Annotated in this window: 55 protein-coding genes (2 of these 55 cut by a window edge); 12 read left to right on the top strand and 43 right to left on the bottom strand. The window is 72.3% G+C overall.

The window, feature by feature from the left end; translation table 11 throughout:
* The 17 genes from ACH34T_RS26795 to ACH34T_RS26875 form a co-directional block, all read right to left on the bottom strand.
* Nucleotides 1-1180, bottom strand: the 5' portion of a protein-coding gene (locus ACH34T_RS26795; RefSeq protein WP_396023673.1) for an NADH-quinone oxidoreductase subunit M. It extends 401 nt beyond the left edge of the window; only the first 1180 of its 1581 coding nucleotides appear in the window; its start codon is at nt 1178-1180; the stop codon falls past the left edge of the window.
* Nucleotides 1177-3093 carry an NADH-quinone oxidoreductase subunit L gene (nuoL, locus tag ACH34T_RS26800; protein WP_396023674.1) on the bottom strand — a complete coding sequence of 639 codons (1917 nt, stop codon included), beginning with the start codon at nt 3091-3093 and terminating at the stop codon, nt 1177-1179. Before nuoL ends, ACH34T_RS26795 begins: the two co-directional genes overlap by 4 nt.
* A gap of 10 nt (nt 3094-3103) precedes the next feature.
* The gene (nuoK, locus tag ACH34T_RS26805) at nt 3104-3403 is read right to left on the bottom strand and encodes an NADH-quinone oxidoreductase subunit NuoK (protein WP_067889564.1); all 300 of its coding nucleotides are present in this window, start codon (nt 3401-3403) and stop codon (nt 3104-3106) included.
* On the bottom strand, nt 3400-4344 hold the full coding sequence (locus ACH34T_RS26810) for an NADH-quinone oxidoreductase subunit J (protein WP_396023675.1): 945 nt from the start codon (nt 4342-4344) through the stop codon (nt 3400-3402). Before ACH34T_RS26810 ends, nuoK begins: the two co-directional genes overlap by 4 nt.
* The gene (gene nuoI, locus ACH34T_RS26815) at nt 4341-4874 is read right to left on the bottom strand and encodes an NADH-quinone oxidoreductase subunit NuoI (RefSeq protein ID WP_396023676.1); all 534 of its coding nucleotides are present in this window, start codon (nt 4872-4874) and stop codon (nt 4341-4343) included. The genes ACH34T_RS26810 and nuoI overlap by 4 nt, the downstream gene beginning before the upstream one ends.
* Nucleotides 4861-6195 (bottom strand): NADH-quinone oxidoreductase subunit NuoH, encoded by a 1335-nt coding sequence (gene nuoH, locus ACH34T_RS26820; protein ID WP_396023677.1) that lies wholly within the window; start codon nt 6193-6195, stop codon nt 4861-4863. The genes nuoI and nuoH overlap by 14 nt, the downstream gene beginning before the upstream one ends.
* Nucleotides 6192-8654, bottom strand: coding sequence for an NADH-quinone oxidoreductase subunit G (locus ACH34T_RS26825; protein ID WP_396023678.1), 2463 nt, complete (start codon nt 8652-8654; stop codon nt 6192-6194). The genes nuoH and ACH34T_RS26825 overlap by 4 nt, the downstream gene beginning before the upstream one ends.
* Nucleotides 8651-9949: an NADH-quinone oxidoreductase subunit NuoF gene (gene nuoF, locus ACH34T_RS26830; protein ID WP_396023679.1), complete on the bottom strand. Its 1299-nt coding sequence runs from the start codon at nt 9947-9949 to the stop codon at nt 8651-8653. Before nuoF ends, ACH34T_RS26825 begins: the two co-directional genes overlap by 4 nt.
* Nucleotides 9946-10725, bottom strand: a complete 780-nt coding sequence (gene nuoE, locus ACH34T_RS26835; protein ID WP_396023680.1) for an NADH-quinone oxidoreductase subunit NuoE — start codon at nt 10723-10725, stop codon at nt 9946-9948. Before nuoE ends, nuoF begins: the two co-directional genes overlap by 4 nt.
* Nucleotides 10722-12068: an NADH-quinone oxidoreductase subunit D gene (locus ACH34T_RS26840; RefSeq protein WP_396023681.1), complete on the bottom strand. Its 1347-nt coding sequence runs from the start codon at nt 12066-12068 to the stop codon at nt 10722-10724. Before ACH34T_RS26840 ends, nuoE begins: the two co-directional genes overlap by 4 nt.
* The gene (locus ACH34T_RS26845; RefSeq protein ID WP_396023682.1) at nt 12065-12811 is read right to left on the bottom strand and encodes an NADH-quinone oxidoreductase subunit C; all 747 of its coding nucleotides are present in this window, start codon (nt 12809-12811) and stop codon (nt 12065-12067) included. The genes ACH34T_RS26840 and ACH34T_RS26845 overlap by 4 nt, the downstream gene beginning before the upstream one ends.
* Before the next feature lies 1 nt (nt 12812).
* A complete protein-coding gene (locus ACH34T_RS26850; RefSeq protein ID WP_396023683.1) occupies nt 12813-13358 on the bottom strand; it encodes a NuoB/complex I 20 kDa subunit family protein in 546 nt (181 codons plus the stop codon).
* A 1-nt stretch (nt 13359) separates the two neighbouring features.
* Complete coding sequence (locus tag ACH34T_RS26855) at nt 13360-13719, bottom strand: NADH-quinone oxidoreductase subunit A (protein ID WP_396023684.1); 360 nt, start codon at nt 13717-13719, stop codon at nt 13360-13362.
* A gap of 206 nt (nt 13720-13925) precedes the next feature.
* The gene (locus ACH34T_RS26860) at nt 13926-15197 is read right to left on the bottom strand and encodes a geranylgeranyl reductase family protein (RefSeq protein ID WP_396023685.1); all 1272 of its coding nucleotides are present in this window, start codon (nt 15195-15197) and stop codon (nt 13926-13928) included.
* 133 nt (nt 15198-15330) lie between these two features.
* Nucleotides 15331-16032: a demethylmenaquinone methyltransferase gene (locus ACH34T_RS26865; protein ID WP_396023686.1), complete on the bottom strand. Its 702-nt coding sequence runs from the start codon at nt 16030-16032 to the stop codon at nt 15331-15333.
* Between the two features lie 46 nt (nt 16033-16078).
* On the bottom strand, nt 16079-16318 hold the full coding sequence (locus ACH34T_RS26870; protein ID WP_396023687.1) for a DUF4229 domain-containing protein: 240 nt from the start codon (nt 16316-16318) through the stop codon (nt 16079-16081).
* Nucleotides 16319-16337: 19 nt separating this feature from the next.
* Nucleotides 16338-17333, bottom strand: coding sequence for a threonine/serine dehydratase (locus ACH34T_RS26875; RefSeq protein WP_396023688.1), 996 nt, complete (start codon nt 17331-17333; stop codon nt 16338-16340).
* A gap of 273 nt (nt 17334-17606) precedes the next feature.
* Here ACH34T_RS26875 and ACH34T_RS26880 point away from each other — a divergent pair, with 273 nt between their 5' ends.
* Nucleotides 17607-17810 (top strand): BldC family transcriptional regulator, encoded by a 204-nt coding sequence (locus ACH34T_RS26880; RefSeq protein WP_344887859.1) that lies wholly within the window; start codon nt 17607-17609, stop codon nt 17808-17810.
* 232 nt (nt 17811-18042) lie between these two features.
* Here ACH34T_RS26880 and ACH34T_RS26885 read toward each other — a convergent pair whose 3' ends face one another.
* From ACH34T_RS26885 to ACH34T_RS26920, 8 genes are all read right to left on the bottom strand, one after another.
* Entirely contained in the window at nt 18043-18399 is a 357-nt protein-coding gene (locus ACH34T_RS26885) for a hypothetical protein (protein ID WP_396023689.1), read from the bottom strand.
* A 50-nt stretch (nt 18400-18449) separates the two neighbouring features.
* Nucleotides 18450-19442, bottom strand: a complete 993-nt coding sequence (locus ACH34T_RS26890; protein WP_396023690.1) for a hypothetical protein — start codon at nt 19440-19442, stop codon at nt 18450-18452.
* 129 nt (nt 19443-19571) lie between these two features.
* On the bottom strand, nt 19572-20597 hold the full coding sequence (gene ccsB, locus ACH34T_RS26895; RefSeq protein ID WP_396023691.1) for a c-type cytochrome biogenesis protein CcsB: 1026 nt from the start codon (nt 20595-20597) through the stop codon (nt 19572-19574).
* Nucleotides 20598-20612: 15 nt separating this feature from the next.
* Nucleotides 20613-22415 (bottom strand): cytochrome c biogenesis protein ResB, encoded by a 1803-nt coding sequence (locus tag ACH34T_RS26900; RefSeq protein WP_396023692.1) that lies wholly within the window; start codon nt 22413-22415, stop codon nt 20613-20615.
* Between the two features lies 1 nt (nt 22416).
* On the bottom strand, nt 22417-23160 hold the full coding sequence (locus ACH34T_RS26905) for a cytochrome c biogenesis CcdA family protein (RefSeq protein WP_396023693.1): 744 nt from the start codon (nt 23158-23160) through the stop codon (nt 22417-22419).
* Between the two features lie 43 nt (nt 23161-23203).
* A complete protein-coding gene (locus tag ACH34T_RS26910; protein WP_396023694.1) occupies nt 23204-23791 on the bottom strand; it encodes a TlpA family protein disulfide reductase in 588 nt (195 codons plus the stop codon).
* Between the two features lie 60 nt (nt 23792-23851).
* The gene (locus ACH34T_RS26915; protein ID WP_396023695.1) at nt 23852-24490 is read right to left on the bottom strand and encodes a histidine phosphatase family protein; all 639 of its coding nucleotides are present in this window, start codon (nt 24488-24490) and stop codon (nt 23852-23854) included.
* Between the two features lie 67 nt (nt 24491-24557).
* Nucleotides 24558-25484, bottom strand: a complete 927-nt coding sequence (locus ACH34T_RS26920) for a LysR substrate-binding domain-containing protein (protein WP_396023696.1) — start codon at nt 25482-25484, stop codon at nt 24558-24560.
* A 74-nt stretch (nt 25485-25558) separates the two neighbouring features.
* Between ACH34T_RS26920 and ACH34T_RS26925 the strand changes: the two genes are divergently transcribed.
* Nucleotides 25559-26494, top strand: coding sequence for an EamA family transporter (locus tag ACH34T_RS26925; protein WP_396023697.1), 936 nt, complete (start codon nt 25559-25561; stop codon nt 26492-26494).
* Nucleotides 26495-26502: 8 nt separating this feature from the next.
* Entirely contained in the window at nt 26503-27378 is an 876-nt protein-coding gene (locus tag ACH34T_RS26930; RefSeq protein WP_396023698.1) for a dihydrodipicolinate synthase family protein, read from the top strand.
* A 31-nt stretch (nt 27379-27409) separates the two neighbouring features.
* Here ACH34T_RS26930 and hemL read toward each other — a convergent pair whose 3' ends face one another.
* Nucleotides 27410-28711, bottom strand: coding sequence for a glutamate-1-semialdehyde 2,1-aminomutase (hemL, locus tag ACH34T_RS26935; RefSeq protein ID WP_396023699.1), 1302 nt, complete (start codon nt 28709-28711; stop codon nt 27410-27412).
* 172 nt (nt 28712-28883) lie between these two features.
* Here hemL and ACH34T_RS26940 point away from each other — a divergent pair, with 172 nt between their 5' ends.
* Nucleotides 28884-30602: a serine/threonine-protein kinase gene (locus tag ACH34T_RS26940; RefSeq protein ID WP_396023700.1), complete on the top strand. Its 1719-nt coding sequence runs from the start codon at nt 28884-28886 to the stop codon at nt 30600-30602.
* 20 nt (nt 30603-30622) lie between these two features.
* Here ACH34T_RS26940 and ACH34T_RS26945 read toward each other — a convergent pair whose 3' ends face one another.
* The 8 genes from ACH34T_RS26945 to ACH34T_RS26980 form a co-directional block, all read right to left on the bottom strand.
* Complete coding sequence (locus tag ACH34T_RS26945; protein WP_396023701.1) at nt 30623-31291, bottom strand: bifunctional DNA primase/polymerase; 669 nt, start codon at nt 31289-31291, stop codon at nt 30623-30625.
* 193 nt (nt 31292-31484) lie between these two features.
* Nucleotides 31485-32468: a porphobilinogen synthase gene (hemB, locus tag ACH34T_RS26950; RefSeq protein ID WP_396023702.1), complete on the bottom strand. Its 984-nt coding sequence runs from the start codon at nt 32466-32468 to the stop codon at nt 31485-31487.
* A 39-nt stretch (nt 32469-32507) separates the two neighbouring features.
* Nucleotides 32508-34136, bottom strand: a complete 1629-nt coding sequence (locus ACH34T_RS26955) for a uroporphyrinogen-III synthase (RefSeq protein ID WP_396023703.1) — start codon at nt 34134-34136, stop codon at nt 32508-32510.
* Between the two features lie 95 nt (nt 34137-34231).
* A complete protein-coding gene (gene hemC, locus ACH34T_RS26960; protein WP_396023704.1) occupies nt 34232-35188 on the bottom strand; it encodes a hydroxymethylbilane synthase in 957 nt (318 codons plus the stop codon).
* Nucleotides 35185-36921 carry a glutamyl-tRNA reductase gene (locus ACH34T_RS26965; protein ID WP_396023705.1) on the bottom strand — a complete coding sequence of 579 codons (1737 nt, stop codon included), beginning with the start codon at nt 36919-36921 and terminating at the stop codon, nt 35185-35187. The genes hemC and ACH34T_RS26965 overlap by 4 nt, the downstream gene beginning before the upstream one ends.
* A 97-nt stretch (nt 36922-37018) precedes the next feature.
* A complete protein-coding gene (locus ACH34T_RS26970; RefSeq protein WP_396023706.1) occupies nt 37019-37762 on the bottom strand; it encodes a redox-sensing transcriptional repressor Rex in 744 nt (247 codons plus the stop codon).
* Nucleotides 37763-38092: 330 nt separating this feature from the next.
* The gene (locus tag ACH34T_RS26975; protein WP_396023707.1) at nt 38093-38350 is read right to left on the bottom strand and encodes a glutaredoxin family protein; all 258 of its coding nucleotides are present in this window, start codon (nt 38348-38350) and stop codon (nt 38093-38095) included.
* Between the two features lie 7 nt (nt 38351-38357).
* A complete protein-coding gene (locus ACH34T_RS26980; protein ID WP_396023708.1) occupies nt 38358-39704 on the bottom strand; it encodes a putative quinol monooxygenase in 1347 nt (448 codons plus the stop codon).
* 260 nt (nt 39705-39964) lie between these two features.
* On the opposite strand from ACH34T_RS26980, the gene ACH34T_RS26985 reads away from it, so the two are divergent.
* From ACH34T_RS26985 to ACH34T_RS26995, 3 genes are all read left to right on the top strand, one after another.
* The gene (locus tag ACH34T_RS26985; RefSeq protein WP_396023709.1) at nt 39965-40684 is read left to right on the top strand and encodes a sigma-70 family RNA polymerase sigma factor; all 720 of its coding nucleotides are present in this window, start codon (nt 39965-39967) and stop codon (nt 40682-40684) included.
* 235 nt (nt 40685-40919) lie between these two features.
* The gene (locus ACH34T_RS26990) at nt 40920-41108 is read left to right on the top strand and encodes a hypothetical protein (RefSeq protein ID WP_396023710.1); all 189 of its coding nucleotides are present in this window, start codon (nt 40920-40922) and stop codon (nt 41106-41108) included.
* A 79-nt stretch (nt 41109-41187) separates the two neighbouring features.
* Complete coding sequence (locus ACH34T_RS26995) at nt 41188-42090, top strand: HAD family hydrolase (protein WP_396023711.1); 903 nt, start codon at nt 41188-41190, stop codon at nt 42088-42090.
* 70 nt (nt 42091-42160) lie between these two features.
* On the opposite strand, the gene ACH34T_RS27000 is transcribed toward ACH34T_RS26995, so the two are convergent.
* Complete coding sequence (locus ACH34T_RS27000; protein WP_396023712.1) at nt 42161-44149, bottom strand: sensor histidine kinase; 1989 nt, start codon at nt 44147-44149, stop codon at nt 42161-42163.
* Nucleotides 44133-44855, bottom strand: a complete 723-nt coding sequence (locus tag ACH34T_RS27005; protein ID WP_396023713.1) for a response regulator transcription factor — start codon at nt 44853-44855, stop codon at nt 44133-44135. The genes ACH34T_RS27000 and ACH34T_RS27005 overlap by 17 nt, the downstream gene beginning before the upstream one ends.
* Before the next feature lie 144 nt (nt 44856-44999).
* On the opposite strand from ACH34T_RS27005, the gene ACH34T_RS27010 reads away from it, so the two are divergent.
* Both ACH34T_RS27010 and ACH34T_RS27015 read left to right on the top strand, forming a co-directional pair.
* Nucleotides 45000-45968, top strand: a complete 969-nt coding sequence (locus tag ACH34T_RS27010) for a phytanoyl-CoA dioxygenase family protein (protein WP_396023714.1) — start codon at nt 45000-45002, stop codon at nt 45966-45968.
* Nucleotides 45969-46067: 99 nt separating this feature from the next.
* Complete coding sequence (locus tag ACH34T_RS27015) at nt 46068-49253, top strand: ATP-binding protein (RefSeq protein ID WP_396023715.1); 3186 nt, start codon at nt 46068-46070, stop codon at nt 49251-49253.
* Here the strand turns inward: ACH34T_RS27015 and ACH34T_RS27020 are convergent.
* Genes ACH34T_RS27020 through ACH34T_RS27030 form a run of 3 tightly spaced genes read right to left on the bottom strand, consistent with a single transcriptional unit; the run spans nt 49250 to nt 52035 of the window.
* Nucleotides 49250-50035: an ABC transporter permease gene (locus tag ACH34T_RS27020; RefSeq protein ID WP_396023716.1), complete on the bottom strand. Its 786-nt coding sequence runs from the start codon at nt 50033-50035 to the stop codon at nt 49250-49252. The genes ACH34T_RS27015 and ACH34T_RS27020 overlap by 4 nt on opposite strands.
* Complete coding sequence (locus ACH34T_RS27025; protein WP_396023717.1) at nt 50032-51024, bottom strand: ATP-binding cassette domain-containing protein; 993 nt, start codon at nt 51022-51024, stop codon at nt 50032-50034. The genes ACH34T_RS27020 and ACH34T_RS27025 overlap by 4 nt, the downstream gene beginning before the upstream one ends.
* A gap of 36 nt (nt 51025-51060) precedes the next feature.
* Nucleotides 51061-52035 carry a LysR family transcriptional regulator gene (locus ACH34T_RS27030; protein ID WP_396023718.1) on the bottom strand — a complete coding sequence of 325 codons (975 nt, stop codon included), beginning with the start codon at nt 52033-52035 and terminating at the stop codon, nt 51061-51063.
* 88 nt (nt 52036-52123) lie between these two features.
* Here ACH34T_RS27030 and ACH34T_RS27035 point away from each other — a divergent pair, with 88 nt between their 5' ends.
* Nucleotides 52124-53368: an MFS transporter gene (locus ACH34T_RS27035; protein ID WP_396023719.1), complete on the top strand. Its 1245-nt coding sequence runs from the start codon at nt 52124-52126 to the stop codon at nt 53366-53368.
* Here ACH34T_RS27035 and ACH34T_RS27040 read toward each other — a convergent pair.
* The 3 genes from ACH34T_RS27040 to ACH34T_RS27050 all read right to left on the bottom strand — a co-directional run bounded on the left by ACH34T_RS27040 (nt 53308) and on the right by ACH34T_RS27050 (nt 54541).
* Nucleotides 53308-53676 carry a DUF4180 domain-containing protein gene (locus ACH34T_RS27040; RefSeq protein WP_396023720.1) on the bottom strand — a complete coding sequence of 123 codons (369 nt, stop codon included), beginning with the start codon at nt 53674-53676 and terminating at the stop codon, nt 53308-53310. The genes ACH34T_RS27035 and ACH34T_RS27040 overlap by 61 nt on opposite strands.
* A complete protein-coding gene (locus ACH34T_RS27045; protein ID WP_396023721.1) occupies nt 53669-54127 on the bottom strand; it encodes a helix-turn-helix domain-containing protein in 459 nt (152 codons plus the stop codon). The genes ACH34T_RS27040 and ACH34T_RS27045 overlap by 8 nt, the downstream gene beginning before the upstream one ends.
* A 75-nt stretch (nt 54128-54202) precedes the next feature.
* On the bottom strand, nt 54203-54541 hold the full coding sequence (locus ACH34T_RS27050; RefSeq protein WP_396023722.1) for a DUF3817 domain-containing protein: 339 nt from the start codon (nt 54539-54541) through the stop codon (nt 54203-54205).
* 199 nt (nt 54542-54740) lie between these two features.
* Here ACH34T_RS27050 and ACH34T_RS27055 point away from each other — a divergent pair, with 199 nt between their 5' ends.
* Both ACH34T_RS27055 and ACH34T_RS27060 read left to right on the top strand, forming a co-directional pair.
* Entirely contained in the window at nt 54741-55565 is an 825-nt protein-coding gene (locus ACH34T_RS27055) for an NAD(P)-dependent oxidoreductase (protein ID WP_396023723.1), read from the top strand.
* Between the two features lie 33 nt (nt 55566-55598).
* Nucleotides 55599-55955 carry a winged helix-turn-helix transcriptional regulator gene (locus ACH34T_RS27060; RefSeq protein ID WP_396023724.1) on the top strand — a complete coding sequence of 119 codons (357 nt, stop codon included), beginning with the start codon at nt 55599-55601 and terminating at the stop codon, nt 55953-55955.
* Between the two features lie 37 nt (nt 55956-55992).
* Here ACH34T_RS27060 and ACH34T_RS27065 read toward each other — a convergent pair whose 3' ends face one another.
* Nucleotides 55993-56186: the 3' portion of a low temperature requirement protein A gene (locus ACH34T_RS27065; protein WP_396023725.1), read on the bottom strand. Its footprint extends 994 nt past the window's final position; only the last 194 of its 1188 coding nucleotides appear in the window; its start codon lies beyond the right edge, outside the window; its stop codon occupies nt 55993-55995.

Here is a 56186-nt window from a genome sequence, read left to right on the forward strand (position 1 = left end):
CGGCGAGAACGGGCGCCGCCTTCTGCACCCCGCCGTAGTCGGAGATCTTCGCCGACCGCCGCCGGACGATCATGAACCCGATGACCAGGAACAGCGCGCCGGTGGAGAACCCGTGGTTCACCATGTACAGCGTCGCGCCGGACTGGCCCTGCGACGTCATCGCGAAGATGCCGAGCACGATGAACCCGAAGTGCGACACCGACGTGTACGCGATGAGCCGCTTCAGGTCGACCTGCCCGATCGCGAGGACGGCGCCGTAGATGATGCTGAGCACCGCGAACCCGAGCACGACCGGCGTCGCCCACTTGGACGCGCCGGGGAACAGCTCCAGGCAGAACCGCAGCATCCCGTACGTGCCGACCTTGTCGAGCACGCCGACGATCAGGACCAGCGCGCCGGGCGGGGACTGCTGCGCGGCGTCCGGGAGCCAGGTGTGCACCGGCACCATCGGCGCCTTGATCGCGAACGCGACGAAGAAGCCGAGGAACAGCCACTTCGCGGTCGTCGGGTCGATGTTCATCTGGGCCAGCTCGTCGAACATGAACGTGCCGTGCCCGAGACCGCCCTCCGACGTCGGCTTGCTCGACAGCGGGTACAGCCAGATCACCGCGACGAGCATCAGCAGCCCGCCGAGCAGCGAGTACAGCAGGAACTTCACCGCGGCGTAGGAGCGCTGCGCGCCGCCGTAGTACCCGATGATGAAGTACACCGGGATGAGCATCGCCTCGAAGAAGACGTAGAACAGGAACACGTCGGTCGCGGCGAACACGCCGATCATGGCCGCTTCGAGGGTCAGCAGCAGCGCGAAGTACGTCTTCACCGAGCGCTTGGCGGGGACGTCCACGCCGCCTGAGCGGTCGGCCTCCGTCCAGGACGCCAGCATGACCAGCGGGACGAGGATCACCGACAGCAGGATCAGCACGAGCGCGACGCCGTCGACGCCGACCGCCCAGTGGACGCCGAACTCCTTGATCCACCAGTACTTCTCGTCGTACTGGAAGCGGGCGCCGTCCGCGTCGAAGCCCGCCGCCATCACACCGGCGAGGACCGCGACGACGAGGGAGACGCCGAGCGCGAACTGCTTGACCAGCGCCTCCCGCTCACGCGGGATGACGCTGAGCAGCACCGCGCCCGCCAGTGGCAGCGCGATGAGGACGCTCAGCCAGGGAAAGTCGTTCACGAGATATTCACCGCCAGCAGGGCGGCGACCACGAGGGCGGCGCCGCAGAACATTGAGAGGGCGTAGGAACGGGCGAAGCCGGTCTGGACGCGGCGGAACCGGCCGGACGTCCCGCCGATCCCGGCGGCGGTGCCGTTGACGGCGCCGTCGACGCCGCGCCCGTCGAACCAGACCGCGAGCCGGGTCAGCCACTGCCCTGGACGCATCAGCAGCGACTCGTTGAGCGCGTCGCCGTACAGGTCCTTGCGGGCAGCGACGGTGACGAACGAGCCCTTCGGCGCCTCGCGCGGCACCTTCCGGCTGCCGTACTGCCGCCACGCGATCGCCGCGCCGATGATCATCAGCACGAAGGTCGCGATGCCGGGCGCGGCGAGCGGCTTGAACTCGTGCGCGTGCTCGGGCGCCCCGACGACCGGTTCGAGGAAGTCGGAGAACCCGCCGAGGATCAGGAATCCGCCCGCGAAGACGGAGCCGACCGCCAGCAGCATCAGCGGCCACGTCATGACGGCCGGGGACTCGTGCGGGTGGGCGTCCTCGTCCCAGCGCTTCTCGCCGAAGAACGTCATGAACATCACCCGCGACATGTAGTACGCGGTGATCCCGGCGCCGATCAGCGCGCAGGAGCCGAGGATCATCCCGGACGTGCCGCCCTTGTCGTAGGCGGCCTCGATGATGCCGTCCTTGGTGAACCAGCCGGACAGGCCGGGGAAGCCGATGATGGCGAGGTACCCGAGCCCGAACGTCGCGTAGGTGATGATCATCACCGTGCGGAGCGCGCCGTAGTGGCGCATGTTCACGTCGTCCTTCATGCCGTGCATGACGGACCCGGCGCCGAGGAACAGGCCCGCCTTGAAGAAGCCGTGCGCGATGAGGTGCGCGATGGCGAAGACATAGCCGGCCTTGCCGAGGCCCGCGGCGAGGTGCATGTAGCCGATCTGCGACATCGTCGACCCGGCGAGGGCCTTCTTGATGTCGTCCTTGCCGCACCCGATGATCGCACCGAACAGCAGCGTGGCCGCGCCGACGATCGTCACCACGAGCTGCGCGGTGTCGGACATCTCGAAGATCGGCCCGGCCCGGACGATCAGGTACACCCCGGCGGTCACCATCGTCGCGGCGTGGATGAGCGCCGACACGGGGGTCGGGCCCTCCATCGCGTCCAGCAGCCAGGACTGGAGCGGGAGCTGCGCCGACTTGCCGCACGCGCCGAGCAGGAGCAGCAGCCCGATCGCCGTCGCGGTGTTGGTGCTGAGCTGGGACGCGAGGCCCACATGCTCCGCGCCGGTGCCGAGGATCGGGCCGTAGCCGACCGTCCCGAACGTGGCGAACATCAGCGCGATCGCGACGATCAGCCCCATGTCGCCGACGCGGTTGACGACGAACGCCTTCTTCGCCGCGGTCGCGGCGGTCGGCTTGTACTGCCAGAACCCGATCAGCAGGTACGAGGCGAGGCCCACGCCCTCCCAGCCCAGGAACATGACCAGGAAGTTGTCGCCGAGCACCAGCAGCAGCATCGCCGCGACGAACAGGTTCAGGTACGCGAAGAACTTGCGGCGCTCGGGGTCCTCGGCCATGTAGCCGACGGAGTAGATGTGGATCAGCGACCCGACGCCGGTGATCAGCAGGACGAAGCTGATGGACAGCGGGTCCACCAGCAGGTCCATGCCGACCTTGAACGAGCCGACGTCGATGAAGTCCCACAGGTGCAGGGTGCGGCGCCGTTCCTCGGCCTCGTACCCGAGCATCTGGACGAACATCGCCGCGCCCACCGCGAACGACGCCACCGACATCGTGACGCCGAGCAGATGCCCCCATTTGTCGGTGCGCCGCCCCCCGAGCAGGAGGATCGCCGCGCCGGCGAGCGGGAGCGCGATGAGGAGCCAGGACGCGGCCTGGATGCCTTCCGCTTTCATTTCCGGCCTCTCAGTACTTCAGCAGGTTCACGTCGTCCACCGACGACGACCTGCGGGTCCGGAAGACGGTCATGATGATCGCCAGGCCGACCACGACCTCCGCCGCGGCCACCACCATCACGAAGAAGGCGATGATCTGGCCGTCCAGGTTGCCGTGCATGCGGGAGAACGACACGAACGCCAGGTTCGTCGCGTTCAGCATGAGCTCGACGCACATGAACACCACGATCGCGTTGCGCCGCACGAGGACGCCGAACGCTCCGATGGTGAACAGGATCGCCGAGAGCGCCAGGTAGTGCCCCGGACTCATTGACCAGCCTCGCCTTCGGTACCAGAAGCCCCACGTCCGTTCCGGGGGGTGTGGGGGGTCGTCCCCCCACCGGAGATCGAGCCGGACTTGACGGCGCGGGCCTCGGCGTCGGCGTCCTTCGCCTCCTCGGTGGCGGCCTTCACGGCGCGGACGTCGCGCTCCACGGCCTCCTCCTCGGTCCCGCCGTACAGGTCGGCGTGCCGCTCCGCGGTGTCGGTGCGGGCGGCGATGACCGGGTTGACCGACAGCTCGGACGGCGTCCCGTCCGGCAGCAGCGCCGGCATGTCGACGGCGTTGTGCCGGGCGTAGGTGCCGGGGCCCGGCAGCGGGCCCGGGTGGTCGCCGGTGAGGAACCGTCCCTTGGACAGGTCCTTCTGGGTCTGCTTCGGCTCCGTCCGCTCCCGGTGCGCCAGCACCATCGCGCCCAGCGCCGCCGTGATCAGCAGCGCGCTGGTCACCTCGAACGCGAACACGTACTTGGAGAACAGCAGCCGGGCCAGGCCGATGACGTTGCCCTCCGCGTTGGCCTGGTCCAGGCCCGCCGCGTCGCTCAGCGCCGCGTTCCCGAGCCCGATCGTCAGCAGGACGATGAACCCGACCGCCGCGATCACCGCCCAGAAGCGCTGGCCCCTGATCGTCTCCACGAGCGAGTCGGTGGAGCTGACCCCGACGAGCATCAGCACGAACAAGAACAGCATCAGCACCGCGCCGGTATACACGATGACCTGCACGAACGCCAGGAACGGCGCGTTCTGGATCGCGTACAGCGCGGCGAGCGAGAGCATCACGGTCGCCAGCAGCAGCGCCGAGTGGACGGCCTTCCGCACGAGGATCATGCCGAGCGCGGCGCAGACCGAGACCACGGCGAGCAGCCAGAAGAAGAACGGCTCGCCCGACTGCTTGTCCGCGACGTCGGCGGCGAGCAGATGAGCGGTCGTCATTTGCCGTCACCGCCCTCGTCGGGCTGGAGGCCGAGGCGGTAGTAGTCCTCCTCGGTGTCGCCGAGCCGCATCTCGTGCGGCGGCGCCTCCATGCCCTCGCGCAGCGGCGCCAGCAGCATCTCCTTGGTGTAGATCAGGCTCTCGCGGCTGTCGTCGGCGAGCTCGTACTCGTTCGTCATCGTCAGCGCCCGGGTCGGGCACGCCTCGATGCACAGCCCGCAGAGGATGCAGCGCAGATAGTTGATCTGGTAGGTGCGGCCGTACCGCTCGCCGGGCGAGTACCGCTCGTCCGGGTCGTTGTCGGCGCCCTCGACGAAGATCGCGTCGGCGGGGCAGGCCCAGGCGCACAGCTCGCAGCCGATGCACTTCTCCAGACCGTCCGGCCACCGGTTGAGCTGGTGCCGGCCGTGGAAGCGCGGGGCGGTCGGCTTCTTCACCTCGGGGTACTGAACGGTCTCGCTCTTCATGAACATCTGGTGAAACGAGACCCCGAACCCCTTGAACGGGTTCAGGAAATCAGTGAGTCCCACTGGTGACCTCCTCAGGAGGGGTTTCGATCGTGGATGCCCCGGCCGGCTTCCCGCCCCGTCCGTGGTAGTGGGGAGCGTCCATGGGCGGCACCGGGAACCCGCCGGCGGACGGATCGGGCCCGCCGCCCGCGTCCGCCGCGCCCGGCACGATCTCCTTCTCGTCCTCGCCGCCGCGGAGCCGGTCCCAGACCAGCGTGGCGATCAGCACCACCGCGACGGCGACGCTGGCGACGATCAGGGTCTGCCGCATCTCGTAGCCGTCGTTGCGCAGCGCGCGGACGGTGCCGACCACCAGGATCCAGGCGAGCGAGAGGGGTATCAGCACCTTCCAGCCGATCTTCATCAGCTGGTCGTAGCGGACGCGCGGGAGCGTGCCGCGCAGCCAGATGAAGAAGAAGATGAACAGGAAGACCTTGCCCAGGAACCACAGGATCGGCCACCAGCCGGAGTTCGCGCCCGACCAGACCACGGAGATCGGCCAGGCGTCCCAGCCGCCGAGGAACAGCGTGGTGGCGAGCGCGGACAGCGTCGTGAGGTTGATGTACTCGGCGAGGAAGAACATCGCGAACTTCAGCGACGAGTACTCGGTGTGGAAGCCGCCGACCAGCTCGCCCTCGCCCTCGGGCAGGTCGAACGGGATGCGGTTCGACTCGCCCATCATCGTGACCACGTAGATGAGGAAGGACGGCGCCAGCAGGAGCACGAACCACCTGTCGTGCTGCGCCGCGACGATCTCCGACGTGGACATCGAGCCCGCGAACATGAACACCGCCACGAACGACAGGCCCATCGCGATCTCGTAGGAGATCATCTGCGCGGACGAGCGGAGCCCGCCGAGCAGCGAGTACGGCGACATCGACGACCAGCCCGCCAGCACGACCCCGTAGATCCCCAGCGACGACATCGCGAGGACGAGCAGCACCGCCACCGGAAAGTCGGTGAGCTGCAACGCCGTCCTGTGCCCGAAGATCGACACCTCCGGGCCGAACGGGATGACGGCGAACGAGATGAACGCCGGCACCGCCGACATGACCGGCGCCAGCACGAACACGACCTTGTCGACCTGGCGGGGGACGATGTCCTCCTTCAGGGCGAGCTTCACGCCGTCCGCGAGGCCCTGGAGCAGGCCGAAGGGCCCGGCGCGGTTCGGGCCGACGCGCAGCTGCATCCGGCCGATGACGCGCCGCTCGATCCACATCGTCAGCAGCACGGTCACGACCAGGAACGCGAAGACGACGAGGACCTTGCCGCCGATCAGCCACCACGGATCGTTGCCGAACCCCTTCAGCGGCGCCTCCTCGGCGGGGGCCGACGGGTTCATTTCTCGCCTCCGACATTCTCGGTCGCGGTCGTGAGCGTGCCGCTCGCGATCCGCACGACGCCGCCGGCGGCTGCGCCCAGGTCCCGGTGGACCGCGCAGCCCGCGGAGTTCGTCGGCAGCCACACCACCCGGTCGGGCAGTCCTGCGGTGATCTCCAGCGGGAGCGTGACCTCGCCGCGCGCCGCCGACACCGTCACCGCGTCGGTCGCGCCGATCTCGGCGGCCGTCGCGGGCGACAGCCGGGCGACCGCGGCCTTGGCGGTGCCGGCGAGGAACGGCTCGCCGTCCTGGAGGCGGCCCTTGTCGAGCAGCAGCCGCCACGTCGCGAGCAGCGCCTCACCCGCCTCCGGGTGCGGGGGGAGGGGCGGCGCGACGTTCGGCGCGTCCGGGCGCTCGCCGCGGTAGGCGCCGAGTTCCGCCAGCTCGCGGCGGGCGGCGTCCGGGCCTGGCAGGGCCAGGTGGACGTCCATCTCGTCGGCGAGCGCGTCCAGGACACGCAGGTCGGACATCTTCCCGGCGGCCTTCAGCACGACGTCGAACGGGCGGCCGCGGCCCTCCCAGTTGACGAACGTGCCGGACTTCTCCGCGACCGCCGCGACCGGGAACACCACGTCGGCGCGGTCGGTGACCGCGCTCGGCCGCTGCTCCAGGCTCACCACGAACCCGGTGGCGTCGAGGGCGCGGAGCATCGCGTCCGGGTCGGCGAGGTCGTACGGGTCGACGCCGCCGACGAGCAGCGCGCCGCGCCGTCCGTCCGCGGCGGCGGCGATGATGCCGTCGGCGTCCTGGCCGGGCGCGGCGGGCAGCTCCGCGACGCCCCACCGGCGGGCGACCTCGGCGCGGGCCTCCGGGTCGGTCACCGGACGGCCGATCGGCAGCAGCCCGGGCAGCGCCCCGGCCTCGATCGCGCCGCGCTCCCCGGCCCGGCGCGGCACCCATGCCAGCTTCGCCCCGGTGACCTGCGCCAGCCGCACGGCCGCCGTCAGCGCGCCGGGGCTGGACGCGAGCCGCTCGCCGACGAGGATCACGGCGCCTGGCGTCTCCAGCAGCGTCCGGACGTCGGAGCGCGCCGCGTCCCCGACGACGGAGCCGAGCGTCTCGGCCTCCGCGCCGGGCGGCGTCTCCAGCAGCGTGCCGCCGACCTTCTCCAGCCCGCGCGTCGCGAACGGCGCCGCCGCGTACACCTTCAGCCCGTTCTTGCGGTGCGCCTTGCGGAGCCGCAGGAACACGATCGGCGACTCCTCCTCCGGCTCGAAGCCGGCGAGGAGCACCGCGGGCGCCTTCTCCAGGTCGGTGTACGACACCTCGATGGAGCGTCCCGCGACGGACGAGGCCAGGAACCGCGACTCCTCGTCCGACAGCGGCCGGGCCCGGAAGTCGACGTCGTTGGTACCGAGCGCGATGCGGGCGAACTTGGCGTAGGCGTAGGCGTCCTCAAGCGTGACGCGGCCGCCGGTCAGGACCCCGGCGGAGCCGCGCGCGGCCGCGAGTCCCTCGGCGGCGATCGTCAGCGCCTCCGGCCAGGACGCCGGTTCGAGCACGCCGTCCTCGTTGCGGACGAGCGGATGCGTCAGCCGCTCAGGCTGCGTCGCGTAGGTGAACGCCCAGCGGCCCTTGTCGCAGTTCCATTCCTCGTTGACCTGCGGGTCGTCACCGGCCAGCCGCCGCGTGACCTTCCCGCGCCGGTGGTCGGTGCGCAGCGCGCAACCCGCCGCGCAGTGCTCGCACACGCTCGGCGACGACACCAGGTCGAACGGCCGCGACCTGAACCGGTACGCGGTCCCGGTCAGCGCGCCGACCGGGCAGATCTGCACCGTGTTGCCGGAGAAGTACGACTGGAACGGCTTGCCGTCCGCCGCGCCGACCTGCTCCTTCGCTCCGCGCTCGAACAGGTCGATGAACGCGTCCCCGGCGATCTGGTCGGAGAACCGGGTGCAGCGGGCGCACTGGATGCAGCGCTCCCGGTCGAGCAGCACCTGGCTGGACAGCGGGATCGGCTTCGGGAACGTCCGCTTCGCCTCGACGAACCGGGTCTCGCCGCGCCCGTTGGACATCGCCTGGTTCTGCAGCGGGCACTCGCCGCCCTTGTCGCAGATCGGGCAGTCCAGCGGGTGGTTGATGAGCAGGAACTCCATGATGCCGTGCTGGGCCTTGTCGGCCACCGGCGAGGTGAGCTGGGTCTTGACGACCATGCCCGGCATCACCGTGGTGGTGCACGACGCCTGCGGCTTCGGCATCCCGCGGCCGTTCCCGGCGTCGGGGATCTCCACCAGGCACTGGCGGCAGGCCCCGACCGGGTCGAGCAGCGGATGGTCGCAGAACCGGGGGATCTGGATGCCGAGCAGCTCCGCGGCCCGGATGATCAGCGTGCCCTTCGGCACCTCGATCTCGAAGCCGTCGATGGTGCAGGAGACCATCTCGACCTTCTCCACCGCCGACTTGTCGTCGGTGACGGTCACTTGGCACCTCCCCAGAGGGTGGACTTGGCCGGGTCGAACGGGCACGCGCCCTGCTCGAAGTGCCGCACGTACTCGTCCCTGAACAGCTTGATGGACGAGATGACCGGGCTCGCGGCGCCGTCGCCGAGGGCGCAGAACGCGCGGCCGAGGATGTTGTCGGAGATGTCGAGGAGCGTCTCCAGGTCCTCCTCGGTGCCCTGACCGGAGTCCAGCCGCTTCAGCATCAGCTTGTACCAGTAGGTGCCCTCGCGGCACGGCGTGCACTTCCCGCACGACTCGTGAGCGTAGAACTCCGACCAGCGCAGCACCGCCCGGACGACGCACGTCGTCTCGTCGAAGATCTGGAGCGCCCGGGTGCCGAGCATGGAACCGGCGGCGCCGACGGACTCGAAGTCCAGCGGGACGTCCAGATGCTCCTCGGTGAAGATCGGCGTGGACGAGCCGCCGGGCGTCCAGAACTTCAGCCGATGCCCCTCACGGACGCCGCCCGCCATGTCGAGCAGCTCCCGCAGCGTGATGCCGAGCGGCGCCTCGTACTGGCCGGGCCGCGTCACGTGCCCGGACAGCGAGAAGATCCCGAAGCCCTGCGACTTCTCCGTGCCCATCGAGGCGAACCAATCCGGCCCGTTCCCGACGATCGACGGCACCGACGCGATCGACTCGACGTTGTTGATGACGGTGGGCCCGCCGTACAGGCCCGCCACGGCGGGGAACGGGGGCTTCAGCCGGGGCTGGCCGCGGAACCCTTCGAGGGAGTCCAGCAGCGCCGTCTCCTCGCCGCAGATATAGGCGCCCGCGCCGCTGTGGACGACGACGTCCAGGTCGTAGCCGGACCCGAGGATGTCCTTGCCGAGGTAGCCGGCCTCGTACGCCTCCGCGACCGCCTGGTGCAGCCGCCGGATCACGTGCAGCACCTCGCCGCGCACGTAGATGAACGCGACGTTCGACCTGATCGCGTACGAGCTGATGATCACGCCCTCGACGAGCACGTGCGGGTTGGCCATCATCAGCGGGATGTCCTTGCACGTGCCCGGCTCGGACTCGTCCGCGTTGACGACCAGGTACCGCGGGTTCGGGCTGGTCGGCGGCAGGAACCCCCACTTCATGCCGGTGGGGAAGCCCGCGCCGCCGCGGCCGCGCAGGCCCGAGTCCTTGACGGCCTGGACGATCTCGTCCGGCTCCATCCGGAACGCCTTGCGCAGCGCCTGGTACCCGCCGCCGCGCTCGTAGCCCGCGCGGGTGAACGAGTCGGCCTGGTCCCAGTTCTGGGTGAGGATCGGGGTGAGCGTGGTCACTTGTTCCGGCCCTCCTGGCTGCCGGGCTTCGCGTCGCCGGGGATGGACTTGCCCGGCTCGTGCGGCGGCTCGCTGATCTGCTCCGGCTTGACCGGCTCGTCCGGCCGCTCCCGGTCCACGTCGGCGGACGGTGCGGCCCACCCGCGCTCCTGCGCGAGCTTCAGGCCGCGGAGCGACTCGGGCCCGGCCTGGACGCCCTGGCCCGCGCGTCCGTCCGGGAACCCGGCGAGGACGCGGGACGCCTCCTGCCACGTGGCCAACTCCTCAGCCCCGCGCGTCGGAAGGACCCGCTCACCGGAACGGAGGTCGTCGACGAGCTGCTTGGCCTTGCCGGGAGTCATGTTGTCGAAGAACTCCCAGTTGACCATCATCACGGGCGCGAAGTCGCAGGCCGCGTTGCACTCGATCCGCTCCAGGCTGACCTTGCCGTCCGGGGTGGCCTCGTCGTGGCCGACGCCGGTGTGCTCGCTCAGCTCGTCCCAGATCTGGTCGCCGCCCATCACCGCGCACAGCGTGTTGATGCACACGCCGACGTGGTACTCGCCGACCGGCTTCTGCTTGTACTGCGTGTAGAACGTCACGACGCCGACAACCTGCGCCGCCGTGATCCCGAGCTGCTCGGCGCAGAAGTCGATGCCGTCCTGCGTGACGTGCCCCTCCACGGACTGCACCAGGTGCAGCAGCGGCAGCAGCGCCGACCTCGGCCGCGGATACCGGCCGATGATCTCCTTCGCGTCCCGCTCCAGGCGCTCGCGAACGTCGGGTTCGTACGTCATCGGTCCACTCCCCCCATGACCGGGTCGAGGCTGGCGACGGCGGCGATGATGTCGGCGACCATGCCGCCCTCCGACATCGCGGGCGTGGCCTGCAGGTTGACGAAGGACGGCTCGCGGAAGTGGACGCGGTACGGGCGGGTCCCGCCGTCGCTGACCAGGTGCGCGCCGAGCTCGCCGCGCGGCGACTCGATCGGCGCGTACGCCTGCCCCGCCGGCACCCGGAAGCCCTCCGTCACCAGCTTGAAGTGGTGGATCAGCGCCTCCATCGACGTGCCCATGATGTGCGCGATGTGCCGGGGCGAGTTGCCGATGCCGTCCGCGCCGATCGCGAGCTGCGCCGGCCAGCCGATCTTCTTGTCCTCGATCATCACCGGGCCCTTGGCTGTCTGCAGCCGGTCCAGGCACTGTTCGACGATCTTCAGCGACTCCTCCATCTCGTCCATCCGGACGAGGTAGCGGCCGTACACGTCGCAGGTGTCCTGCGTCGGGACCTCGAACTCGTAGTTCTCGTAGCCGCAGTAGGGCTGCGACTTGCGCAGGTCCCACGGCAGGCCGGTCGAACGCAGGACGGGCCCGGTGATGCCGAGCGCCATGCAGCCGGTCAGGTCCAGGTACGCGACGTTCTGCGTCCGCGCCTTGAAGACCGGGTTGTCGTCCATCAGCTTGCGCAGCGCCTTGATGCGCTTCGGCATCCGGTCCAGGTAGTCGCGGATCTTGCTCATCGCGCCGCTCGGCAGGTCCTGCGCGACCCCGCCCGGACGGACGTAGGCCATGTTCATCCGCAGGCCCGTGATCTCCTCGAACAGGTCGAGGGTGTACTCGCGCTCGATGAACCCGTTGAGCATCACGGTCGTCGCGCCGAGCTCCAGGCCGAACGTGGCGATCGCGACCAGGTGCGACGAGACCCGGTTCAGCTCCATCATCATCACGCGGATGATCTCGGCGCGCTCCGGGATCCGGTCGGTGATGCCGAGCAGCTTCTCCACGCTCAGGCAGTACGCCGTCTCGTTGAAGATCGGGGCGAGGTAGTCCATCCGGGTGCAGAACGTGGTGCCCTGCGTCCAGGTGCGGTACTCCATGTTCTTCTCGATGCCGGTGTGCAGGTACCCGATGCCGACCCTGGCCTCGTTCACCGTCTCGCCGTCGAGCGTGAGGATCAGCCGGAGCACCCCGTGCGTGGACGGGTGCTGCGGCCCCATGTTGACGACGAGCCGCTCGTCGCCGAGGTCCTCCGCGCCGGCGACGACCTTGTCCCAGTCCTGCCCGCCGACGTCGAACACCTTGCCCTCGGCGGCCTCGTCGGCCGCGTAGGCGTCGTACTCGGTGTACTTGGTCGAGCTCATACGTACGACCGCCTTTCGTCGGGCGGCGGGATTTCCGCTCCGCGGTACTCGACGGGGATGCCGCCGAGAGGGTAGTCCTTGCGCTGCGGATGGCCGACCCAGTCGTCCGGCATCTCGATGCGCGTGAGCGCGGGATGACCGTCGTAGACGATCCCGAAGAAGTCGTAGGTCTCGCGCTCGTGCCAGTCGCTCGTCGGGTAGACGGGCACCAGGGACGGGACGTGCGGGTCGGCGTCCGGGCAGGTCGCCTCCAGGCGGACGCGCCGGTTGTGCGTGATCGACAGCAGGTGCGTGACGGAGTGCAGCTCGGCGCCCTCGTCCTCCGGGTAGTGCACGCCGGACACGCCCGAGCACAGCTCGAACCGCAGGGACGGCTCGTCGCGCATCGTCTTCGCGACGTCGCGCAGGTGCTCGCGCCTGACGAAGAACGTCATCTCGCCGCGGTCGACGACGATGCGCTCGATCGCGTCGCCGAAGTCGGGGTAGGCGCGTTCGAGTTCGTCGGCGACCTCGTCGAACTCGCCGGGCTCGACGGCGCCGCCGGGCCCGCCGTACGGACGGCTCGCCGACACCTTCGGGCTCTGCCGGACGACCAGCCCGCCGTACCCGGACGTGTCGCCCGTCGTCTTCGCGCCGAACATGCCCTGCCGGACGACCGGCTGCTCCCGGCGCTCCTCCTCGGTGTGCGCGGGGAGCTTGTCGGCACCCTGCTCGGCCTGCTGCTCGGGGTGGTCGGAACTCATGTCAGGTCCCCTGTCCGAGCAGCGGGAGCTGGCGGCGCTTGGCCTCTTCCAGCTCGGCGATCTGGCGGGCGCGCTGCGGGCCGAGCTTGGTGTTCTGGATCTTGTCGTGCAGTTTCAGGATGGCGTCCAGCAGCATCTCGGGACGCGGCGGACAGCCGGGCAGGTAGACGTCCACGGGGACGATGTGGTCCACGCCCTGCACGATCGCGTAATTGTTGAACATTCCGCCGGACGACGCGCACACGCCCATCGCGATGACCCATTTCGGCTCGGTCATCTGGTCGTAGATCTGCCGCAGCACCGGCGCCATCTTCTGGCTCACCCGGCCCGCGACGATCATCAGGTCGGCCTGCCGGGGCGTCGCCGAGGCGCGCTCCATGCCCCATCGGGAGAAGTCGTGCCGGGGGTCGCCGGTCGCCATCATCTCGATCGCGCAGCACGCCAGGCCGAACGTCGCCGGCCACACCGAGCTCTTCCGCGCCCAGCCCGCGACCTGCTCGACGGTGGTCAGCAGAAAGCCGCTGGGAAGTTTCTCCTCAAGACCCATGTCAGTCCCACTCCAGACCGCCGCGCCGCCAGATGTAGGCGTACGCGACGAGCACGGTGACGATGAAAAGGACCATCTCCACAAGTCCGAAGATCCCCATCTGGTCGAACGCGACCGCCCAGGGGTAAAGGAAGATGATCTCAATGTCGAAGACGATGAAGAGCATCGCCGTCAGGTAGTACTTGACCGGGAAGCGGCCGCCGCCGACCGGTTGCGGAGTCGGCTCGATTCCGCACTCGTAGGCGTCGAGCCGCGCCCGGTTCCACCGCTTCGGCCCGGTGAGCGAGGCCATTGCCACCGAGAACGCGGCGAAGCCGAAGGCGAGCACCCCCAGCGCAATGACCGGAATATAGAGATCCATGTCTCTACAGCCTCTCCTCGCGACGTACAACGTTGTACGGGTCGGTTTCCTGTGGGGGGACGACCCCCCACACCCCCCGGAACGGCCCGGGGCCTCCGCGAGCCGCCGCCACCCTAGCCAAGGCGATCAATTGCACTCCCCTCCAGGGGGTCCGGTAATGCACATTAGTCCGCTCACCTGCGGAAGCTTGGTTCTCAAGGGGTGCCTCATGCCGCGGGAGCCACCTTCTGCATCGCGTTGATGACGCGGTCCATGGCGTCGCCGCCCTTGGGATCGGTCAGGTTGGCGAGGAGTTTCAGCGTGAACCGCATCAGCGTCGGGTGCGGCAGGCCGTGCGCGGTGAGGAACTTCATGATCCGCGGGTCGCCGATGGCCTGGACGAACAGCCGCGCCAGCGTGAAGTAGCCGCCGTGCTCGTCCTTCAGGATGCGCGGGTACTCGTAGAGGGTCCGCTCGCGCTGCGCCGGGGTGCGACGGGCGAGCGCCTGCACCATGATGTCGGCGGCCAGCCGTCCGGACTCCAGCGCGTAGTCGATGCCCTCCCCGTTGAACGGGTTGATCATGCCGCCGGCGTCGCCGACGAGCAGCATCCCGCGGGTGTAGTGCGGCTGCCGGTTGAAGCCCATCGGCAGCGCCGCGCCGCGGATCTTCGAGGTGGCGTGGTCCTCGTCGAACTGCCAGTCCTCGGGCATCTGGGCGCACCAGCGCTTGAGCATGCCGCGGTAGTCGACGCTCTGGAACGCCTTGCTGGTGTTGAGGAGCCCGAGGCCGACGTTGGACGTCCCGTCCCCGACGCCGAAGACCCAGCCGTAGCCGGGCAGGAGGCGCTCGCCGTCCCAAAGTTCCAGCCAGGCCTCCATGAAGTCGTCGTCGTGCCGCGGGGTCTGGAAGTAGCGGCGGACGGCGACGCCCATCGGACGGTCCTCGCGCCGCCGCAGCCCCATCGCGAGGGACAGCCGGGTCGAGTTGCCGTCGGCCGCGACGACCAGCGGCGCGTGGAACTCGACGTCCTCGCCCTCGTACTGGGCGGTGACGCCGGTGATGCGGTCGGTGCGCTCGTCCAGGATGGGGCCGGTGACGTTGCAGCCCTGGAGCAGCTGGGCGCCGGCCTTCGCGGCGTGCTCGGCGAGGAACTGGTCGAAGTCGGTGCGCCTGCGCACGAGCCCGAAGTCGGGGAAGCTCGCGAGCTCCGGCCACGGCAGCTCCACCTTGACGCCGCCGCCGTAGATGCGCAGGCCCCGGTTGCGCCCCCAGCCCGGGTCGGTGACGTCGACGCCCATGCCGATCAGCGCGCGGACGGCGCGCGGGGTGAGGCCGTCGCCGCAGATCTTGTCGCGCGGGAAGACGGCCTTCTCCAGCAGGAACACGTCCAGGCCGGTCTGCGCCAACCAGTAGGCGGTCGACGAACCGGCGGGGCCTGCCCCGACGACGACCACATCTGCGTGTCGGACGTCCGCATGCCGGGTGGAGTCGGTCACGGCGCTTCCTCTTTAGCTCGTTCGCTTGTGAAGTACTTCACAAGGGTCCGGTGGGGAGTCTATTCCTTTATCACGACTGGTGGGTACTTCGGGGCCGGACGAGCTTGGAGCGGTCCGGCCCACCGGTCCGCGATCACCCCGGATTGACGGCGTGGTGCAGCGCGGCCACCCCGAACGTGAGGTCGCGCCAGCGCACTTCGTCCCAGCCCGCGTCCTGGATCAGCCGCGCCAGGGCCGCCTGGTCGGGCCAGTCCAGCGTCGACTCGGCGAGGTAGCGGTAGGAGTCGGGATTGGAGCTGACCCGCGCCAGCAGCGGCAGCCCGTACCGCAGATGCGCCTTGTGCCCGGCGGCCAGCAGCGCGTTCGGCGGATGGCTCACCTCGCAGACCAGCAGCCGTCCGCCGGGCCTCGCGACCCGGCGCAGTTCGCGCAGCGCCTTCACCGTGTCGGCGACGTTGCGGAGGCCGAACGAAATCGTCACCGCGTCGAACGAGCCGTCCGCGAACGGCAGCCGCAGCGCGTCGCCCGCGACGAAGTTCAGCCCCTGGACGCCCGCCTGGCGGCGCGCCCCCACGCGCAGCATGCCGAGGGAGAAGTCGCACGCGACCGTCTTCGCGCCCGCGTCCGCGAACGGCACCGACGACGTGCCCGTCCCGGCCGCCAGATCGAGGATCCGCTCGCCCGGCCGCGCGTCCAGCGCCCGCACGACCTCCCGCCGCCACCGCCGGTCGCGCCCGCCGGTCATCAGCGTGTTCAGCAGGTCGTACCGCTCGGCGGTGCCGTCGAACATCGCCGCGACGTCGGCGGGCTTCTTCTCCAGGGAGGCGCGGCTCATGCCACCAGCCTAGGAGGCCGTGTCACCTGCCGCCGCCCCGGGTGCGTCAGGCGTCCTCGCGGGTGACGGACTTGCCGAACCTCTCGCGCTGCGCGCGGGCCCCGCGGGCGACCACGGACGACATCCGGTCACGCTGCGCGGACAGCAGCACATAGCTGACGACGCCGCTGATCAGCAGCGCCAGCAGCAGGAGCAGGAACCCGCGGGCCCCGAACAGCGCCAGCACGCCCGCGGTCACCGCGAAGATCGCGAGCCGCGCGACGGTGTAGAAGATGACGGAACGCATGACCCTTCGAGGGTAATACCTACTTCAGGACGTCCTGGAAGAGGGCCGGGTCTACGTTGCCGCCGGAGAGGATGGCGACGTAGGCGCGTCCCCTGGGGAGTTCGGCACGGTGGTAGAGGTAGGCGGCGGTGGCGACGGCCCCGGCCGGTTCGGCGATGAGGCGGGCCTCGCGGGCGAGGCGGCGCATCGTCAGGCGGATCTCGTCCTCGGTGACCGTGACGACGCCGTCCACGTGGGCGCGCATGTGCGCGAACGGCAGATCGCCCACCCGCTGGACGCGGAGCGCGTCGGCGATGGTGCGTCCGGTCTCCTCCGCCTCCCACGCGACGGGACGTCCCGCGGCCATCGAGTCGCGGGCGTCGGCGGCGAGCTCCGGTTCGACGCCGACCACCCGGGCCTCGGGGCGCAGCGCCTTGACGGCGGCGGCGACGCCCGCGACGAGGCCGCCGCCGCTGATCGGGACGAGCACGACGTCCACGTCCGGACGGTCCCGGACGATCTCCAGCCCCACCGTCCCCTGCCCCGCGATGACCCGCGCGTCGTCGTAGGGCGGGATGAGCGTGAAGCCGTGCGCGGCGGCGAGCTTGTCCGCGGTCTCGGCGCGGGCCTGCGAGGTCGGCTCCACGTACACGACCTCGGCGCCGAGCGCGATGCACGCGTCCACCTTCACGCCCGGCGTGGTGTGCGGCATGACCAGGACGGCCTTGATGCCGAGCGCGCGCGCCGCGTACGCGACTGCCTGCGCGTGGTTGCCGCTGGAGTGCGTCACGACGCCGCGCTCGCGCTCCTCCGGCCGGAGGGACGCGATGGCGGAGTACGCGCCGCGCAGCTTGAACGCGCCGATCGGCTGCAACGACTCGGCCTTCACCAGCAGCGGCGGCTCCCCGGCGGTCGCGGCACCGGTGGACGGCGGGGCCGGGTCATGCGGGAAAGGGACGAGCGGCGTCCGGACGGCGACGCCCGCGATGCGCTCGGCGGCCCTTTCGATCTCCGGCAGCGAAACAAGATCGGACATGGCTCGGAGACTACTTCCACAACGGCGCGCCACGGCCGTCGCGGCGTGTCGGACGAGACGCTTTCGCGTGCCCGTTCAGTGCGTGACTTGGCAGGTCAAACGGGGTCGATGGGAGGCATGCCCCGAAAGTCCCCGGCACCGAGTGTGATCCCTCCTGTTCGGAAAACTACGGTCCGTGATCTTTTCCGAAAACAAGGGAGAAATCGGTCTTGACCCGCCACACTGTTAAACAGTCCACCCGCGCCGAGAGCGGGACAAAGGGGGAGAGAAAACGTGGAGAGCACGAGCGAGCGCCTGCTGACCCCAGGAGAGGTCGCCGCCCTCTTCCGGGTCGACCCGAAGACGGTCACCCGATGGGCCGCCGCGGGCCGGATCAGCAGCATCCGGACACCGGGGGGCCACCGGCGCTTTCGCGAGTCCGAGGTGCACGCGCTGCTGCGCGGCGAGGAGCCCATCGCCGAGCATTCGGCGCGCTGACCCGCCCGGACCCGTTCATCTGGGCCCGCCCGCCGTTCCGGGCCCCGCTTACCGGCCTCAGCCGCCCGGACCGCCGCGTCGTGGCAGTCCCCCGGGGGAGACTCCAGCCCGGGCGGCCGGGGCCGTTCCGTTTTCCAGGCCCGACCGTTCAGTTTCCAGGCCCGACCGTTCAGTTTCCAGGCCACTGGTTTCCAGGCCCTCCGATCGCGGGTCTGACCCCGCTCTCCCCGGGTCAATCCCCGCTCTCCTCCGGGGCGTCCGGTTTTCCGGGGCCGTCCGGGTCCCCTGGAGCGTCCGGCTCCCCGAGGGCGTCCGGCGCCTCAGGGGCGTCCGACTTCCATTCCTCGAAACGGCGGAGCAGGTCGGCGTCCCCGTCCCGCCAGCGGCGGCGCCTGTCCTCCAGCTCGTCCTCCGTCAGCGACTCGCGGAGGAGCCGGTCGTAGTCGGGGTCGCCGGGACCGATCTCGACGTAGGCGTCGGCGATGATCCGTCCCTCGCGCGCAGCGGGCCCGGACCCGCCCTCGCCCGCGTCGGCGAGGACGCTGTGCGGAACCCGGAGCGTGCCGTCGGGGAGCCGGATCACGTACATCGTCGATCACCCTCGCGATTCACAGTTGCGCGCCCTGCCATCAGGATGTCCTAGATCCCGTACCTGCGGTTGAAGAAGAGCATGACTTCCAGTGCCATCCGGATATTTCCGGCGAGCATATCGACGAGGGCCGGACGCTGCCGGGAGGAGATCGCGGCGAACGCGTCCGCGAAGAACTCGCGACGGCCGAGCGAGTTCGGCTGGCGGTGGAAGTCGCTCGCGAGATGCGGCAGGCACTGCTCGTACAGCCGCTGGAAGGCGGGGCTGTCGGACGTCCACGTGCCGTCGTCGCCGTCGATGTCGTCGAGCGCGTGCCCGACCTCGTGCAGCATCACGTCCGGCGTCGGCGACGGCCGGTCCCCGACGACGATCTTGTGGTCGCCGTACGCGCCGGCGCAGATGTCCCAGGTGGCGCGGCCCGACGGCAGCGGACGGTCGCGCAGATGGCCCATGTCGTCCAGCTGCGGGACGCCGCCCGGCCCCACATAGATGCCGTCCAGCCCGGACGCGAGCTTCTCCTTGAGCCGGTCCGGCAGCGCCGCCAGGCTGTCCACGGCCCCGATCACCTCGGGGCCCGGCGGGCCGCCCCTGACGTCCCACTGCCGGTACAGGACGTTCTCCAGCACGCCGCAGTTCCGGCGGCCGTCGGAGACGTGCGGCATGCCCGGCGGGTACGGCTCCACGCGCAGCCGGTCGTCGTCGAGCTCGAAGTCGCTCCACGAGTAGTCGCCCGGACGCGGCCTGCCCCGCCTGCGCCGGCTGAACCTGCCGCCGAGCAGGCCGGTCGCGTCGCCGCCGTCCGGGCCTTCGGGGGCGTCCCGGCCGTTCCGGTCGCCGTCCACGCCGCCCGGGCCCAGCGCGAAGTCGTCGTCGCGGCCCGCCTTGCGGAACCGGCCGAACCGGTCGCGCGGCTGGTTGCTGCGCGGCCGCACCTGACCGGAGTCGGGCGGCGACGGCGAGTACGCGGCGTCGTCCCGCCGGAACGACTCCCGGTGCCACCGCTCCCGGGGCCGGGGCTTGCGATGGACGCCTTTGAAGCGCATCGGGCTCCTCTGTCCACGGACCCGCGGGGGTAGCGAGCGGCGTCCGCCGCAAGACCGGGTCCCCGAGGAAGGGTAAGCCGGAACCCGACACGCCGTCATCCCCGGGAGTCACGGATCCCGGAATTCTTCTCAGGCGTAGGAGTGCAAGCCGGAGAACATGTAGTTGACGCCGAAGAAGTTGAACAGCAGCGCGGCGAACGCCAGCAGCGAGAGGAACGCCGCCTTGCGGCCCTTCCAGCCGGCCGTCGAGCGGGCGTGCAGGTAGGCGGCGTAGATGATCCAGGTGACGAAGGACCAGATCTCCTTCGGGTCCCAGCCCCAGTAGCGGCCCCACGCCTGGTCGGCCCAGATCGCGCCCATGATGATCGCGGCCGTCCAGATCGGGAACGCGAACATCGTGACCCGCATCGCGAGCCGGTCGAGGCTCTCCGTGGACGGGACGCGCGCCAGGAAACCGTGGTCGTCGGTCTTCGGCCCGCGGGCCTCCACGCGCAGCTTCAGGAAGTAGAGGATCGTGGCCGCGCCGGCGACGGTGAACGCCCCGGTCGCGGTGATCGCGGCGCTCACGTGGATGGCGATCCAGTACGAGTTGAGCGCCGGGGTGACCGGCCCCACCGAGTCGTACAGCCAGATGTTCGCCACGCCGAGCGCGATGACGGCGGCGAACATGACGGGCGCGCCGAGGAAGCGGGCCTTGTACCGGAACATCACGACGATGAACGCGGCGACGGCGGCGAACGAGATGGCGGTGAGGAACTCGTACATGTTGCCCCACGGCCACCGGTTCGCGGACAGCCCGCGGGTCACCAGGACGCCGAGGTGCGCGCCCACGCCCAGCACGTTCAGCAGGATCGCGAGGCGCGGCCAGTCGACCTGGGGGCGCTCTTCGTCGACGTCGTCGTCGGTCGCGGCGGCGGCCTTGGCGGGCGCGTCGTCGTCGACGTCCGCGGCGCCGCCGGCGCCCACCAGCACCTTGGCGGCGGCCTTCTCCGACACCGCCGCCTTGGCCTCCGATGCCTTGGCCTCCGCGGCGGTCGCGGCGCCGCGGCGACCGAAGCCCATGTCGGCGGCGTAGGCGACCAGCGCGATGATGTACATCACTACGGTGGTCAGCATGAGCTTGTCGCTCAGGTTCGCGAGGTCGGCGTTGCTCACCTGGTGCTCACCTCGTCACTCCTTCGATTCGGTCGCCGGGCCATCCGGCTCGTCGGGTTCGTCCGGCTCGGCCGGGTCTTCCGGGTCTTCCGGGTCTTCCGGGTCTTCCGGCTCGGCTGCCCCGTCCGGTGCGGCGGGATCGTCTGGCTCGGGGCCGTCCGGCTCGGCGGGGCCGTCCGGCTCGGCGGGGCCGGGGCGCTGCTCCGGGCCGCGCAGGGCGGTCACGATGTCGTCGAACTCCGAGGTCGCGTTCCCCAGCGTGAGGCCGCCGACCTCGACCACCGTACGCCCGCCCGTTCCGGCGCTCGCACGGACCCACACCCTGCGCCGCCTGACCATGAACGACGTCGCCACGCCCAGCACCGCCAGGATGGCCGCGACCAGGGCGGGGATGCGTCCCGGGTCGTGGTTGACCGACAGGGTCGCGTACTCCTTGAGGCCGTCGAACGTGATCGAGCCGGCGCCGCCGGGCAGCGTGAAGGTCTCCCCCGGCTCCAGCAGTTTCTGTCCGTCCTTGACCGGCTGGAGTGTCTTGCCGATGCCCTCCAGCTTGTACACCGACTGCGGGGAGCCGGAGTCCAGGCCGATGTCGCCCTTGAACGACGAGATCGTGACGACGGGACGGAGCGGCGCCGGGAACGCGGAGACGATCTGCTTGCCGTCCTCGCTGGCCATGGCCGTGGGCCACAGGATCGCGTAGAAGGCGAGCTGGTCCGGCTCGGCGTCGGGGGCCTTGATGACGCCCTCGGACGTCAGGTTCTGCGGCTCCATCTCCAGGAAAGGCACCGTGTCCTGGAAGGCGACGTTGCCCTTGGCGTCCCGGACGGTGAACTTCGGCGCGTACCCGTGGCCCAGCAGGTACACCTTTGCACCGCCGACCTTCAGCGGATGGTTGATCTGCAGGTCGTGCCGCTTGTCGTCGCCGTCGGGCGCGGCGCGGTAGCGGATCTTGGCGTTGAACTCGGTGGCCTGGCCGCGCTTGTCGCCCTTGGTCTCGTACTCGGCCTTGAAGTCGTCCAGGCTGACGGTGAACGGGGCCAGCTCGCCGTCGTCGAACGCGCGCCCCGGTGCGAACTGGTCGTACTGGTTCAGCGAGTTCGCGAACGTCTTGCCCTCCATGAGCAGGACGTCCCCGCGGTAGCCGAACAGGTTCCCGAGGCCGAGCGCGAACAGCAGCGCCAGCAGCGCCAGGTGGAACAGCAGGTTGCCCGTCTCGCCGAGATAGCCCTTCTCGGCGGACGCCGCGCCGCCGGACACGTCCACCCGGAACCGCCGTCCGCGCAGGACCTTGCGGGCCTCGGCCAGGACGTCGTCCGGGGACGTGTCCGTTTCGTAGGTCGCGGACTGCGGCAGCCGTCCGAGGTTCCGGGGCGCCGCGGGCGGACGGGCCCGCATCGACCGGTAGTGCTTCACCGCGCGCGGGACGACGCACCCGGCCAGCGAGACGAACAGCAGGATGTAGATCGCCGCGAACCAGGGCGCGGCGAACACGTCGAACATCGAGGCCCTGTCGAGCCACGGGCCGAGCGTTTTGTGGTCGTCCAGGTAGGCCGCGACCTTCTCGGGCGCCTGGCCCCGCTGCGGCAGGATCGACCCGGGGACCGCGCCGAGCGCCACCAGGAACAGCAGGATCAGCGCGGTGCGCATCGTGGTGAGCTGCCGCCAGCCCCAGCGCAGCCAGCCGACCGGGCCGATGCCCTTGGGGCGCGGCACCTCCTCCGGTGGCTGCCGCGCGGCGGGCGCCTGCGTGCCCGACTCGGGGTCCGATTCCTTGACGTCGTGCCCTGATTTCTTGACGTCGTGCTTGGTGTCAGTCATCTCAAATAACCGGTTCGTAGCCGCTGATCCACGATCTCAGCTCGATGGTCAGGTCGCCCCACAGGCCGCTGACCAGCAGCACCCCGATGAGGACGAGCATGCCCCCGCCGGTCCGCATGACCAGGGGGTAGTGGCGCTTCACGGCGCCGAACGCGCCGAGCGCCCGGCGGTAGGCGATCGCGGTGACCACGAACGGCAGGCCGAGCCCCACACAGTACGCCAGGGACAGCAGCGCGCCCCGTCCGGCGCTCGCCTCGGTGATCGCGAGGCCCTGCACCGCGCCGAGCGTCGGGCCGATGCAGGGCGTCCAGCCGAGCCCGAACAGGACGCCGAGCAGCGGCGCGCCCGCGAGCCCCGCGGCGGGCAGCCGGCCGGACTTCAGCGTCCGCTGCAACCCTGGGATGAAGCCCATGAACGCGAGGCCGAACACGATCGTGACGGCGCCGAGGACGCGGGTGATCGTGTCCTGGTACTCCAGCAGCCACCGGCCGAGCCCGCCGAAGATCACGCCGTAGCTGACGAACACGACGCTGAACCCGGCGATGAACAGCATTGCGCCCGCGAGGAGCCGTCCGCGCCGCTGGTCGGCGAGGTCGGCGCCGGTCATGCCCGTCACGTACGACAGGTAGCCGGGGACGAGCGGCAGCACGCACGGCGACGCGAACGAGACGAGCCCGGCCAGCGCCGCCAGCGGCGCCGCCGCCACCAGCGACCCGCTGACGACCGTATCGCTGACCGTGCTCATGCCTGGGTGCTCATCCCTCCGGCGCTCACCGGCGCCCGTCGGCTCACGTCTCCGCGAGGACCTTGGCGACCAGCGGGTTCAGCTTGGAGTACGTCGTCGCGCCGATGATCCGGGCGGCGACGCGGCCCTGCCGGTCGAGGACGAGCGTGCTCGGGATCGCGCTCGGCGGGACCTCCCGGAACGCCAGCGTGACCTGCCCGTCCGCGTCGAACAGGCTCGGGTAGGTGACCTTGAACTTGCGCTCGAACGCCTCCGCGTTCGCCTTGGAGTCCTTGAAGTTGACGCCGAGGAACGCGACGCCCTTGGCCTTGTTCTCGTCGTACACGTGCTGGAGGGACGGCGCCTCGCCGCGGCACGGCGCGCACCACGACGCCCAGAAGTTGACGACGACGGCCTTGCCCCTGAGGTCGGCGAGCTTGAACGGTTTGCCGTCCAGGTGCTCGCCGGTGACGTCCTGGACGCTCTTGCGGTCGGCAGGCTTGTACTCCGTCACGTTCCCGTTGCCGGAGACGAAGCGCGTGTCGTCGCCCTGCCCGTTCTCCGAGGCGCTCGTCCCGGCGCACCCGGCCAGCAGCCCGCAGAGCGCGACGGCAGCGGCGGCGGCGCGCGGAGGGGAGACTCGGGGGCTCAACGGACCCTCCTATATCAGGGCGAGCTACTACAAGACGTAGTACACAACCTAGCGGTGCGGTCAGGCTCCCGCGACACTGGGCCCCTTCGCGATTCCCGCCGCGGGCTCGCAGTAGGCGACCTCCACCAGCCGGCTGCCCGCGAACGTCAGGCTCGTCAGGCTGGCCAGGCCGCACTCTCGCCGCTTCGGGTGGTGCCAGAGGCGGCGGCGCTCGGCGTGCAGGCGCAGCACCCAGATCGGCAGCTGGTGGCTGACGCAGACGGCCTCGTGGCCCTTCGCCGCCTCGCGCGCCCTGATCACGGCCGCGCGCATCCGGGCGGCGAGGTCCGCGTAGGGCTCTCCCCAGGACGGCTTGAACGGGTTGACCAGGTGCCGCCAGTGCTCGGGACGGCGCAGCGACCCGGCCCCGGCCCCGAACGTCAGACCCTCGAAATGGTTGCCGGCCTCGATCAGCCGATCGTCCACCGTCACGGGCAGGTCGAACGCGTCGGCCAGCGGCGCGGCCGTCTCCAGCGCCCGCTGCATCGGCGAGGAGAGGATGGCGGTCACGTCCCGGTCGGCGAACCATTTGGCGACCGCCTTCGCCATGAGGACGCCGTCCTCGCTGAGGCGGTAGCCGGGCAGCCGCCCGTAGAGGATCCCGTCGGGATTGTGCACCTCACCGTGCCGCAACAGGTGAACGGTCGTCTTCTCGGTCATCGCACGCCAGGTTACCCACGCGGCCTCGCGCTTCCGTCCACCGGCCATGCCGTTGGGCGCGCGGGCGTCAGGGGGAGATGGCGGCGACGGCAGGGATGTCGGCGGGGACGGCGGCGCGCAGTGCCGTGATCGCGGCGCGGATGGCGGGACGCCGGGCGGCCTCCTCGCGCCAGACCGCGTACACGCGGCGGGACAGCGGCGCCCTCAGCGGGACGATCGCCACCCCCGGCGGGACGTCGCAGCGGCCGAGCCGGGGCAGGATCGCGTTGCCGAGCCCGACGGCGACGAGGGAGAGCTGCGTGGCGAACTCGTAGGCCATGTGGTCGATGCTGGGCTCGCTGTCGACGGCGCGGAGCGTCCGCAGGAGCCAGTCGCAGCAGATGCTGTCGGGCGACGAGCTGATCCACGGGTCGCCGGCGAGCTCCTTGAGGTCGATGGTGTCGCGCCCGGCGAGCGGGTGGGTGGACGGCAGCGCCACGTCGGCGACGTCGTGGCAGATGACGCCCTTGTGCAGGCCCTCGGGCAGCGGCAGCGGCTCGTTGTTCCAGTCCTGGACGACGGCCATGTCGAAGTCGCCGCGCGAGACGAGCGGCATGCTGCGCAGCGGGTCCTCTTCGAGGAGCTTGACGCGCAGGTCGGGATGGTCGGCGCGGAGGGCGCGCAGCGCGGCGGGCATCAGCCCGCGGATCCCGGTGGGGAAGGCGGCGACGGTGAGCTGCCCGACGACGGAGCCGCGGTGCGCCTCCAGGTCGGCCTGGGCCTGCTCGACGAGCGACAGGATCCGCTCGGCGTGCGCGACGAGCAGCTCGGCGGCGTCGGTGAGCCGGACGCCCCGGCCGTTGCGTTCGAGCAGCTTCTGGCCGGTCTCCCGCTCCAGCTTGGCGAGCTGCTGGGACACCGCCGACGTGGTGACGTGCAGGACGTCGGCGGCGGCGCTGACCGAGCCGTACGTCGCGACGGAGTGCAGGGCGCGCAGCCGTTCGAGATCAAGCATGTAAGTAATACTAAAGCGATGTGTCAAGAAGTTCTCGCTTGTCCTAAAGCGAGTGTTTCCTTGACGATCGGGGCATGAGATCGCGCCACGTCCTGCTGGCGACGCTGATCGCCGCGTTGTGGGGCTTCAACTTCGTCCCGATCCACCGGGCGCTGGACGACGTCTCGCCGCTGCTGATGGCGGCGCTGCGGTTCGTCCTCGCGGCGGTGCCCGCGGTGTTCTTCGTGCGGCGGCCGCCGGTTCCGGCGCGGTGGCTCGTGCTGGTCGGCGTTCCGCTCGGCGTGGGGCAGTTCGGGCTGCTGTTCCTCGGCATGGACATGGGCATGCCCGCGGGGCTGGCGTCGGTCGTCCTCCAGGTCCAGGCGATCTTCACGGCGCTGTTCGCGGGGCTGCTGCTGCGCGAGCGGCTCGGCGTCCGGCAGGTCGCGGGGATGGCCGTCGCGTTCGGCGGGGTCACGCTGCTCGGCGTGGCGCAGTCCGAGGGCGGCAGCCCGGTCGGCGCGTTCCTCGTCTGCCTCCTGGCCGCGGCGAGCTGGGGGCTCGCGAACATCGGCATGCGCCGGATGAACCAGGCCGCCGACGGGCCGATCGAGCCGTTCGGGTTCATGGTGTGGGTGTCGCTGGTGCCGCCGCTCCCGCTCCTCGCCCTGTCGCTGATCTTCGAGGGGCCCGGCGCCGTGCCGGACGCGGCCCGCGATCTCTCCCTGGCCGGGCTCGGCTCGATGGCGTACATCGCCTACATCTCCACGCTGTTCGGGTTCGGCGTGTGGGGATGGCTGATGCGCCGCTACGAGGCCAGCACGGTCGCGATGTACTCGCTGCTCGTCCCGCCGTTCGGGCTTCTCTCGGCGGGCCTGCTGCTCGGCGAGCACGTGGACGCCGTCCGGCTCGCCGGCGCCGCGTTGATCATCGCGGGGGTCGCGGCGGGCAGCGTCCGCCCGCGGCCGCGCGTCGAGATCGCCGTCGCGCCGCCCAGCGAACCCGAACCCGAACCCGTCGAAACGAGGTGAGAACCGAAGTGAGAACCGTGCACGGAATCCACGCGTCGCTCGTGACGCCGTTCACCCGCTCCGGCGAGGTGGACGCCAAGTCGCTCGAACGGCTCGCCGTCCACTGCCTGGACAACGGCGCGGACGGCCTGGTCGCACTGGGCACGACCGGCGAGGCCGCCATGCTGAGCCCCGCCGAGCAGCGGACCGTCCTGGAGGTGTGCCGCGCCGTCTCGATCGAGCACGGCGCGCCGCTGATCGTCGGCGCCGGGACGGTCGGCACCGAGGACTCGATCCGCCAGGCCCGCGAACGGGCGCCGCTCGCCGACGCGCTGCTCGTCGTCGTCCCGTACTACCTGCGCCCGTCGGACGAGGGCGTCGTCGACCACTTCGCCGCCATCGGCGCCGCCGTGGACGTGCCGCTCGTCGCGTACAACGTCCCGTACCGGACGGGGAAGAACCTGTCGGCCGCCACGCTCCTGGAGATCCTCGCGCTCGACTGCGTCGCCGGTGTCAAGCAGTGCGCGGGCGCCGTCGACCACGACACCCTGGCCGTGCTCGCCGCCCGTACGGGTAAGGCGATTCTGTGCGGGGACGACATGTACCTCTATCCGATGCTCCAGCTCGGCGCGTCCGGGGGCGTCGCCGCGTCCGCCTGCCTCGCGCCCGCCGGGTACGCCGCTATGGCAGCCGCTGTGCGCGACGGCAACGCCCCGCGCGCGCTCGCGACGCACAACGCGCTGCTTCCCATGGCGGACGCGCTGTTCAGCGAGCCGTCCCCGAGCGTGCTGAAGGCGTGCCTGGCCGAGGAAGGGCTGATCGACGAGCCCGCGGTGCGCGCTCCGCTGCACGCACCGCGTCCCGAGCCGGTCGCCGCGGCGCTGAAGGCGTTCAGGACCCTCTAGATCGCGTTCAGGGCCCTCTAGATCGCGGGCCCTAGGACGACGACGACGCCTGGGCGGCGGCGCGGGCGGCGTGCGGGAGGGCGTCCAGGACGCGTCCGAGCGCCTCCTCGTCGTGCGCCGCCGACAGGAACCACACCTCGTACGCGGACGGCGGCAGGTACACGCCGCGCTCCAGCATGGCGTGGAAGAACGCGGCGTAGGCCTTGGCGTGCTGCCGCTGCGCGGCGGCGAAATCGCCGACCTTCCCGTCGGTGAAGAAGACCGAGAAGAGGCTCCCGGCGTTCTGCATGGAGTGCGGGACGCCCGCCCGCGCCAGCTCCGCCGACGCGGCCTTCGACACGGTCCCCGCCGCGCGGTCGACCGCCGCGTACACGTCAGCGGTCGCGTGCCGGAGCGTCGCCAGTCCGGCGGCGGTGGCCAGCGGGTTCCCCGACAGCGTGCCCGCCTGGTAGACGGGACCGGCGGGGGCGAGCTGGTCCATGACGTCGGCGCGCCCGCCGAACGCGGCCGCGGGCAGCCCGCCGCCCATCACCTTCCCGAACGTCATCAGGTCGCCCGGCACGCCCTCGATCCCGTACCAGCCGGACGGGGACGCGCGGAACCCGGTGAGCACCTCGTCCAGCACCAGCAGCGCGCCGTACCGCTCGCAGAGCCGCTTCAGCAGCGCGTTGAAGCCCGGCAGCGGCGGCACCACGCCCATGTTGCACGGCACGGCCTCGGTGATGACGCAGGCGATGTCGGTGCCGTGCTCGTCGAACACCGTCTCCACGGCCGCGACGTCGTTGTAGGTGAGGATCAGCGTGTCGCCGGTGGTCGCGCCCGTCACGCCGGGCGTGTCGGGCAGGCCGAACGTGGCGACCCCGGAGCCCGCCGCGGCGAGCAGCGCGTCGACGTGCCCGTGGTAGCAGCCCGCGAACTTCACGATCTTGGTGCGTCCGGTGAAGCCGCGCGCCAGCCGGATCGCCGACATCGTCGCCTCGGTCCCCGAGTTGACGAGCCGGACCTTCTCCGCCGGCGTCCGGGAGACGATCTCCTCGGCCAGCTCCACCTCGCCGGACGTCGGCGCGCCGTAGGACGTGCCGCGGCCCGCCGCGTCCCGCACCGCCTCCACGACGGCCGGATGGGCGTGCCCGAGGATCAGCGGGCCCCACGAGCACACCAGGTCGACGTACTCGTTGCCGTCGACGTCCGTCAGATAGGGGCCGCGCGCGGACGCCATGAAGCGGGGCGTCCCGCCGACGGCGCCGAACGCCCGCACCGGCGAGTTCACCCCGCCGGGCACCACCCGGGAGGCCCGGTCGAACAAGTCCTGGGAATGATCGGTACCAGTCATCAATTCAGTCTCTCAGTTGCAGTTCGGGAACTAGCCTTGACCTCGCCCGGTACGGGCCGATATTCCACCAAGTACGACATCGGCGCCTGTCTCCGCCCGCGATCTTCGCCCGCGGTCTCACGGCGCCCCTTGACCACCCGGCCGGCTCACCGGGACAGGGCGTATCGGAGGGATGGCTTTCACCGTGCTCAACGGCTGGACGGTCCCGGGCTTCACCCACGAGCGGCAGCTGGGTGACGGCGCCGCGGGCCGGGTGGTGCTGGCGGTCGACGACCTGACCAGCACGAAGGTCGCGATCAAGTACCTCGGCGGCGCGCTGCTCGCCGACGAGGCGTTCCTGGCGCGGTTCCGCGCGGCCGCGCGCAGCCTGTCCCAGCTGGAGGACCCCAACGTCGTCGACCTGTACGACTTCGTGGAGACCCCGGACGGCGCCGCGATCGTGATGCAGTGCGTGGAGGGCGTCAGCCTGCGGCGCGTCCTCGCCGCGCAGGGGCCCGCCGGCCCGCTCGCGGCCCTGTCCATGCTCGGCGGGACGCTGCTCGGGCTCGCGTCGGCGCACGAGCACGGCGTGCCCGTGCACGGCGCGCTGCGCCCGGCGAACATCATGATCGACGTCGACGGCAACGCGCGGCTCACCGACTTCGCGACGTCGCCCCCCGGGACCGAGGCGCAGTCCGGCCCGGCGTACGCGGCGCCCGAGCTGTGGGACGGCGCGCCCGCCACCGTCGCCACCGACCTGTACGCCGCCACCGCCGTCTTCTACGAGTGCCTCACCGGACGCCCGCCGTTCGCCGGACGGAACATGGCGCGCCAGCACCGGGAGGCGGCGATCCCCGCCGACGAGGTTCCCGGGCCGCTGCGCGACCTCATCCACCAGGGCCTCGCGAAGAGCCCGGAGCACCGTCCCGCGACGGCCGCCGACTACCTCGCCGCCCTGGAAGAGGCGGCCGTGTCGGCGTACGGGCCGTCCTGGGAGGCGCAGGGCCGCGGCCGACTCACCGAACTGGCCGCGCAGGCCGCCCTGCAACCCGAGCCGCCGAAGCCGAAGCCGGCCCGCAGCAGCGGACGCAACCCCGTCGTCGCGGCCAAGCAGCCGGGAGGGGGCGGCTCCCGGACGCGCTGGGTCCTCGCCGCGGTCGCCGTCCTCGTCGTCGCGGGCGCCGGGGCGAGCGCCGCGACGCTGCTGAAGGACGACAAGAAGCAGCCCGCCGAGCCGACGACCGCGCAGAGCAGCAGCCCGCAGCCGACCCCGCCGGCCGGTGGCGTCGACCCGAAGGCGCTCGTCGCGCGGATCGACCGGGCCGTCGCGCAGGCGCCGGGCGCCCTGTTCAGCTACAAGCAGACGGGCTGCTGCGGCTTCCCCGCGAGCGGCAGGGGGACGCTCGGCCTCGCGCCCGGCGGACGGCCGTCCGGCGCGCTGCCGTCGTACACGCTGACGCTGGCGGGGGCCGGATCGGCCCGCAAGCCGGTCCGCGCGGTGATCGTCGACGACCGGTTCTACGTGCGCGTCGGCAAGCAGTGGCGGTCGTCGCCGCTGAGCGGGCGCGGCTATCCCGCGGCGGCGGACCAGGTGCGCTCGGGCAGCTCGGTCGCGAACCTGACGGCGCTGCTGCGGTCGGCGACGAAGCTCACCAGGACCGGCGCGATCTACGAGGGGACGGCGCCCGCGGAGGCGCTGGCGCAGGCCCCCGGCGTCGGGCCCATGTACGCGCGGATGGCCCGGGCCACCGGCGTCCAGCAGATCGCGTTCGCGATCAAGCTCGACGCGGGCTTCCGTCCGGTCAAGTTCTGGGTCCGCGCGGGTCCGGCGAACGGCCGCAACCAGACCATGCGCGGCTCCTACACCAAGTGGGGCCGCAAGCCCGCCATCCAGGCCCCGCCGTCCCGCTGACCCTGGCCCTGGCCCTGTGATCAGCTGGCGAGGCCGCAGCTGTCGGCGAGGACTTCGAGGAGCCGCAGCGGGTCGGGAAGCGGGTCGCTGGACGGCGGCCGCACCCACCCCGCCTCGCGCCCGGACGGCAGGACGGACGGCGGCGCGACCACATAGCTGTCGCGGCAGTGCCACCGCATGCCGGGCGTCTCCTCGACGTCCTCGGGGGAGCAGTCGAGATGGCAGGACCACCATTCGTCCTCGTCGACGGGCGCGCCGCGGGTCGCGACGAAGAACAGGCTCCGGTCGCCGCCGACCGACGCGACCGGGCCGACGGGCAGCCCGTCGCGGGCGATCCGGTCGAGCGCCGCCGTGCCCGCGGCGGCGGGGACGTCGAACACGTCGAAGACGCGGCCGGTCGGCAGGATGATGTTGGCCTTCGGGCGTTCGGCCCACCAGCGTCCGATGACGTCGGCGTCCACGCTGGCCTGGTGCGCCCAGGCCGCCGACACCGGATGCGCGCCCGGGTCGGGACAGCCGATCCGGTCGCACGAACACGCTCGGTCACCGCCGCCGCCCTTGCGGTCGCCCGCGTTCGGGGGATGCGCGCCGGGGAAGCAGGGCCAGCCGAGGGCGGCGTACTCCCGCGCCGCCGAGGCCATCCGGTCGCGTGCCGCTTTCAGCCGTCTGTTCCCCGAGACCGCCAGCATCTCCGCCCCCAATACCCCAAGGTCGAACGTGGGTTCCTGGTTAACGATGATGCCCGGCGCGCGAAACCGCGCACACGGCAACCCCTGGAAAACGACCCCAAGTGACTATGAGGCGTCCCGGACCGCCGGGACGTCAGGCCAGTCGACGAGACGTCAGGCCAGCCTGCGAGACGTCAGGGCAACCGGCGGGACGTCAGGACAACCGGCGGGCGACTTCGGCGGCCCAGTAGGTGAGGACGATGTCGGCGCCGGCGCGGCGGATCGACAGCAGCGACTCCATGATCGTCCGGTCCCGGTCGATCCAGCCCTTCTCGCCCGCGGCCTCGATCATCGCGTACTCGCCGCTCACCTGGTAGGCGACGACGGGGACGTCCACCGTGTCGCGGACGCGGCGGACGATGTCGAGGTACGCCCCCGCCGGCTTCACCATGACCATGTCGGCGCCCTCGTCGAGGTCGAGGAGCACCTCGCGGAGCGCCTCCTCGGCGTTCGCCGGGTCCTGCTGGTGGGTGGAGCGGTCGCCGAACTGCGGCGCGCACTCGGCGGCCTCGCGGAACGGGCCGTAGTACGCCGACGCGTACTTCACCGCGTAGGACAGGATCGGGATGTCGGGGTGGCCGGCGCCGTCCAGCGCGGTGCGGATCGCGGCGACCTGGCCGTCCATCATGCCGCTCGGGCCGACGACCGCCGTGCCCGCCTCCGCCTGCGCGACCGCGATGGACGCGTACCGCTCCAGCGTCGCGTCGTTGTCGATCTCGCCGGACGCGGTGAGGACGCCGCAGTGCCCGTGGTCGGTGTACTCGTCCAGGCACAGGTCCGTCATGATCACGGTCGCGTCGCCGAGGTCGGCGTTCAGGTCGCGCAGCGCGAGCTGGACGATCCCGTCCGGGTCGTCGGCGCCGGAGCCGGTCCCGTCCTTGACCGCCGGGATGCCGAACAGTATGAGCCCGCCGACGCCGGCCTCGACCGCGTCGTGCGCCGCCTTGCGGAGGCTGTCGCGGGTGTGCTGGAAGACGCCCGGCATGGACGAGACGGCCTGCGGCTCGGCGATGCCCTCCTTGACGAACATCGGCAGCACCAGGTCGGCGGGGGCGAGCCGCGTCTCGGCCACCATCCGGCGCAGCGCGGGCGTGCGCCGCAGCCGGCGCGGCCGCGCCACCGGAAACTGAGCAGACATGATCCTTCTCCCGTGAGGTGAGGCGCTACCGCGACCGCGTCACTTGCGGCGGCGGGCGCCGCGGCGCATCTGGCTGGGCTTGCGCGGCGGCTCCCCCGCCTCGGCCCTGGACGTCCGCCACCTCGCACCGTACTCGGCGAGGGCCTCCGCGAGGGCGGAGACGGACGGTTTGTCCGCCATGACGTCGACGCGCAGCCCGTACTCCTCGGCCGTCTTCGCCGTCTGCGGGCCGATCACCGCGATGACCGTCACCTTGTGCGGCTTCCCGGCGATCCCGATCAGGTTCTTCACCGTGGACGACGACGTGAACAGCACCGCGTCGAACCCGCCGCCCTTGATCGCGTTGCGGATCGGCTCGGGCGGCGGCGCGGCGCGGACCGTCCGGTAGGCGGTCACGTCCTCGCATTCCCAGCCCAGCTCGGTCAGCCGGGCGATGAGCACGTCCGTCGCGATGTCGGCGCGCGGCAGCAGCACCCGGTTGATGGGGTCGAGGTCCTCGTCGTAGGGCGGCCACTCACGTGCGAGGCCCTCGCCGGACTGCTCACCGGACGGCACCAGATCGGGCTGGATGCCGAACTCGACGAGCGCGGCGGCGGTCTGCTCGCCGACCGCGGCGACCTTCAGCCCGGCGAACGCGCGGGCGTCGAGCCCGTAGTCGACGAACTTCTCCCGGACGGCCTTGACCGCGTTGGTGGACGTGAACACCACCCACTCGTACCGTCCGGTGACGAGGCCCTTGACGGCGCGCTCCATCTGCTGCGGGGTGCGCGGCGGCTCGACGGAGATCGTCGGGACCTCGTCCGGGACGGCGCCGTACCCGCGCAGCTGCTCCGACAGCGACGCGGCCTGCTCCTTCGTCCGCGGCACCAGGACGCGCCACCCGAACAGCGGCTTCGTCTCGAACCAGGACAACTCGTCGCGCCAGCCGACCACGTCGCCGACGACGATCAGCGCGGGCGCCTCCATGCCCTTGGTGTCGGACGCCAGCTTCTGCAGCGTCGACACGACGGTCTCCTGCTCGGTGGTCGTGCCGAGGCTCGTCATCGCGGCGGGGGTCGAGTCGGGACGCCCGGCGGCGACGAGGCCCTTGCAGACCTCCGCCACCGCGCCCTCCGCGCCGATGATCACGAGGGTGGCGTCCGGGGCGGCGAACCGGTCCCAGTCGACGCCGCCCTCGGACGCGTCCACGAACCTGACCTCGCGGGTCTGGGGATCGGTCAGCGGGATGCCCGCGTACCCGGGCACCCCGGTCACGGCGGACACGCCCGGCACCACCTCGAACGGGACCCCGGCCTTCGCCAGGGCGCCGCCCTCGGCGGCCAGGCCGCACGCCAGCCCCGGATCGCCCCACAGCAGGCGCGCGACGCGGCGTCCCGCCTTCGCGGCCCGCGCGGCGATCTTGACGGGGTCGCCGTCCGCCGAGTCGACGATCTCCACGTCCGGACGGCAGTGGGACAGGATCTCCGGCGGGCAGAGCGCCCGGTTCACGATGACCGTGTCGGCGCGCTCCAGCTCGGCGGCGGCGCGGAGCGTCAGCAGGCCGGGGTCGCCGGGACCCATCCCGACGATCACGACGCCGCCCGGCCGGGCCGCCTCGTACGCCGAGTCGCTCGCTGCGCCGTCCGTGCCTTCCGCACCTTCCGCACCTTCCGTGCCTTCTGCGCTCATCGCGCTTTCCGCTGCGCTCTTCGTGCTTTTCGCAGCGCTCCTGCTTCTCGCGGTGCTCGTTGTGCCTTCTGCGGTGCTGCTCTTCGCGGCGGGGCTCAATCGCGCTCCCCCATCAACTGGTCGGCCCCCTGCGCGAGCAGCCGGTCCGCGAGATCGCGTCCCAGCTGTTCGGCGGCATCCGGGTGGCCGCTTGCGGACAGCCTCACCTGCCGGGTTCCGTCGTACGCCACGACGGTCGCCGTCAGATGGAGCTTTTCATCTACTTCGGCAGCGTACGTCCCCACGGGCGCGGAGCAACCCGCCTCCAGCACCGCCAGGACCGTCCGCTCCGCCGTGACGGCCTGCCTGGTCGCGGTGTCGTCGACCGTTCCAAGCAGGGCGCGGAGGTCGTCCCGGCCGGCGCGGCATTCGAGCGCGAGCGCGCCCTGCCCGGGCGCGGGCAGCATCTGGCTGGGGTCGAAGACCTCGGCGACCGCGTCGAGGCGGTCGATCCGCTTCAGGCCCGCGTGCGCGAGGACGACGGCGTCCAGCTCGCCGTCCGCGACCTTGCGGAGCCGGGTGTCGGCGTTGCCGCGGATCGGGACGATCTCCAGGTCGGGACGCATCGCGCGCAGCTGCGCGACCCGGCGCGGCGAGCCGGTCCCGATGCGCGCCCCGCGCCGCAGGTCTGCGAGCTTCGCGGGGCCGCACAGGGCGTCGCGCGGGTCGTCGCGGTACGGGGTCGCGGCGATCGCGATCCCCGGCGCCGCGGACGTCGGCAGGTCCTTCAGCGAGTGCACGGCGAAGTCCACCTCACCGGACAGGATCTTGTCGCGGAGGGCGTTGACGAAGACTCCCGTCCCGCCGATCTGGGCGAGCAGGGCCTTGGACACATCACCCTGCGTGGTTACCCCGACCAGCTCGACGGCATGCCCGGTCAGCCGCGTCAACGCGTCGGCGACCTGCCGCGACTGGGTCATCGCCATCAGGCTCTTGCGGGTGCCGAGCCGCAGCGGACGCCCGCCCGCCGCGCCCGGCTCCCCGGTCGCTCCCCCGCCTGCTTCCCCGTTCATCCCTCGTCTCCTTCGCGCCCGGCGACGGTGTCGCGGGCGCTCACCGCCCGGACGTTCGCAGCCTGCGCGTTCACCGTCTCCGCGCGCAGATCCTGCGCGTCCGGGCCTTCCGTACTCAAGTTCCGCGTGCTCAGGCCCTGCGCGTTCAGGCCCTGCGCGTTCAGGCTCTGCGTGCTCACGTCCTGTGTGCTCAGGTTCCGCGTGCTCACGTCGTGGGGGCGCATGCCGTGGGCGCTCAGGCCGTCCAGCGCGGGCATGGTGCTCACGCAGTCGGCCTCGGCGCATTCCGGGTCCACCGTACGGGCGGAGCCGGGCCGCTCGCCCGCCGCTTCCCCGGCACGCGGACCGGCGTCGCGCGGACCGGCGTCGCGCGGACCGGCGTCGCGCAGGTCGGCGTCATGCGGGCCGGCGTCATGCGGGCCGGCGTCGCGCAGGTCGGCGCGGGCCACCGCCTCCGGGGCCTTCGGGTCCAGGTCGAACAGCTCGCGCAGCGCGTCGGCGTAGGAGTCGCCGCCCGGCGCCGACGCCAGCTCCTTGACCCGGACGGTCGGCGCGTGGAGCAGCTTGTCCACCACGCGGCGGACGGTCTGCTCGATCTCCTTGCGGGCCCGGTCGTCCATCTCGGGCACCCGTCCGGCGAGCCGGGTCAGCTCGGCCTCCACGACGTCCGCGGCCTTGCTGCGCAGCGCGACGACCGTCGGCGCGACCGCGGCGGCGCGGGCGGCGCCGAGGAACGCTCCCACCTCGTCGCAGACGATGCGCCGGACGGCCTCGACCGCCTGCGGGCCGATGGCGTGCGCGGCCTCCTCCGCCTTCCGCAGATCGTCCAGCCCGGCGAGCGCGACGCCCGGCAGGTCGCCGACGGTCCGCTCGACGTCGTGCGGCAGCGCCAGGTCGAGGAAGAACCGGTTCCGGCCGTCGGAGCCGACGCCCTGCGTCTCAAGCCGCGCCGCCGTCAGCACCAGCCCGGTCGCCCCGGTGCAGGACACCACCAGGTCGGCCGCGGCGACCGCCGGGTCGACCGCGGACAGGTCGATCGCGCGGGACGGCGCGTCCAGCGAGGCGGTCAGCCGCTCCGCCCGCTCGCGGGTGCGGTTCGCGACCACGATCTCGCGCGCCCCGGCGCGGCTCAGCGTCGCCGCCGCGAGCGAGCTCATCGAACCGGCGCCGACGACCAGCGCGCGGACGCCGTCCAGCGGGCCGAGATGCCGGGCGGCGACGTCCAGCCCGACGCTGACCAGCGAGGCGCCCGCCTTGTCGATGCCCGTCTCGTGGTGGGCGCGCTTGCCGACGCGCAGCGACTGCTGCAGAACGTCGTGCAGCTCGCGGCCGAGCGTGCCCTCGTCCTGCGCGGCGCGGAACGCCTGCCGGAGCTGCCCGAGGATCTGCCCCTCGCCGACGACCATCGACTCCAGCCCGCACGCCACCGCGAACACGTGCTGGACGGCCCGCTCCTCGTAGTGCACGTACAGGTGCCGCGACAGCTCGTCCAGCGGGACGCCGGAGTGCAGGGCCAGCAGCTCGGACACCGCCGAGACGCCGCCGTGGAACTTGTCGACCACCGTGTAGATCTCGACCCGGTTGCACGTCGAGACGATCGCGGCCTCGGCGACGTTCGCGGAGTCGTGGACGGCGTGCAGCAGCTTCACCAGGTCGTCCCCGGCCACCGCCGCCCGCTCCAGGACGGCCACGGGCGCGCTCCGGTGACTGAGCCCCACGACCAGAATGCTCACGCCCTGCCTCCCGTGTCTCCCACGTCTCCCGCGTCTCCAGGATGCGCCGCCCGCGCCGTGTGCGACCGCGCGGTGTCTGACGTCATGTCCGCTCGTCTCATGCTTCGACGACCGTCTCCACGTACTGCTTCGCGCCCGGCGGCGCGTCGCCGGCGGCCAGGGAGGCGAGGCCGTCGGGCCCGCCGGCCTTGCGCTGCTCGTGGAACGCGAGGATCTGCAGCTCGATGGACAGGTCGACCTTGCGCACGTCGACGCCGTCGGGGACCGAGAGCACGACCGGCGCGAAGTTCAGGACGCTCGTCACGCCCGCGGCCACGACGCGATCGCAGACCCCCTGGGCCGCGCCCGCGGGGGTCGCGATCACGGCGATGGAGACGCCGTGGCCCGCGATGATGTCCTCCAGCCGGTCGATGTGCTGCACCGTCATGCCGGCGATCTCCTGGCCGACGATGGAGTCGTCCGCGTCGAGCAGGCCCGCCACGCGGAAGCCGCGCGACGCGAATCCGCCGTAGCCGGCCAGCGCACGGCCCAGGTTACCCACACCGATGATCGCGACGACCCAGTCTTGCGTCAGCCCGAGTTCCCGGGAGATCTGGTAGACGAGGTATTCCACCTCGTACCCCACGCCGCGCGTGCCGTACGAGCCCAGGTGGGAAAGATCCTTCCGGAGCTTGGCCGAGTTGACGCCGGCGGCCGCGGCGAGCTCCTCCGACGACACGGTCGCGACGCCGCGCTCCTGCAGCCCGGTGAGGGCCCGCAGGTACACCGGCAACCGCGCCACTGTGGCTTCGGGGATGCCGCGTCCCGCGCGGTCGCGTTGGCGGTTCTGTCGAGGTGTCACGGCCTGCTCTTCGGGCTCGACGCTGGGGACGAGGGGGCGAACGGGCGAACGCCCCCGGCCCGGGCTCGCACGGCCAGGTGACGGCCTCACGGCCGTGGCCTGACCGCCCCAGGGCCGTCCATCAGATTATGCCTTTGTGAACACGCGCACAAAGTTGACCCCCCGTCAACGCCTTCACCGCCGGTGGGCGGCATGGTCGTGAAAGGGCCGTCCAGCAGGGCCTCGCGGCTCCGCCGCACCCGCGGGACGCCGACCGAATGTGACCGACCAGACACCCCGCGACCAGGTCAGAGGGGTATGGCAGGCGCCGAACGGCAGGGCGGGCGGTGGTTAGGAGGGGGTGCGCAGGGCACTGATCGCGGTGCGGAGGCGGGTCTCGTCGACGCGCCAGAAGTCGTGCTGGACGCCGTTGATCAGCGTGACGGGGATCTGCTCCCAGTACTGCTCGGTGTCCCGCTCCGACTGCGTGATGTCGCGCTCCTCCCACCGGACGTCCAGCTCGCGGGCGACCCGTTCGATCACCGCGCGGGCGTCGTCGCACAGGTGGCAGCCGGGCTTGCCGAGCAGGGTGATCGTCACGTCCGCCATCCCGGCGTCACCTCCCGGGGAACTCCGGCGCCGGCAGCGGCACCTTGGCCGGGCCGAGCCGCAGCTCGATCACGTTGGTGGCCAGTACGTGGGTGCGGGAGTCCGCCAGGAACCGCCGCAGGTGCGCCTGCCCGCGGTGCGCGGCGAACGCCGCCTCGTCCCGGAACAGCTGGTAGAAGATCCGCTGCGTGGGGGCGCCCACCACCTCGTGGCAGGCGAAGATCACCGTGTCGGGCTCGGCCGCCAGCGCGGCCTTCACGAGGTCGGTGGCGAGCCGGTCGAAGGCGGCCTCGCGGCCGTCCAGCAGCGTGTAGACGGTGATCTGGCCGCACGCGCCGGCGAGCCGGCCGCCCAGCCCGCTCTTCGGCAGCCCGGCGGGGCGCGCCTGCTCGGGGACGAGCCCGCCCGCGGCGCCGACGCCGTCGACGGCGGTGGGCCCGGCCGGGTTCTCCGCCGGGAAGCGCAGGTCCTCGGCCGGCGCGGCCGGTACCGGCGGAGCGGGTGGAGCGGACGGGACCGGGTCGGGGAACCGCAGTTCCCCCCGCCTCGGGCCCGGAGGCGGCGTCGGCGCCGGGACGGGCTCGTGCCGCCCGTGCGTGTAGCCCTGCTCCTCGTAGCCGGTCACGGGTTCCTCTCGGTAGTCGTCTCCGTACTCGTCCCTGCCCTCGTAGCCCTCGTAGCCGTCCTCGTCCTCGTACACCGGGATCGTGCGCATGGCGCCGTACCAGACGAGCCCGGCCGCGGCGCCGAGCGCGATCACCGCGAGCGGCGCGGGCAGGAACCCGCGGGTGCCGCTGAGCACCAGCACGCCCGCGAGCGCGACCAGCGCGACCGGGATCAGCAGCTCGGCGGCCTCCTGGTCGCGCTTGCTCGCCAGCCACGCGGTGACCCCCGTGCACGCCACGAGCGCGATCACCCCGACGACGTGCGCGCCGTCGATCAGCAGCAGGGGCAGCGCGTCGTAGGTGTCGCCCGGCTTCGGCAGGCTCTTGGACAGCGAGCCCTTGAGCGGGTCGAGGACGAGGATGACGGTCGCGACGACCGTGTAGGAGATCGCGAACAGCCAGGCGGCGAACCGCACCTGCACGTACCGCGCGATCAGCTCGATCATGCCGAGCGCGAGCCAGATCGGCCCGATGAGCGCGGCGCCGAGCTCCATGACGCGGAACAGCACGCCGTTGAACCCGGCCAGGAAGCCGACGCCCATGGACAGCAGCGCGAGCGACAGCCCCACCTGGGTGAACGACCAGGCGATGAGGTAGAGCAGCCGGTCCTTGTGAGCGCGCGAGATCAGCAACCCGGTGGCCACTAAGGCACCAAGGGTCGCCACCAGCGCGAGGAGAGCATCGACCATCGCGCCCCATGGTGCCCGATTGCGGCGGCGGAAGGGTAACCGCCTCCGGGCGAACGCGCTCGCCAACACGCCCGTGTCCGCGCGTGGCGGGCGCCTGCGAGTGGCCTGAACGTGCAGGTGGCCGGCGTTCGCGGGTGGCTTGAATTCGCCACTGGCTTCCGTACGCCATTGTGCGTCGCGTGCGCCATTGCCTCTGGTACCTATCGGTATCTAGAGTGGCAAATCACGCCGGAGGTCGCGTAAGCCCCGAGGAGAACTGCATGAGCAGCCTGACCCTCGACGCCGGGGTCCTCCCGCTCCCCCGGCCCCCACGAGGGAGCTTCGGCTCTCTCGGCTCCGTCGGCGGACGTGTCGCCGACCGCACCGTCCCCGATCGCACCGCCCCCGACCGCGCCGTCAACGACCGCGTCGCCGACCCGGACGCCGACCGCGCGGAGATCCTCAAGGCGCTCGTGCTGCGGGCGCGCGACGGCGACGCCGAGGCGTTCGGCTCCCTCTACGACCACTACGTGGAGCTGGTCTACCGGTACGTCTACTACCGGGTCGGGACGCACTCGCTCACCGAGGACCTGACCAGCGAGACGTTCCTGCGCGCGCTGCGCCGGATCTGCGACTTCCACTGGCAGGGCAAGGACTTCGGGGCCTGGCTCGTCACCATCGCGCGGAACCTGGTCGCCGACCACTTCAAGTCCAGCCGCTACCGGCTGGAGGTCTGCACCGCCGAGCTCGTTGAGCCGGACCGGCACCAGGAGGGGCCCGAGCGGGCCGTCCTGGACTCGATGACGAACCGGACCCTGCTGGAGGCCGTCCGGCGGCTGGGGTCCGAGCAGCAGGAGTGCATCGTCCTGCGGTTCCTGCACGGCCTGTCGGTCGCCGAGACCGCGCTGGTCATGGGCAAGAAGCCGGGTGCGATCAAGGCGTTGCAGTACCGGGCCGTCCGGTCGCTGGGCCGCATGCTCCCGGACGACCTGCGCCACTGACCGTCCCGCGCACGAGCACCGCACACCGCCACCGGACGAGCACCGCACACCGCCGCCGGACGCGTGCCCGGGCGCGTACCGGACAGGCGGCGGCCGCGTACCGGACGCGCGCCGGACGCGCGGCGGCTATTGGAGAGATCATCCATTGCGAGCGCGGCCGTAACCCTCCGTGCCACCCGATCGTTCTTGCGGGCAGGAGAGCGTTCACGCCTGTGACTCCGCGAAGGAGTGGCCGGTGAAGACCAGGCGAGGGAAGATCGTCGAACAAGGGAACGTGCTCGCACGCCTGCGGGCGAGCGACCAGGGGCCCGACCCGCGGTTCCGTGCCGTGCTGCGCGAGCGGCTCGTCGCGGCGGCGGGCGACCGGAGTGAGGACTGTCGCAATCACGGGCGAGGCGACGGTCATGGGGAGGGGGTTGACTGAACGGATCTCATCCGGCCCGTCCGGGGGGCATGGCCGGTGCGGTCGACCGAGGATGAAACGTGTTCACTAGGCTCGGCCCATGCGGCAGATCTTGCAGGGCTCGTTCTGGCAGCGCCCGTTCTGGCGGGGCAGAGACGAAGATCATGTGAGCGCCGGGGAGGCCGCGGCGGCGGCCGCGGCCGAACCCGAGCCGCTGCCGGAACCCGATCCCGCCGCGGCGGCGTTCTTCGACGTCGACAACACGATGATGCGCGGCGCGTCCATCTACTACTTCGCGCGCGGGCTCGCCGCGCGCAAGCTGTTCACCATGCGCGACCTCGCCATGTTCGCGTGGGGGCAGGCCACGTTCCGGCTGCGCGGGACGGAGAACTCCGAGCACATCGGCAGCGCCAAGGAAGCCGCGCTCGCGTTCGTCGCGGGGCAGCAGGTCGCCGGGATCGTCCAGCTGAGCGAGGAGATCTACGACGAGGTGATGGCCGACCGGATCTGGCACGGCACCCGCACCCTCGCCCTCCAGCATCTGGACGCGGGCCAGCAGGTCTGGCTCGTCACCGCCACGCCCGTCGAGGTCGCCCGGACGATCGCGCACCGCCTCGGCCTCACCGGCGCGCTCGGCACCGTCGCCGAGACGAGCGACGGCGTCTACACCGGACGGCTCGTCGGGAACCTGCTGCACGGGCCCGCGAAGGCGGAGGCCGTCCGCGCCCTCGCGCACCGGGAGGGCCTCGACCTGGCGCGCTGCGCCGCCTACAGCGATTCGATCAACGACCTGCCGATGCTGACGGCCGTCGGGCACCCGCACGCGGTGAACCCCGACGCGGAGCTGCGCGAGCACGCCAGGGAGAACGGCTGGCCGATCCACGACTTCCGCACCGGCCGCCGGGTGACGATGATCGCGCTGCCCGCGGCGGCCGGCGCGGGCGCGCTCGCGGGCGGCGTCGCGGCCGGCATCGCGCTCCGCCGCCACTACCGCGCGAACTGACGATCGCTCGCCGCGCCGACCGGCCGGGCCGTCGTGAGCCCACCGGCCGCCCAGCCTGCGTCCCGGCCGCTCAGCTTGCGGCGGGGGTCGGGTCGGAGTCCGGGGCGGCGGCGGGGAGCCAGATGGCGAAGGTCGAGCCCGTTCCGGGGGTGCTCTCGGCGGTGAGCGTCCCGCCGTGCGCGAGGACGATCTCGCGGGCGATGGCCAGCCCGAGCCCGCGTCCGCCGGTGTCGCGGCCGCGGGCGCTGTCGGCGCGCCAGAACCTGTCGAAGACGTTGGGCAGGTCGTCGGGCGCGATGCCGTGCCCGGTGTCGGTGACGGTGATGATCGTGCCGCCCTTGCGCCGGTCGTCCGGACGGTGCGCGCCGAGCGTCACCGAGCCGCCCGGCGGTGTGGCCCGCACCGCGTTGGTCACCAGGTTGCCGATCGCCTGCCGCAGCCGGTCCGGGTCGGCGTCGACCGGCGGCAGCGGCGGCTCCGCGTCCGGCACCCGGACCGCCAGTGCCACCCCGGCCGTCTCGGAGATCGCGCGGTGCGCGGTGTGCAGGGTCTCCAGCAGTTCGGCGGCGTCCACCCGGACGCGGTGCAGCACCAGTCCGCCCGACTCGGCCAGCGCCAGCTCCTGGAGATCGTCGATCAGGCGCTGCTGCAGCACCGCCTCCTCGTGCAGGGACGCGAACAGCTCGCGGTCCGGCGGCAGCACCCCGTCGTGCAGCGCCTCCAGGTAGCCGCGGATGTTGGCCAGCGGCGTGCGCAGCTCGTGCGCGATGTCGTTGATCATCCGGCGTTGGCGCTCCTCGCTGCGCTGCAACGAGTCGGCCATCCGGTTGAACGCGACGGCCAGGTCGGCGATCTCGTCGTCGCCGCGCACCCGCACCCGTCCTGACAGGTCGCCGGCGCCCAGCAGCCGCGAGGCCTGGCTGACCGCCGCGATCGAGGACAGCATCCGCCGGCTCAGCAGCACCGTGCTGACGATCATCAACGCCGCGACCAGCCCGGCCGCGGCCAGCGCGCGCTGCGGCTCGATGGTGACCCGGGACGCCCGATCGTCGCTGAAACCGAGCTTGAGCTGCAGCGTGACCGGCGCCATCGGCTCCAGCCGCTCCGCGTAGACGCGCTCGGCGCAGCGGCCGAGGCCCCGGGCGCGGCCGGTCGCCGAACCCGAGGGGTCGGCGGTCGGCGGCGGTGTCCGGACGCACTCCAGGAGCGCCTGCTGGTCGCCTTCCAGCTCGCCCTCGCTGCTCCGGGATCGTTCCTCGCAGTCGCGGAACACGACCTCGGCGCCGATGGTCGACGGCACGACCGTCCAGTGGCCGTCGGAGAGGGACCGCCGGGTGATCGGCACGCTGCCGCGGGTCAGGCAGGCGGCCAGGCGCAGCAGCCCGCGGCGGTTGGCGATCAGTTTGCCGAGGCCGGTGGCGGTGAGGTCCGCCAGCTCCTGCGACGTCCGCACCGGCGGCCCGAACGGGTTCGGCAGGTTCGTCGGCGCGGACGGGTCGGAGAGGTACAGGGAGACCTCTTCGGCCGTCAGCTGCGGCCGCGCGTCCAGGATCGTCGCCGGACGGCTGGACGTCGGCCGGGCGATCCGCTCGTTCATGATGTCGGTGTCGGCGACGACGATCCCGTCGAGCGTGCTGAGCCGGATCCGCTGCCCGGTGCGCTCGCCCAGGCCCATGACCACGCGGTCGACGCCCTCCCACGTGCCGTGCAGGGCGGCGTACTCGACCAGGGTGGCGTGGATCAGGTCGGCCGTGCGCTCCTCCACCGCGACGGACTCGGTGATCTGCGCGGTGGTGGTGCGCACCGTCAGCCACGCCGTCGCCCCGGTCGCGACCAGCGCGACCAGCACGATGAGCGCGAACACCCTGACCCGGAAGCGGCGCAGCCCGGCCGCCAGCCCCCGGCGCCGCCGCGCCAGGCCGCGGGCGGGCCAGGCCGGGCCGCCGGCGGCGCGCCACCGCGCCAGGCGGCCGGCGGGCCGCCCCGCCCGGCCATCGGCGAACCGCCGCGCCAGGCCACCGGCGAACCGCCTCGCCAGGCCGTTACCGGGGCGCCGCACCGGGGCCGATCCGGTAGCCGCGCCCGTACACCGTCTGCACGTAGACCGGGTCGGCCGGGTCCGGCTCGATCTTGCGGCGCAGGTTCATCACGTGCGCGTCCACGGTGCGCTCCAGCACATGGTGGTCGAACCCGAAGGCCAGCGTGAGGATCTGCGCGCGGGTGAAGACCCGGGCGGGCTCGGCGGCCAGGATCTGCACGATCCCGAACTCCTTGGCGGTCAGCTCGACCCGGCGGCCCGCCACCCGCACCTCGAACCGGTTCGGGTCGATCTCCAGCTCGCCGACGCGCAGCACCGCCTCCCCGCCGGCCGGGCCGCCGCCTGATCCGGGCAGCGCCCCGGCCCGGCGCAGCAGCGCCCGCACCCGCGCCGTCAGCTCCCGCGGGCTGTACGGCTTGGTGATGTAGTCGTCGGCGCCCAGGTCCAGGCCGAGGAGCAGGTCGTCCTCTCGGGAGCGGGCGGTCAGCAGCAGGATCGGCACGGGGGACTCCGCGCGCAGGATGCGGCACACGTCCAGGCCGTCGACGGCGGGCATCATCACGTCCAGGACCAGCAGGTCGGGGCGGCGGGCGCGGGTCTGCTCCAGCGCCCGCCGGCCGTCGCCGACCACGATCACGCTGTGCCCGGCCTGCTCCAGGTACACCTGGACGAGCCGCGCCTGCTTCGGATCGTCCTCGGCGACCAGGATGCGCGAGCCGGTAGGCATGACCCGACCGTAGCGCCCCCGGCCGTGCCGATCCGAGGGCCCCCGGCGCGACATGATCGCTCCTCCGCTAGTTCTTCAACGGATCTTCATGATCATCGGCTTCAGTGTTCTTCCGCCGGATCTCCCACCCGGAAGGACACCGACATGCCGCACGATTCGGCCTCACCGTCCGCCGCCGCGACCGCCGCGCCCGCCGCGCCTGCCGCGCCCGGTGCGCCTGCGTCCAGCCCGTACCGCGACCGGTACGCGCGCCTCACCGACGCGGACCGCCGCACCTTCGCCGAGCAGGGCTACCTGCTGGTCCGCGGCGCGCTCGACGAGCCGCTCCGCGCCCGCGTCGAGCAGGCGGTGGACCGGGTGTACGCGGGCGAGGAACGGGCCGGACGGCTCGGCCCGGACGGCGAGATGCACGTGCTCGGCGCGATGTTCCGCGACGAGGCGTTCACCGAGCTGCTCGACCTGCCCGCGACGTTCCCGTTCCTGTGGGGCCAGCTGGGCTGGAACATCTACGTCCACCACAGCCACCTCGACGTCAACCCGCCGGTCGCCCGCGACGAGCGGCCCGCCTGGCGCTGGCACCAGGACGGCTACCGGCAGAACGCCGACCTGGACATGGAGCCGCGGCCGATGTTCTCCCTCAAGGTCGCCTACGTGCTCACCGACCTGTCCGAGCCGGGCCGCGGCGGCACGCTGGTGGTGCCGGGCAGCCAGTACCGCAACACCCTGGAGCGCACCGAGCCCGGACCGGACGGCCGCTACCCCCGCCCGCCGGGCGCCGTGGAGATCGCCGCCCGGCCGGGCGACGCGTTCGTGTTCGACCGGCGGCTGTGGCACTCGCGCTCGGCGAACCTGTCCGCCGTCACCCGCAAGATGGTGTTCCTCTGCTACACCTACCGCTGGATCCGCTGGCGCGACGACGTGGCGGTCAACCGGCACGGCGACTGGTGGCAGGGGCTGACGCCGCTGCGCCGCCAGTTGCTGGGCGACGCCGACGAGGCCGCCAGCCACTTCGGCTTCACGCTGGAGTCGGGCGTGTGGGACGACGCCATCCCGCTGCGCGCGGAGCTGAAGTCCCGCGGACTGCTCGACCGCAGCCACCACTACCTGCGCTGAGCGTCGCGACCGCTCTGCGCTGAGCGTCGCGACCGCTCTGCGCTGAGCGTCGCGACCGCTGTGCGCCCGGCGCCGGGGCCGGCGGAATAGCCTGTCTGCGTGACCGTCGAGCTGGCGTTGCTGACGCGGGTCTCCTGCCGCGGGCGGGACGTCACGAGCCCCCGCATGCGCGGCCTCCTCGCGCTGCTCGCCGAGGAACCGCGGGCGGGCGCGTCCGTCGTGCGGCTCGTGGCGGGGCTGTGGCCGGACGAACGTCCCGAGAACCCGGCCAAGGCGCTGCAGGTCGTGGTGTCGCGGGCCCGGTCGCAGTTCGGCGCGGACGTCATCGCCAGCACCCCGACCGGATACCGGCTGGGGCTGGCCGAGGACGAGGTCGACGCGTCCGCCGTGCTGCTCGCCGCGTCCGCGAGCGTCCGCGCCTCCCGCGACGGCGACCACGCGGCCGCGCTCGCCCGCGCCGAGGAGGGCCTCGCGCTGTGGGACGGCGCCCCGGAGCCCGACGACGATGATCATCCGCTGTCCGCGCTGCGCGCGGACCGGGCCTCGACGTACCGGACGCTGACCCGCGCCCGCGCGCTCGCCCTGGCGCGGCTCGCCCGGCACGCGGAGGCGTTCGACGCGCTCACCGCCGTGGCACGCGAGCATCCCCGGGACGAGGAGGTCCTCGCCGAGCTGCTGCGCTGCGAGGCGGCGACCACCGGGCCGTCCGCCGCGCTGGCCCGGTTCGAGTCCTACCGGCGTGCGTTGCGCGACGAGCTCGGCACCGATCCGGGGAGCGCGCTCCAGGGCGTCCAGCAGGAGCTGCTGCGGGACGAGGCGCCGCCCGTCCGGCGGGGCGTCGCGCACGAGCCGAACCCGCTGCTCGGACGGGCCCGCGACCTCGCCGCCGTGCTCGGGCTGCTGCGCACGTCCCGCGTCACGTCGATCGTCGGGACGGGCGGGCTCGGCAAGACGCGGCTCGCGAACACCGTGGCGCGCGACGCCCCGCAGCGCGCCGTGCACGTCGTCCCGCTCGCCGGCGTCGCCCGGGACGAGGACGTGGCGGCCGAGGTGGCGTCCGTCCTCGGCGTGAGCGACCTGCGCGGGGCGGCCGCGCCGCGCGGCCTCGGCGGGGCGGCCGACCGGCTCGGCGGGATCGTGGAGGCGCTCGGCCCCGGACCGGCGCTGCTCGTCCTGGACAACTGCGAGCACGTCGTCGACGGCGTCGCCGCCCTGGTCGGCGCGCTGGTGTCGCGGACGCGTGACCTGCGCGTCCTGACCACGGGCCGCGCGCCGCTCGGCCTGTCGTCGGAGTCGGTGTACCCGCTGCCCGCGCTCGACCCGGCGACGGCCGTCGAACTGTTCCGGCAGCGGGCGCACGCGGCGCGGCCGAACGCCGACGTCCCGGCGGGCGCGGTGGAGGAGCTGTGCCGCCACCTGGACGGGCTGCCGCTCGCCGTGGAGCTGGCGGCGGCGCGCGTCCGCGTCATGTCCGTGCCCGAGATCGCGCGCGGGCTGGACGACCGGTTCGCGCTCCTGCGCGGCAACGTGCGGGACGCTCCGTCCAGGCACCGGACGATGCACGCCGTCGTCGACTGGAGCTGGAACCTCCTCGGGCCGTCCGGACGGGCCGCGATGCGGTCGCTGTCGATCTTCTCCGCCGGATTCACGGCGGACGCGGCACGCCATTTCCTGGACGGCGACGTCCTGGAAATCCTGGACGACCTCGTCGGCCAGTCGCTCCTCGAAATGACCGAGGGCGAGCCTGGGACGCGGTTCCGGATGCTGGAGAGCGTCCGGGAGTTCTGCGCCGCCCACCGCGAGGCGGTGGGCGAGACGGAGCGGGCGGTCGGCGGGCTGCTCGCCTGGGCGCGCGATTTCGGGACGGCGCACCATGAGGCGCTGTTCGGGCCCGAGCCGTTCGGCCCGCTGGCGCGCGTCCGGGTCGAGCAGGACAACCTGCTCCAGGCCCTGCGCCACGGGCTGGCCAGGGACGACGGCCCGGCCATCGCCGCCGTGGCGGCCGTCCTCGGCGGATTCTGGACGCTGGAGTCCGCCTACAGCCGGATGATCGTCATGACGGAGGAGACCGCCGGGCCGCTGAGCCGCTTCCGGCCAGGTCCCGCGGACGTCGAGACGACCCGGACGGCCCTCGCCCTCAGCGTCCTGACCTCGTCCATGCTGAAGGGGCCGCGGGCGACGCGCGCCCTCGTCGCGCTGCGCAGGCTGCCGCCCGTCCCGCCGACCGGCCTCGCCGGGGCGCTGGCGTACCTGACGGCGTCCGGGCCGGAGCTCATGGACCCGGACGGCGGCCGCGACCTCCTCGACCGGATGTGCGCCAGCGACGAACCGGCGCTCGCCGCCATCGCGAACTGCGTGCTGGGTTACGTCCGGGAGCGGGACGGCGACCTGACCGGCGCGCTCGCGGCCACTGAGGCGATGCTGGCGGCGACCGGCGAGCGGCACGCCCCGTGGCTCGGGCTGATCGTCCACTCGCGGCTCGGCGAGCTGCTGATGCAGCTCGACCAGGGCGAACGGGCCGCGCACCACCTCCGCGTGTCGCTGGACCTGCTGGAGCGGCACGGGTGGCCCGACAACTTCGGGCTGCTGTGGGCGCTCGCGTCCATCGAGGGAAGCCTCGGCGAGTTCGACCGGGCGGAGGCCCGGCTCGACCAGGCGCTCGTGTCAGGACCCGACGACTCGTTCGGCGTCGCCACGTTCCACCTCGGCGCCCGCGCGGAGCTCGCCCTCGCGCGCGGTGACGCCGCGACCGGCCTGCGGCTCTGGCGGCAGGCGGTCGAACGGCTGGCGGGCGGCGTGGACCCGATGACCGCGCCCGGCCTCGACCCGTGGACGCTGGAGGCCCACTGCGCCGCCGTGGTCGCGCACGCCCGGCACGGCGGGCTCGACCTCGTCGAGGACATCGCGGCCGGGCTGCCCGCGAAGCTGTCCGACCTGCTCGCCCTGCCGCAGGACACGATGCCGTCCTTCTTCATGGACCTGCCGTTCTGCGGCGCCATCCTCCTCGCCCTCGCCCACGCCGACCTCGCCCGGCGGGGCGGCGACGGCGCCCCGCCGGACGTCCGGGCGCGGGCCGCGCGGGCGATCGCGCTGGCGGACCGGCTGCACTTCGCCCGCTCCTTCCAGCCGACCATGTCCTCCTCGGCCGCGCGCCGCACCGCCCAGGACGCCGACGGGCCGGCGTACGCCGAAGCCGTGTCGGAATACGCCGGCCTGGACGGCCCCGCGCTCCGGGACGCCGCCCGGAAACTCGCCCGCGAACTCGCACCCGCCACGTTCGGCTAGCGCGGCGCCTTGCGGTTGAACAGGAACTTCGAGTACGCGTAGCCGCCGATCGCGAGCCCGGCGCACCACACGAGGGACACCGCGGCGTCCCGCCCGCTCGGCGTCCCGGCCAGCAGGCCGCGGACCGTCTCGATGACCGGGGTGAACGGCTGGTACTCCGCGAACCACCGCACCCCGGCCGGCATCGACTCCGGCGGGACGATCGCGCTGCCGAGGAACGGCATGAACTGGATGATCAGCGGCGAGTTGCTCGCGCCCTCCGGGTTCTTCGCCAGCAGCCCCAGCGCGACCGCCACCCAGGTCAGCGCGAACGTGAGCAGGACCAGCAGGCCCATGGCGGCGAGCCAGTCCAGGACGCCGCCGTCCGTCCGGAAGCCCAGCGCGACCGCGACCCCGATCACCGCGGCCGTGCTGATCACCGTCTGGATCATGCTGCCGACGACATGCCCGGTCAGCAGCGACACCCGCGCGATCGCCATCGTGCGGAACCGGTCGACGATGCCCTCCGTCATGTCGAGCGACACCGACACCGACGTCGTCATGCACCCGGACGCGATCGCCATCAGGATGATCCCCGGCGCGACGTAGTTGATGTAGTCGCCCTTCGCCGGGCCGCCGACGCCCTCGCCGAGCGCGTTCCCGAACACGCCGACGAACAGCAGCATGATGAGGATCGGCATCATCATCATGCCGACGGACAGGGACGGGTAGCGCAGCGCGTGCCGCAGGTTGCGGCGCAGCATCGTCGCGGAGTCCGCGGCCGCGTGGGAGAGCGTGCTCATACCGGCGTCACCTCGTTCCGCTCCCCGTTCCGCTTCCTGTTTCCCTTTCCGGTTCCGGTGAGGGCGAGGAAGACGTCGTCCAGGTCGGGGGTATGCACGGACAGCTCGTCGACCTCGATCGACTCGTCCTCCAGGCGGCCGAGGAGCGACCGCAGGGACCGGACGCCGCCGTCGCTCGGCACCTGGAGGACCAGCGCCTCGTCGTCCCGGGTCACCGCGCCGAGCGCGCCGAGCGTGCGGGCCGCCGCGTCCAGCGCCGCCGGGTCGGGGAAGCGCAGCCGGACGTGCCCGCCGGAGACGAGCCGCTTCAGCTCGTCCGAGGTGCCCTCGGCGACCAGGCGGCCGCCGTCCAGGACCGCGATCTTGTCGGCGAGGTGGTCGGCCTCCTCCAGGTACTGCGTCGTCAGGAAGATCGTCACGCCGTCCCTGGTCAGCCCGCGGATGATCTCCCACATCGTGCGGCGGCTCCGCGGGTCGAGGCCGGTCGTGGGCTCGTCCAGGAAGATGATCCGCGGCGCGCCGATCAGGGTCATCGCGAGGTCCAGCCTGCGGCGCATCCCGCCGGAGTAGGTGGCGGCCATCGTGCCCGCCGCGTCGACCAGGTCGAAGCGCTCCAGCAGCTCGTCCGCCGCCCGGCGGCCCTCGGCCTTGCCGAGGTGGTGGAGGTCCGCCATCAGGATCAGGTTCTCGCGGCCGGTCAGCAGGCTGTCCACCGCCGAGTACTGCCCGGTGACGCCGATCGCCGTGCGGACGCCGTCGGGGTCCTTCGCCAGATCGCGTCCCGCGACCCGGACGTCGCCGCCGTCCGCCGGGATCAACGTGGACAGGATGCGCACGGCCGTCGTCTTCCCCGCCCCATTGGGCCCCAGCAGGGAGAAGACCGTCCCGCGCGGGACGTCGAGGTCTATCCCGTCGAGGACGACCTTCGCCCCGAACGCCTTTCGCAGACCGATCGCCTGAATGGCGGTCTGCGCCGGTTCTGTGTTCATGCCCGCAGCCTGCGCGCCCCCGCCTTCAGGCCGCTTTCAGCCCGGTTTCACCCGTCCCGACGGTCGGCGCGTCCCCGGACGCTGTGCGCCCGGCACGCCCCCGGACGCCGCCCGGACGGTGCGGCGTGCGACGTCCGCCAGCCCGGCGGCGAAGGCGCGGACCCGGGCGGTCTCATGATCGCGGCGCCAGACCAGCGCCAGCGTGGAGTCGGGCAGACCGGTGACCGGGACGTAGGTGACGGCCCCCCGGTCGTGGTCCTCGGCGGTGGCCCGGCACAACAGCATCAATCCTCGTCCCGCCGCCGCCAGCGCGAGCCCCTCCTGAAGGGTGCCGACCGTCGGCCCGGCCCCGATCGGACGGCCCCCAGGCGTGACCGACGGCGCGAAACTCTCCCGCCAGTAGCCGGGCGCCGGGCCGCTCACCTGGACGAGCGCGCATCCGGCCAGCTCCTCGGCGGACAGCGACTCCCGCGCCGCCAGCGGATGCCGCACCGACAGCGCGACCGTCTGCGGCTGCCGCGAGAAGGTCGCGCCGACGACCAGGTCGTCCTCCAGCACGGGCCCGAGCACGATCGCCGCGTCGAGATCGCCGTGCCGCACGGCCCCGAACGGGTCGTGCAGCGGCAGCTCGGCCAGCTCGACGACGCAGGCCGGATGGCGCTCCTGGAAGCGCGACGCGGCCTCCGTCACCTGGTCGTTCGCCGTGCACTGGAAACCCACCCGGAGCGTGCCCTCGACGCCGCGCGCGGCCAGGCGCGCGTCGTCCACCGCCTGGCGCAGCCCGTCGTAGGCCGGACGCAGGCCCCGCTGGAACGCCTCCCCGAGGGGAGTCAGGCGGACGCGTCGGCTCGTCCGCTCCACCAGCCGGGCGCCGACGCGTTCCTCCAGCGAGCGCAGCAGCTGGCTGACCCTGCCCTGCGAGATGTAAAGCCGTTCACCGGCCCGGCCGAAGTGCAGTTCCTCGGCCAGGACGAGGAAGCATTCGAGTTCGCGCAGTTCCAGACCGGCCATCCCGCCTCCGTGATCGATGAGCGTCACTAATGCAGCCGTGAGAGACCCGTCGTTGTTCCGGCCGCCGCGCCGCCGGTTGACTCGGGCCATGACACACGCGACCTCCTCGGCCGGCGCGGGCCTCGCCGCCTGGGCGGCGGTGGGGGCCGTCGCCGCCGCCACCTTCACCGTCGTCACCTCCGAGATGCTCCCGGTGGGCCTGCTCACCCCGATGGGGCGGACGCTCGGCGTCAGCGAGGGGATCGCCGGGCTGGCCCTGACGGTCACGGGCCTCGTCGCCGCCGTGTCCGCGCCGTTCATCGTCCCCGCCCTCGGACGGACGGACCGGCGTCCCGTGGTGGTGGCGCTGCTGCTGACGCTCGCGCTCGGGAACGCCGTGGCGGCCTGGTCGCCGAACGTCGGGACGCTGATGGCCGGGCGCGTCCTCGTCGGCGTAGGCATGGGCGGGGTGTGGGCGCTGGCGGCGTCCCTCGCGGGCCGGCTCGTCCCCGGACGGTCGAGAGGAACCGCCATCGCGGTCGCGTTCAGCGGCGTCGCGATCGCGTCGGTGCTGGGCGTGCCCGCCGGGACGCTGCTCGGCGAGGCCGCGGGCTGGCGGACGGCGTTCGCGGCGACCGGCGGGCTGGCCGTCGTCCTCGCGGTGGTCATGGCGGTGCTGCTGCCGCCGCTGCCCGTGGACCGGGCGACCGGCCTGCGCGGCACGGCCCGGCTCGCCGGTGAGCCGCGCGTCCGGGCGGGGCTGGTCGCCACCGCGCTGCTGGTCAGCGGGCATTTCGCGGCGTACACCTACGTCCGTCCCGTGCTGGAGGACGTCTCCGGCGCGGACGCCGGGCAGATCGGCGCGCTGCTCCTCGGCTACGGCGTCGCGGGCGTCGCGGGGAACTTCGCGAGCGGCGCAGGGGCCGGTCGCTCACCGCGCGCCACCCTGCTGGTGCTCGGCGCGACGCTCGCCGTGACGGTGCTGCTCGTCCCGCTGCTCGGACGATCACTCGGCGGCGGTGCGGCCCTGCTGATGCTGTGGGGGCTCGCCTACGGCGGCGTGTCCGTGACGGTGCAGAACTGGCTGCTCGCGGCGGCCCCGCACGCCGAGGAGGCGGCGTCCGCGCTGCTCGTCGCCGTGTTCAACGCCGCGATCGCGCTCGGGGCGCTGCTCGGCGGACGCGCCGCCGACGGCCTCGGCACGGCCTCGGTGCTGTGGGTCGCCGGAGTCCTGGCGGCGGGCGCCGTCGTCCAGGTCGTCGCGGCGCCGGCGGCCCGGGCGCCGCGGCCGCCTCAGGCGACGGTGCGCAGCCGGTCGTCGAGCGCGTCAAGATCGGGGACGAACCACACGTGACCGGACGAGTTCGACTCCCGGACCAGAGCCCGCAACGCCGAACTCGCCTCGACCTGCCGGGAGATGTCGCCGACGACCACCAGGCGCAGCCGGTAGTTGACGAACTTCTGCATGACCTCTCCGGCGAAGCGGGTGCCCAGCTCGAAGAAGCTCTCGTCCAGCCGGTCGGCGGGCACGGCCACGACCTCCGCGCCGGCGAAGGCCGCGCCGATCAGGTCGAGCGCGTCCTGGACGGTCACGATCGGCGGCCCGGCCGGATCGCACACCAGCACCTGCACCCCGGCCCGCTCCTGCACCACGTCAGGCATCGCCGCCTCCCGGACCCAGCAGATCACCGTCGAGGACGGCGTCGAGCAGGCGCAGCACGTCGGCGGTGGCGGCGGCGCCGCCCAGTATCACGATCTTCATCCGGCTCCGTTCCTCGTCGTAGACGACCTGCACCCGCAGCTGATGGCCGGAGTCGCCGGTGTTCACCCCGGCGAGCACGAACGTGCTCAGCCGGTCGGCCGTGACCCGGTCGACGCCGTCGACCTGCACGATGCTCGACACCTCGACCGCCGCCGCGCCCACGGCCGCGGGCCGACTGGTTGGGGCCGGGGGCCGTCCCGTCAGCGCCTCCAGGTCGGCGGCCGCGATCCGGTACTGCTTGCCGATCCGGACGGCCTTCAACCGGCCACCGCGGATGTAGCCGCGCACGGTACGCACATGAAGACCGAGGAGGCCCGCGACCTCCTCGACCGAGTACATTTTCTCCGCCATCGTCCCCCATCATAGGGTCACATAGGGAACGATACGTAACCTTTAAGGGTCACCCGCGAACGGATAGCCGCCCGTTCAGGCCCGGGCCTCGGCGTGCAGCAGTTCCGCGCGCTTGCGCCGGTGGAAGACGAACGGGGTCAGCGGCAGCATGCAGGCAAGCACCGCCAGCAGCGAGTTCCTGACGCCCCAGGCCAGGCTGCGGCGCGCCGCGACGAACACCAGCACCCACGCGATCACCAACCCGCCGTGCAGGGCGCCGAGCGGTCCCACCAGATCGATGTCGGAGACCCGGCTCAGCAGCGAGCCGAAGATCAGCAGGACGACGAACGACCAGCCCTCGGCAAGCGTGACCACCCGAAACCAGAACACCGAGTTGCGCCCGCCCAGCTCACCCAGGCCACCCTTCGCCGCCATGAACCCTCCGACCCCATCGAACACTTCAAGATCAACTATAGTACGTAGTACTACTCAACGTAGATGTTACGCGTGCGGCCCGGCCTGCCGCGCCCAAGCACAGGCTCCCCCCCATCGACCTGGTGACTGACCTCCGCGTAACCACGCACTTTGAAGTGCGTTCTTGTGGCGCGCGACGCCCCCATCAACAGTGGGTGGCATGAACATGCGACACGAACGGATCAGCATTCTCGGTCTGGGGAGCATGGGACGCGCTCTCGCGGGCGCACTCCTCGACGCCGGTCGCGACGTAACCGTCTGGAACCGCACGCCCGGCAAGGCAGGCGACCTCCTTGCGCGCGGTGCGCGAGAGGCGCCGAGCGTGGCAGAGGCGATCGAGGCGGGCGATCTGACCGTCGCGTGCCTGCTGGACGATGCCAGCGTCCGCGAAGCGCTGGCACCGGCCGTGCCGAAGCTGGCCGGCGGGACGCTCGTCAACCTCACCAGCGGCTCGTCCCGGCAGGCGCGCGACCTCGCCGGTTGGCTCGAAGAGCACGACGTGCGCTTCCTCGCCGGCGGGATCATGGCCGTGCCTCCGACGGTGGGAACGGACGGAGCCTTCATCCTCTACAGCGGCGCGCGCGAGCTGTTCGACCGCGTGGCCGCCGTGCTCGGCCCCATCGGACGTCCGCACTGGGCGGGCGAGGATCCCGGAGCAGCGGCGCTCTATGACATGGCCGCGCTGAGCGCCATGTACGGCCTGAGCGCCGGGGCAGACCACGCCGTGGCGCTGGTCCACGCGGACGGCGGCGACGTGGAGAAGTTCAAGCGCGAGGTGCTGCGGCCCTGGATGGAGCAGACGCTCCCGATCATGGTCGCGGGCGCCGACGTACGCGACTCCGTCCCGGACGAGTACAACCCCGCGATGCAGGCCACCGGCCTGGAGACCATGCTCGCCTTCTCCGCGGAGGCGGGAGTGCCCGACGAGCGGGCCGGACATCTGCGCGCCTCGCTCTGGGCGATGCGCCGCGCCGCCGCCGGCTGACGCCCCAAACGAGGGCGCGGCTACCATCGGCGAATGCGCAACCCGCCGTACATCTGTGCCCTCGACGCCGCGATGGACGTCGTCGGCGGCAAATGGAAGGCGCTGATCCTGTGGGCGCTGGGCGAGCGGCTCCATCGGTTCGGCGAGCTGCGCCGCAGCCTCCCCGGCGTGAGCGAGAAAGTGCTCACCCAGCAGCTGCGGGAGCTTGAGGCGGACGGCATCGTCCGGCGGACCGTGTTCGACGAGACCCCGCCCCGGGTCGAGTACGAGCTGACCGACGAGGGCGCGGCGCTCCACGCGGCGCTCGGCCCCCTGGGGGAATGGGCCGCGCGCCGCATGCGCGATCTCGACCTCGTCCCCACCCACGGCAAGGACCAAGCCGAAGCGTAAGGCCCTACGCCCCGGCGACCCCGCACTCCTGTAACCGTTACGCCGGGCGCGCTTCCGTCCGTTCCGTCCGTTCCGGACGTCCGGTGACGATGGTCGCGGCGACGAGGAGGGCCAGGAGCGCCGCCAGCACGACCAGGCTCGCGGCGACACCGATGCCCGGCGCCGCGAACGTCGTCAGCAGGGTCAGGACGGCCGTGATCCCGATCAGCTCCGGACGGGCGGTCGGGCGCC

The sequence above is a fragment of the Actinomadura sp. 9N215 genome, from assembly GCF_044326345.1.
In the GTDB taxonomy this organism is placed as follows: Bacteria; Actinomycetota; Actinomycetes; order Streptosporangiales; family Streptosporangiaceae; genus Spirillospora.

Bases quoted from the DNA above. Each gene is read 5' to 3' on its own strand.
- nuoE (WP_396023680.1), bottom strand. From the start codon at position 10,725: ATGACGTACGAACCCGACGTTCGCGAGCGCCTGGAGCGGGACGCGAAG.
- ACH34T_RS26925 (WP_396023697.1), top strand. From the start codon at position 25,559: ATGAGATCGCGCCACGTCCTGCTGGCGACGCTGATCGCCGCGTTGTGG.
- ACH34T_RS27020 (WP_396023716.1), bottom strand. From the start codon at position 50,035: ATGAGCACGCTCTCCCACGCGGCCGCGGACTCCGCGACGATGCTGCGC.
- ACH34T_RS26845 (WP_396023682.1), bottom strand. From the start codon at position 12,811: ATGAGTTCCGACCACCCCGAGCAGCAGGCCGAGCAGGGTGCCGACAAG.
- ACH34T_RS27030 (WP_396023718.1), bottom strand. From the start codon at position 52,035: ATGGCCGGTCTGGAACTGCGCGAACTCGAATGCTTCCTCGTCCTGGCC.
- hemL (WP_396023699.1), bottom strand. From the start codon at position 28,711: ATGACTGGTACCGATCATTCCCAGGACTTGTTCGACCGGGCCTCCCGG.
- nuoH (WP_396023677.1), bottom strand. From the start codon at position 6,195: ATGAACCCGTCGGCCCCCGCCGAGGAGGCGCCGCTGAAGGGGTTCGGC.
- hemB (WP_396023702.1), bottom strand. From the start codon at position 32,468: ATGTCTGCTCAGTTTCCGGTGGCGCGGCCGCGCCGGCTGCGGCGCACG.
- ACH34T_RS26875 (WP_396023688.1), bottom strand. From the start codon at position 17,333: ATGTCCGATCTTGTTTCGCTGCCGGAGATCGAAAGGGCCGCCGAGCGC.
- ACH34T_RS26885 (WP_396023689.1), bottom strand. From the start codon at position 18,399: ATGTACGTGATCCGGCTCCCCGACGGCACGCTCCGGGTTCCGCACAGC.
- nuoL (WP_396023674.1), bottom strand. From the start codon at position 3,093: ATGAAAGCGGAAGGCATCCAGGCCGCGTCCTGGCTCCTCATCGCGCTC.
- ACH34T_RS26855 (WP_396023684.1), bottom strand. From the start codon at position 13,719: ATGGATCTCTATATTCCGGTCATTGCGCTGGGGGTGCTCGCCTTCGGC.
- ACH34T_RS26810 (WP_396023675.1), bottom strand. From the start codon at position 4,344: ATGACGACCGCTCATCTGCTCGCCGCCGACGTCGCGGACAAGCAGTCG.
- ACH34T_RS26890 (WP_396023690.1), bottom strand. From the start codon at position 19,442: ATGCGCTTCAAAGGCGTCCATCGCAAGCCCCGGCCCCGGGAGCGGTGG.
- ACH34T_RS26985 (WP_396023709.1), top strand. From the start codon at position 39,965: ATGAGCAGCCTGACCCTCGACGCCGGGGTCCTCCCGCTCCCCCGGCCC.
- ACH34T_RS26870 (WP_396023687.1), bottom strand. From the start codon at position 16,318: ATGCGTTCCGTCATCTTCTACACCGTCGCGCGGCTCGCGATCTTCGCG.
- ACH34T_RS26915 (WP_396023695.1), bottom strand. From the start codon at position 24,490: ATGACCGAGAAGACGACCGTTCACCTGTTGCGGCACGGTGAGGTGCAC.
- ACH34T_RS26940 (WP_396023700.1), top strand. From the start codon at position 28,884: ATGGCTTTCACCGTGCTCAACGGCTGGACGGTCCCGGGCTTCACCCAC.
- ACH34T_RS26920 (WP_396023696.1), bottom strand. From the start codon at position 25,484: ATGCTTGATCTCGAACGGCTGCGCGCCCTGCACTCCGTCGCGACGTAC.
- ACH34T_RS27005 (WP_396023713.1), bottom strand. From the start codon at position 44,855: ATGCCTACCGGCTCGCGCATCCTGGTCGCCGAGGACGATCCGAAGCAG.
- nuoK (WP_067889564.1), bottom strand. From the start codon at position 3,403: ATGAGTCCGGGGCACTACCTGGCGCTCTCGGCGATCCTGTTCACCATC.
- ACH34T_RS26975 (WP_396023707.1), bottom strand. From the start codon at position 38,350: ATGGCGGACGTGACGATCACCCTGCTCGGCAAGCCCGGCTGCCACCTG.
- ACH34T_RS26865 (WP_396023686.1), bottom strand. From the start codon at position 16,032: ATGAGCCGCGCCTCCCTGGAGAAGAAGCCCGCCGACGTCGCGGCGATG.
- ACH34T_RS27060 (WP_396023724.1), top strand. From the start codon at position 55,599: ATGCGCAACCCGCCGTACATCTGTGCCCTCGACGCCGCGATGGACGTC.
- ACH34T_RS26905 (WP_396023693.1), bottom strand. From the start codon at position 23,160: ATGAGCACGGTCAGCGATACGGTCGTCAGCGGGTCGCTGGTGGCGGCG.
- ACH34T_RS26980 (WP_396023708.1), bottom strand. From the start codon at position 39,704: ATGGTCGATGCTCTCCTCGCGCTGGTGGCGACCCTTGGTGCCTTAGTG.
- ACH34T_RS26995 (WP_396023711.1), top strand. From the start codon at position 41,188: ATGCGGCAGATCTTGCAGGGCTCGTTCTGGCAGCGCCCGTTCTGGCGG.
- ACH34T_RS26900 (WP_396023692.1), bottom strand. From the start codon at position 22,415: ATGACTGACACCAAGCACGACGTCAAGAAATCAGGGCACGACGTCAAG.
- ACH34T_RS27025 (WP_396023717.1), bottom strand. From the start codon at position 51,024: ATGAACACAGAACCGGCGCAGACCGCCATTCAGGCGATCGGTCTGCGA.
- ACH34T_RS26955 (WP_396023703.1), bottom strand. From the start codon at position 34,136: ATGAGCGCAGAAGGCACGGAAGGTGCGGAAGGTGCGGAAGGCACGGAC.
- ACH34T_RS27045 (WP_396023721.1), bottom strand. From the start codon at position 54,127: ATGGCGGAGAAAATGTACTCGGTCGAGGAGGTCGCGGGCCTCCTCGGT.
- ACH34T_RS27010 (WP_396023714.1), top strand. From the start codon at position 45,000: ATGCCGCACGATTCGGCCTCACCGTCCGCCGCCGCGACCGCCGCGCCC.
- ACH34T_RS26945 (WP_396023701.1), bottom strand. From the start codon at position 31,291: ATGCTGGCGGTCTCGGGGAACAGACGGCTGAAAGCGGCACGCGACCGG.
- ACH34T_RS27050 (WP_396023722.1), bottom strand. From the start codon at position 54,541: ATGGCGGCGAAGGGTGGCCTGGGTGAGCTGGGCGGGCGCAACTCGGTG.
- hemC (WP_396023704.1), bottom strand. From the start codon at position 35,188: ATGAACGGGGAAGCAGGCGGGGGAGCGACCGGGGAGCCGGGCGCGGCG.
- ACH34T_RS27035 (WP_396023719.1), top strand. From the start codon at position 52,124: ATGACACACGCGACCTCCTCGGCCGGCGCGGGCCTCGCCGCCTGGGCG.
- ACH34T_RS26850 (WP_396023683.1), bottom strand. From the start codon at position 13,358: ATGGGTCTTGAGGAGAAACTTCCCAGCGGCTTTCTGCTGACCACCGTC.
- ACH34T_RS27040 (WP_396023720.1), bottom strand. From the start codon at position 53,676: ATGCCTGACGTGGTGCAGGAGCGGGCCGGGGTGCAGGTGCTGGTGTGC.
- ACH34T_RS27055 (WP_396023723.1), top strand. From the start codon at position 54,741: ATGAACATGCGACACGAACGGATCAGCATTCTCGGTCTGGGGAGCATG.
- ACH34T_RS26840 (WP_396023681.1), bottom strand. From the start codon at position 12,068: ATGAGCTCGACCAAGTACACCGAGTACGACGCCTACGCGGCCGACGAG.